Origin of the sequence: Dorea amylophila, from assembly GCF_025567265.1 — a bacterium.
Taxonomy (GTDB): domain Bacteria; phylum Bacillota; class Clostridia; order Lachnospirales; family Lachnospiraceae; genus Dorea_A; species Dorea_A amylophila.
In genome coordinates, this window is sequence record NZ_JAOQJW010000013.1 from 57672 (window position 1) to 108416 (window position 50745).

General features: G+C 43.8%; 48 protein-coding genes (1 of these 48 cut by a window edge). 44 read left to right on the plus strand and 4 right to left on the minus strand.

Annotated elements, in window-relative coordinates; genetic code table 11:
* From OCV72_RS09515 to OCV72_RS09620, 22 genes are all read left to right on the plus strand, one after another.
* Positions 1–29 carry the final stretch of a peptide chain release factor 3 gene (locus OCV72_RS09515; protein ID WP_028085774.1) on the plus strand. 1576 nt of this gene lie to the left of the window's left edge, so only the last 29 of its 1605 coding nucleotides appear in the window; the start codon falls outside the window, past its left edge; the stop codon is at positions 27–29.
* 107 nt (positions 30–136) lie between these two features.
* Complete coding sequence (locus tag OCV72_RS09520) at positions 137–520, plus strand: Asp23/Gls24 family envelope stress response protein (RefSeq protein WP_055283448.1); 384 nt, start codon at positions 137–139, stop codon at positions 518–520.
* Complete coding sequence (gene nusB / locus OCV72_RS09525) at positions 521–919, plus strand: transcription antitermination factor NusB (protein WP_028085772.1); 399 nt, start codon at positions 521–523, stop codon at positions 917–919. It abuts the gene before it with no gap.
* 13 nt (positions 920–932) lie between these two features.
* Positions 933–2147, plus strand: a complete 1215-nt coding sequence (xseA, locus tag OCV72_RS09530; RefSeq protein WP_055283450.1) for an exodeoxyribonuclease VII large subunit — start codon at positions 933–935, stop codon at positions 2145–2147.
* Between the two features lie 56 nt (positions 2148–2203).
* Complete coding sequence (xseB, locus tag OCV72_RS09535; protein WP_028085770.1) at positions 2204–2431, plus strand: exodeoxyribonuclease VII small subunit; 228 nt, start codon at positions 2204–2206, stop codon at positions 2429–2431.
* The gene (locus tag OCV72_RS09540; RefSeq protein ID WP_055283453.1) at positions 2421–3323 is read left to right on the plus strand and encodes a polyprenyl synthetase family protein; all 903 of its coding nucleotides are present in this window, start codon (positions 2421–2423) and stop codon (positions 3321–3323) included. The genes xseB and OCV72_RS09540 overlap by 11 nt, the downstream gene beginning before the upstream one ends.
* Before the next feature lie 15 nt (positions 3324–3338).
* Positions 3339–5201, plus strand: a complete 1863-nt coding sequence (gene dxs / locus OCV72_RS09545) for a 1-deoxy-D-xylulose-5-phosphate synthase (RefSeq protein WP_055283455.1) — start codon at positions 3339–3341, stop codon at positions 5199–5201.
* A 31-nt stretch (positions 5202–5232) separates the two neighbouring features.
* Entirely contained in the window at positions 5233–6042 is an 810-nt protein-coding gene (locus tag OCV72_RS09550) for a TlyA family RNA methyltransferase (protein WP_055283458.1), read from the plus strand.
* A gap of 6 nt (positions 6043–6048) precedes the next feature.
* On the plus strand, positions 6049–6888 hold the full coding sequence (locus tag OCV72_RS09555; protein ID WP_055283461.1) for an NAD(+)/NADH kinase: 840 nt from the start codon (positions 6049–6051) through the stop codon (positions 6886–6888).
* 4 nt (positions 6889–6892) lie between these two features.
* A complete protein-coding gene (gene argR, locus OCV72_RS09560; RefSeq protein WP_055283464.1) occupies positions 6893–7342 on the plus strand; it encodes an arginine repressor in 450 nt (149 codons plus the stop codon).
* 8 nt (positions 7343–7350) lie between these two features.
* Complete coding sequence (gene recN / locus OCV72_RS09565; RefSeq protein WP_055283466.1) at positions 7351–9024, plus strand: DNA repair protein RecN; 1674 nt, start codon at positions 7351–7353, stop codon at positions 9022–9024.
* 117 nt (positions 9025–9141) lie between these two features.
* Complete coding sequence (gene spoIVB / locus OCV72_RS09570) at positions 9142–10206, plus strand: SpoIVB peptidase (RefSeq protein ID WP_028085763.1); 1065 nt, start codon at positions 9142–9144, stop codon at positions 10204–10206.
* 118 nt (positions 10207–10324) lie between these two features.
* Entirely contained in the window at positions 10325–11113 is a 789-nt protein-coding gene (gene spo0A / locus OCV72_RS09575; protein WP_055283468.1) for a sporulation transcription factor Spo0A, read from the plus strand.
* 69 nt (positions 11114–11182) lie between these two features.
* Positions 11183–12619, plus strand: a complete 1437-nt coding sequence (gene glgA / locus OCV72_RS09580) for a glycogen synthase GlgA (protein ID WP_055283470.1) — start codon at positions 11183–11185, stop codon at positions 12617–12619.
* Positions 12620–12650: 31 nt separating this feature from the next.
* Positions 12651–13520: a methylenetetrahydrofolate reductase [NAD(P)H] gene (metF, locus tag OCV72_RS09585; RefSeq protein WP_055283472.1), complete on the plus strand. Its 870-nt coding sequence runs from the start codon at positions 12651–12653 to the stop codon at positions 13518–13520.
* A gap of 10 nt (positions 13521–13530) precedes the next feature.
* Positions 13531–14175, plus strand: a complete 645-nt coding sequence (locus OCV72_RS09590) for a vitamin B12 dependent-methionine synthase activation domain-containing protein (protein WP_055214113.1) — start codon at positions 13531–13533, stop codon at positions 14173–14175.
* A gap of 28 nt (positions 14176–14203) precedes the next feature.
* Positions 14204–16594: a homocysteine S-methyltransferase family protein gene (locus OCV72_RS09595; protein WP_055283474.1), complete on the plus strand. Its 2391-nt coding sequence runs from the start codon at positions 14204–14206 to the stop codon at positions 16592–16594.
* 56 nt (positions 16595–16650) lie between these two features.
* Positions 16651–17658, plus strand: a complete 1008-nt coding sequence (gene asnA / locus OCV72_RS09600) for an aspartate--ammonia ligase (RefSeq protein WP_055283476.1) — start codon at positions 16651–16653, stop codon at positions 17656–17658.
* 113 nt (positions 17659–17771) lie between these two features.
* The gene (locus OCV72_RS09605; protein ID WP_055283478.1) at positions 17772–19283 is read left to right on the plus strand and encodes a 4Fe-4S dicluster domain-containing protein; all 1512 of its coding nucleotides are present in this window, start codon (positions 17772–17774) and stop codon (positions 19281–19283) included.
* Between the two features lie 131 nt (positions 19284–19414).
* Positions 19415–22054 carry an alanine--tRNA ligase gene (gene alaS / locus OCV72_RS09610; protein WP_055283481.1) on the plus strand — a complete coding sequence of 880 codons (2640 nt, stop codon included), beginning with the start codon at positions 19415–19417 and terminating at the stop codon, positions 22052–22054.
* 163 nt (positions 22055–22217) lie between these two features.
* Positions 22218–22394: a 30S ribosomal protein S21 gene (rpsU, locus tag OCV72_RS09615; protein ID WP_005603101.1), complete on the plus strand. Its 177-nt coding sequence runs from the start codon at positions 22218–22220 to the stop codon at positions 22392–22394.
* Positions 22395–22670: 276 nt separating this feature from the next.
* Complete coding sequence (locus OCV72_RS09620) at positions 22671–23900, plus strand: aspartate aminotransferase family protein (RefSeq protein WP_055283483.1); 1230 nt, start codon at positions 22671–22673, stop codon at positions 23898–23900.
* Positions 23901–24017: 117 nt separating this feature from the next.
* On the opposite strand, the gene OCV72_RS09625 is transcribed toward OCV72_RS09620, so the two are convergent.
* Positions 24018–24971 (minus strand): cation diffusion facilitator family transporter, encoded by a 954-nt coding sequence (locus tag OCV72_RS09625; RefSeq protein WP_055283485.1) that lies wholly within the window; start codon positions 24969–24971, stop codon positions 24018–24020.
* Positions 24961–25578: a Maf family protein gene (locus OCV72_RS09630; protein WP_055283488.1), complete on the minus strand. Its 618-nt coding sequence runs from the start codon at positions 25576–25578 to the stop codon at positions 24961–24963. The genes OCV72_RS09625 and OCV72_RS09630 overlap by 11 nt, the downstream gene beginning before the upstream one ends.
* Before the next feature lie 198 nt (positions 25579–25776).
* On the opposite strand from OCV72_RS09630, the gene OCV72_RS09635 reads away from it, so the two are divergent.
* The 5 genes from OCV72_RS09635 to OCV72_RS09655 all read left to right on the plus strand — a co-directional run bounded on the left by OCV72_RS09635 (position 25777) and on the right by OCV72_RS09655 (position 29898).
* Positions 25777–26313, plus strand: a complete 537-nt coding sequence (locus tag OCV72_RS09635; protein WP_006426481.1) for a prolyl-tRNA synthetase associated domain-containing protein — start codon at positions 25777–25779, stop codon at positions 26311–26313.
* Positions 26314–26390: 77 nt separating this feature from the next.
* A complete protein-coding gene (locus OCV72_RS09640) occupies positions 26391–28112 on the plus strand; it encodes an ABC-ATPase domain-containing protein (protein ID WP_055283490.1) in 1722 nt (573 codons plus the stop codon).
* A gap of 3 nt (positions 28113–28115) precedes the next feature.
* Complete coding sequence (rsmD, locus tag OCV72_RS09645; RefSeq protein ID WP_055283492.1) at positions 28116–28685, plus strand: 16S rRNA (guanine(966)-N(2))-methyltransferase RsmD; 570 nt, start codon at positions 28116–28118, stop codon at positions 28683–28685.
* Positions 28679–29170, plus strand: a complete 492-nt coding sequence (gene coaD / locus OCV72_RS09650) for a pantetheine-phosphate adenylyltransferase (protein ID WP_055283494.1) — start codon at positions 28679–28681, stop codon at positions 29168–29170. Before rsmD ends, coaD begins: the two co-directional genes overlap by 7 nt.
* Positions 29171–29175: 5 nt before the next feature.
* On the plus strand, positions 29176–29898 hold the full coding sequence (locus tag OCV72_RS09655) for a hypothetical protein (protein WP_028085748.1): 723 nt from the start codon (positions 29176–29178) through the stop codon (positions 29896–29898).
* Positions 29899–29905: 7 nt separating this feature from the next.
* Here OCV72_RS09655 and OCV72_RS09660 read toward each other — a convergent pair whose 3' ends face one another.
* Positions 29906–30850 carry a hypothetical protein gene (locus tag OCV72_RS09660; RefSeq protein WP_081021047.1) on the minus strand — a complete coding sequence of 315 codons (945 nt, stop codon included), beginning with the start codon at positions 30848–30850 and terminating at the stop codon, positions 29906–29908.
* 106 nt (positions 30851–30956) lie between these two features.
* Between OCV72_RS09660 and OCV72_RS09665 the strand changes: the two genes are divergently transcribed.
* From OCV72_RS09665 to OCV72_RS09740, 16 genes are all read left to right on the plus strand, one after another.
* Positions 30957–32405, plus strand: coding sequence for an aminoacyl-histidine dipeptidase (locus OCV72_RS09665; protein ID WP_055283499.1), 1449 nt, complete (start codon positions 30957–30959; stop codon positions 32403–32405).
* 76 nt (positions 32406–32481) lie between these two features.
* The gene (locus OCV72_RS09670; RefSeq protein ID WP_055283501.1) at positions 32482–33858 is read left to right on the plus strand and encodes an RsmF rRNA methyltransferase first C-terminal domain-containing protein; all 1377 of its coding nucleotides are present in this window, start codon (positions 32482–32484) and stop codon (positions 33856–33858) included.
* Position 33859: 1 nt separating this feature from the next.
* The gene (locus OCV72_RS09675) at positions 33860–34573 is read left to right on the plus strand and encodes a pseudouridine synthase (protein ID WP_055283503.1); all 714 of its coding nucleotides are present in this window, start codon (positions 33860–33862) and stop codon (positions 34571–34573) included.
* A complete protein-coding gene (locus tag OCV72_RS09680) occupies positions 34560–36575 on the plus strand; it encodes a YgiQ family radical SAM protein (protein ID WP_055283505.1) in 2016 nt (671 codons plus the stop codon). Before OCV72_RS09675 ends, OCV72_RS09680 begins: the two co-directional genes overlap by 14 nt.
* Positions 36576–36603: 28 nt before the next feature.
* Positions 36604–37416 (plus strand): SDR family NAD(P)-dependent oxidoreductase, encoded by an 813-nt coding sequence (locus OCV72_RS09685; protein ID WP_055283537.1) that lies wholly within the window; start codon positions 36604–36606, stop codon positions 37414–37416.
* Positions 37417–37518: 102 nt separating this feature from the next.
* Positions 37519–38094, plus strand: a complete 576-nt coding sequence (locus OCV72_RS09690) for a hypothetical protein (RefSeq protein ID WP_055283509.1) — start codon at positions 37519–37521, stop codon at positions 38092–38094.
* Between the two features lie 26 nt (positions 38095–38120).
* Entirely contained in the window at positions 38121–39143 is a 1023-nt protein-coding gene (locus tag OCV72_RS09695; protein ID WP_055283511.1) for an RluA family pseudouridine synthase, read from the plus strand.
* Positions 39101–39673, plus strand: a complete 573-nt coding sequence (locus OCV72_RS09700; RefSeq protein WP_044924164.1) for a Holliday junction resolvase RecU — start codon at positions 39101–39103, stop codon at positions 39671–39673. Before OCV72_RS09695 ends, OCV72_RS09700 begins: the two co-directional genes overlap by 43 nt.
* Before the next feature lie 60 nt (positions 39674–39733).
* Positions 39734–40987: an ATP phosphoribosyltransferase regulatory subunit gene (hisZ, locus tag OCV72_RS09705; RefSeq protein ID WP_006426497.1), complete on the plus strand. Its 1254-nt coding sequence runs from the start codon at positions 39734–39736 to the stop codon at positions 40985–40987.
* 5 nt (positions 40988–40992) lie between these two features.
* Positions 40993–41628 carry an ATP phosphoribosyltransferase gene (hisG, locus tag OCV72_RS09710; protein WP_006426498.1) on the plus strand — a complete coding sequence of 212 codons (636 nt, stop codon included), beginning with the start codon at positions 40993–40995 and terminating at the stop codon, positions 41626–41628.
* A gap of 49 nt (positions 41629–41677) precedes the next feature.
* Positions 41678–42976 carry a histidinol dehydrogenase gene (gene hisD, locus OCV72_RS09715; protein WP_055283513.1) on the plus strand — a complete coding sequence of 433 codons (1299 nt, stop codon included), beginning with the start codon at positions 41678–41680 and terminating at the stop codon, positions 42974–42976.
* A 32-nt stretch (positions 42977–43008) separates the two neighbouring features.
* Entirely contained in the window at positions 43009–43596 is a 588-nt protein-coding gene (gene hisB, locus OCV72_RS09720; RefSeq protein WP_055283515.1) for an imidazoleglycerol-phosphate dehydratase HisB, read from the plus strand.
* Between the two features lie 16 nt (positions 43597–43612).
* The gene (gene hisIE, locus OCV72_RS09725; RefSeq protein WP_006426502.1) at positions 43613–44896 is read left to right on the plus strand and encodes a bifunctional phosphoribosyl-AMP cyclohydrolase/phosphoribosyl-ATP diphosphatase HisIE; all 1284 of its coding nucleotides are present in this window, start codon (positions 43613–43615) and stop codon (positions 44894–44896) included.
* Between the two features lie 99 nt (positions 44897–44995).
* A complete protein-coding gene (locus tag OCV72_RS09730) occupies positions 44996–45295 on the plus strand; it encodes a hypothetical protein (RefSeq protein ID WP_022415495.1) in 300 nt (99 codons plus the stop codon).
* 126 nt (positions 45296–45421) lie between these two features.
* The gene (gene rfbD / locus OCV72_RS09735; protein WP_055283539.1) at positions 45422–46270 is read left to right on the plus strand and encodes a dTDP-4-dehydrorhamnose reductase; all 849 of its coding nucleotides are present in this window, start codon (positions 45422–45424) and stop codon (positions 46268–46270) included.
* 1 nt (position 46271) lies between these two features.
* Entirely contained in the window at positions 46272–47561 is a 1290-nt protein-coding gene (locus tag OCV72_RS09740) for a dicarboxylate/amino acid:cation symporter (protein WP_022415493.1), read from the plus strand.
* 133 nt (positions 47562–47694) lie between these two features.
* On the opposite strand, the gene OCV72_RS09745 is transcribed toward OCV72_RS09740, so the two are convergent.
* On the minus strand, positions 47695–49026 hold the full coding sequence (locus OCV72_RS09745) for an MATE family efflux transporter (protein WP_055283517.1): 1332 nt from the start codon (positions 49024–49026) through the stop codon (positions 47695–47697).
* 258 nt (positions 49027–49284) lie between these two features.
* Here OCV72_RS09745 and OCV72_RS09750 point away from each other — a divergent pair, with 258 nt between their 5' ends.
* Entirely contained in the window at positions 49285–50622 is a 1338-nt protein-coding gene (locus OCV72_RS09750; RefSeq protein WP_055283541.1) for an MATE family efflux transporter, read from the plus strand.
* Positions 50623–50745: the final 123 nt, after the last annotated feature.

Sequence of the window (50745 nt, forward strand, 5' to 3'; positions counted from 1 at the left end):
TGAAACTGACCGAGTTCGGCAGATCATAAAAATATCAGCAGAAATAAAACTCCCGGGATGACTGGGGGTTTTCAAATGTATATAAGTTTGTTATAATAAAAGACAGTGAAAAACCAGACGGGAGGTCGCTTAGAATATGAGTAAAGAAGAAAAAAATACGTATACAATAAAAACAGATGAAAATCTTGGAGAGATCAAGATTGCAGATGAAGTTGTAGCGATCATCGCAGGTCTTGCTGCAATGGAAGTAGAAGGTGTTGCTTCTATGGCGGGAAATGCGACAAGAGAACTGATCAGCAAGCTTGGAATGAAGTCTCTATCTAAAGGTGTAAAAGTAGATGTGCTGGACGGGATCGTAACGGTATCCCTGGCATTGAACCTGAATTATGGTTACAGCATCAAAGACATCACTTCTAAAGTGCAGGAAAAGGTAAAAACTGCAATTGAGAATATGACAGGACTTGAGGTGGCAGATGTGAACATCCGCGTTGCCGGAGTCGAGATACCGGAGGAAGCATAAGTGAAGAGAACAGAGCAGAGAGAACATATCTTTAAGTTGATATTTGGTGCTGATTTTAACGAAGAAGCAGAACAGGGAACACAGGCAGAACTGTATTTTGAACAGATCGAAGGCGCCACAGAAAAAGATATGCAGTATATCAGTGAAAAAGCGCAGAAAGTTGTAGAGAAGATTGATGAAATCGATGCAATGATCAATGAGCATACGACCGGATGGAAGACAGGACGTATGAACAAGGTAGATCTTACAATCCTGAGACTTGCGGTTTATGAGATGAAGTGGGACGAGGATGTCCCGACAGGTGTTGCAATCAACGAAGCTGTCAATCTTGCAAAGAAATACAGCAGTGAAGACGGTGCATCATTTGTAAATGGAGTATTGGCAAAGCTTGCAGATTAATCAGAGGTAGGAAATGGCTCGAAATGTATATACAGTAAAACAGGTGAATGCATATATCAAGAATATGTTCACCCAGGACTTTATGCTGAACCGTATCTATGTAAAGGGAGAAGTTTCTAACTGTAAGTATCACACATCGGGACATATATATTTTTCATTAAAGGATGAGTCCGGAACGATTGCCTGTGTCATGTTTGCGGGGCAGCGAGGCGGGCTCTCTTTTCATATGAGAGAAGGACAGCAGATCATTGTGCTTGGTTCCGTAAATGTCTATGAAAGAACCGGCGCTTACCAGCTTTATGCGAATGAGATCCGGCTGGATGGAGAAGGAACACTTTATGAGAAGTACCAGATGCTGAAGCAGGAACTCGAAGAGATGGGAATGTTCGCACCCGAATATAAGCAACAGATTCCGGCATATGCAAAGCGGATCGGTGTTGTGACTGCGCCGACGGGAGCTGCAGTCCGGGATATCATGAATATATCTGCGAGACGCAATCCGTATGTACAGCTGATTCTTTATCCGGCTCAGGTGCAGGGAGAAGGCGCCAAAGAGTCCATTGTGCGGGGAATCCGTATGCTGGAGATGAAAGAAGTAGATGTGATCATCATTGGAAGAGGCGGCGGCTCGATCGAAGATCTGTGGGCCTTCAATGAAGAAGAAGTGGCAAGGGCAATCTTCGACTGTACGGTTCCGGTGATATCGGCGGTAGGTCATGAGACAGACGTGACAATCGCAGATTACGTGGCAGACTTACGTGCCCCGACACCTTCGGCGGCTGCGGAGCTTGCAGTGTGGGATTACAGACAGGTGGAGAATTATTTGGCAGAATGCCGTCTGCGCATGAATCGGAGTGTAGCAGGAGCCGTCCGTATGAACCGTCTGCGGCTGAAAGAGATGGAGACCAGACTTTCTTATCTGCATCCGCGTCATAAGTTACAGGAACAGCAGCAGAGGCTGGCTGAGCTGGAAGATGAACTCCGTCAGATGATGAATGACCGTGTGAAGGAAGCAAGATACCGTCTGGCGATCCAGATCGAGAAGATGAATGGATTGTCTCCGATCCGGAAGCTGAATCAGGGATTTTCTTATGTAGAAGAAGCGGATGGCAGTGTGATAAAGAGTATCCGGCAAGTAAAAAAAGGTGATGAACTGACGGTGTATGTGACAGACGGACTGATTCAGACATCCGTAGAAGCTGTGCAGAATAAGACGTATGAGATATAAATGATGCCGGTGCAAAGCACGGAACAAATAGAACAGACAGATACCAGGAGAAACAAATGGCGGAAAAAAAAGGACAATCTTTGGAAGAACAGAGCCTTGAGGAGATATTCTCAGATCTGGAACAGACGATAAAAAAGATGGAAGAAGGAGAGATTTCACTGGAGGAATCTTTTCAGCTGTATCATCAGGGCATGGATATGCTGAAAGCCTGTAACAGCAAGATCGATAAAGTAGAAAAGAAGATGCTGTTATTAGATGAAGAGGGTGAGGAACATGAATTCTAAAGAAGAATTTACAATACAGATGAAAACGAAAGTGGCAGAGATCGAAGAAATCCTGAAACGATATCTTCCGGAGGCAGAAGGATATCAGAAGGTGATCATGGAGGCAATGGAGTACAGTCTGATGGCAGGCGGGAAAAGACTCCGGCCGATGCTGATGCAGGAGACCTGCAGACTTTTTGGAGAAGAACCGGAGACATTAAAGCCTTTTATGGCAGCACTTGAGATGATCCATACATATTCACTGGTGCATGATGATCTTCCGGCAATGGATAATGATGAGTACCGCAGAGGCAGAAAGACGACACACATTGTATACGGGGAAGATATGGGAATCCTGGCAGGAGATGCACTTTTGAATTACGCATTTGAGACAGCATTCCGGGCATTTGAGCAGTCTCCGGAAGACAGTCTTAAGATCGGGCGTGCACTTACTGTCCTTGGGAGAAAAGCAGGTATCTATGGAATGATCGGCGGGCAGGTGATCGATGTAAAAGAGACCGGACATGCGGTTTCAAAAGATGTGCTGGATACCATATATGAACTGAAGACGGGCGCTCTGATCGAATGTGCAATGATGATCGGCGCAATCCTCGGTGGTGCTTCGGATGCAGAAATACAGAGCGTAGAAAAGATTGCACATTATGTAGGTGTTGCATTCCAAATCCAGGATGACATTCTGGATGTGACGAGTACAGAAGAGGTACTTGGAAAGCCGATCCACAGTGATGAGAAGAATCAGAAGACCACTTATGTAACACTTCTGGGAATTGAACAGGCACAGAAGAAAGTGGAAGAATTATCGAATGAAGCAATTGCACTGCTTCATCAGTTTACAGGGGAGAATGCGTATCTGGAACAGTTACTGATACAGCTGATTCACAGAGACAGATAAAGGGGATACCTTGTTATGTTAGAAAGAATTCAAAAAGCAAATGATATAAAAGATCTGAAGCCGGAAGAACTTCCGGAACTGGCACAGGAGATCCGAAAGTTCCTGGTCGAGAAGATCAGTAAAACCGGAGGACATCTGGCATCGAATCTCGGCGTAGTAGAACTTACAATGGCAATGCATCTGGTCTTTGATCTGCCGAAGGATAAAATTATATGGGATGTAGGCCATCAGTCCTATACACATAAGATCCTGACCGGAAGAAAAGGCGGATTTGATGACCTGAGAAAATATGGCGGGATGAGTGGATTCCCGAAGAGAAAAGAAAGTGCATGCGATGCATTTGACACCGGACACAGCTCTACTTCTATCTCGGCGGGGCTTGGGTATGTGTGCGCAAGAGATCTGCAGAGGGAAGATTACAGTGTGATCTCGGTAATCGGAGATGGATCGCTGACAGGTGGGATGGCATATGAAGCACTGAATAATGCATCCACGCTTAAAAAGAATTTTATCATTGTATTGAATGATAATCATATGTCTATTTCGGAAAACGTTGGAGGAATGTCGGATTATCTGGCAAAGCTGCGTACGGCGGACTTCTATACAGATCTGAAAAAAGGTGTAACAAATGTACTGCATAACGTTCCGGTCGTGGGAGATCCTGTGATCGAGCGTATCCGCAAGACCAAGAGCAGTCTCAAACAGCTGATCGTTCCGGGGATGTTCTTTGAAGACATGGGAATCACCTATCTAGGGCCGATCCAGGGGCATAATATCCCGACGATGGTACGTGCATTTAAAGAGGCAAGAAAGATTGAAGGACCGGTATTGCTTCATGTAATTACCAAAAAAGGAAAAGGATACGGGCCGGCAGAAGAAAAGCCGGAAAAATTCCATGGAATCGGACCGTTCCGGGTAGAGACGGGAGAACCGGAAAACCCGAAAAAGAAAGATACGTATACAGATGTTTTTTGCAAAGTAATGTGCGATGAGGCGGCAAGAAATGATAAGCTGGCAGCGATCACAGCAGCAATGGAAGATGGCACGGGACTTGCAGGATTCCGGAAAAAATATCCGGACCGCTTTTTTGATGTGGGAATTGCAGAAGAACATGCAGTGACATTTGCGGCGGGACTCGCAGCAGGTGGAATAAAGCCGGTATTCGCCGTGTATTCGTCATTTTTACAGAGGGCATATGACCAGATGATCCATGATGTGGCACTTCAGAATCTTCCGGTAATGTTTGCAGTAGACCGTGCAGGTCTAGTGGGAAACGACGGGGAAACCCATCAGGGAATCTTTGATCTGTCCTACTTAAGCACTATCCCTAATATGGTTGTACTGTCGCCGAAGCATAAATGGGAACTGGCTGATATGATAAGATTCGGTATCGCATATGATGGTCCGGTAGCCATCAGGTATCCTAGAGGCAGTGCATGCGATGCCTGTCCGGAATTCAGAAGTCCGGTAGTATACGGAAAGAGTGAAATGCTATACGAAGAACGGGAGATTGCAGTGATCTTTGTCGGACATATGTTTGGCGAGGCGCTGGAGGTCAGAAAACAGTTAAAAGAAGCCGGATATCACTGCTCGCTGATCAATGCAAGATTTGTAAAACCACTGGATACAGAGATGCTGGATCACCTGACAGAGCAGCACAAGCTGATCGTTACGATCGAAGAAAATGTAAGATCCGGCGGATTCGGTGAACATGTAACAGAGTATCTGATGAGGACGGGTTCGGATACGAGAGTGCAGATCCTAGCACTTCCGGATGAATATATAGAGCATGGCAATGTGGAGGTTCTGCGCAAAGAGACTGGTCTGGATGTAGAGACCATGACAGCGAAGATCCGTAAGTTATATGAGACATTATAGATATGTGACACGATAGATAACAGGAGAGATTATGAAAGAACGATTAGACGTATTACTGGTAAAGAGAAATCTGGCAGCTTCCAGAGAAAAGGCAAAAGCCATCATTATGTCCGGAATCGTATATGTAGATGGGCAAAAAGAAGATAAGGCCGGGACTACTTTTCCGGAAGAAGCTATGATCGAAGTACGCGGACATACGCTTCCGTATGTCAGCCGCGGAGGATTGAAACTGGAAAAAGCAATTAAGAACTTTGATGTGAACGTAGAAGGAAAAGTATGTACGGATGTAGGTTCTTCTACGGGTGGGTTCACAGACTGCATGCTGCAGAATGGCGCGGTAAAGGTATTTGCGATTGATGTGGGACGCGGACAGCTTGACTGGAAATTAAGACAGGATCCACGCGTAGTGTGTATGGAAAAGACGAATATCCGTTATGTGACACCGGAAGATATAGGGGAACCGGTGCAGTTTTCATCCATTGACGTATCCTTCATCTCACTTACGAAAGTACTGCTTCCCATCCGTAATTATCTGACGGATGAAGGACAGATCGTAGCATTGATCAAGCCGCAGTTCGAAGCAGGCAGGGAAAAGGTTGGAAAGAAAGGCGTTGTACGTGAGAAGAGTACACATATAGAAGTGATTCATAAAGTGATCGATTATGCAATGTCTATTGGATTTGAAGTGCTGAATCTGGAATTTTCTCCGATCAAAGGACCGGAAGGCAATATCGAATATCTGGTCCACTTACAGAAATGTGAAGCGACTGACAGAATCTCGCCGCAGATCGATGTCGAAAAGACGGTAGATCTGTCGTTTGCTACACTTGCGAAAGGTTAGAGGCAGATGTTAAAAAAGTTTTGGATCGTTACCAATGACGGGAAAGATACGAATCATGCGGTGACAGGAAAAGTAAAAGAATTGCTGGAGATAGCAGGAAGAAACTGTGCATTGTGTGAAAAGGATGCAGAAAAGAATATTATCAGGGAACGGATTCCGGACATGATAGACTGTGCGATCGTGATCGGCGGTGACGGAAGTCTGATTGAAGTGGCAAGAACACTTTGGAAAAGAGATGTTCCAATTTTGGGTATCAATATGGGAACGCTTGGGTATCTTACAGAAGTAGAAGTGAATAATCTGGAAGAAGATATCACGCAGATGCTGCAGGGTGATTATCTGTATGAAGAACGCATGATGTTAGAAGGAACATTTCGGGATGGGAAAAAGGATGTCGCGCTAAATGATATTGTTGTGTCGCGAAGGGGCGATGACCTGCGCATTATTTATTTCAAATTGTTTGTAAACGGGGAACTTTTGAATTCTTACGAAGCGGATGGAATTATCATATCCACACCGACCGGATCTACGGCATACAATCTGTCGGCCGGAGGTCCGATCGTGGAACCGACAGCGTCACTTACCGTGATCACACCAATCTGCTCTCATGCATTGAATACAAGAAGTATTGTTCTGTCTTCAGACGATGAGATCGTAATTGAGATCGGGGAAGGACGAAGAGGAAATATCGAAAAAGTACTGGTCACATTTGACGGTGCGACCAGTGTGCCGATCCAGACCGGGGATAAGCTGACAATCTGTAAGGCGGAAAAGACGACAAAGATAATGAAGATCAATAAAATCAGTTTTTTGGAAATATTACGGAGAAAGATGAAGGGAAATTGATGAGATGAAAGTAAACAGACATGCGAAGATCATAGAACTGATCAACAAATATCATATTGAAACGCAGGAAGAACTGGCAGAATATCTGAACCGGGAAGGGTTTAAAGTAACACAGGCAACGGTATCCAGAGATATCCGGGACCTGAAGCTTACAAAGATACCGTCTGAGAACGGCAAGCAGAGATATGCACTGCATCAGCATCAAGAGAGTGCAATGAGTGAAAAATATATCCGTGTCTTAAGAGAAGGATATCTGTCCATGGATATGGCGCAGAATATCCTGGTGATCAAGACAGTAGCAGGAATGGCAAGTGCGGTATGTGCGGCACTGGATGCAATGAAATGGAATGAGATTGTCGGAAGTATTGCAGGGGATGATACGATCATGTGTGCGATCCGAAGTGTGGATGACACGGTAAAAGTAATGGACAAGATCAGCAAGATTATCTTATAGGAGGATGCATGTTACAGTATTTACATGTGAAAAACCTGGCTTTGATCGATGAGATTGAAGTAGAGTTCGGCAGAGGACTGAACATATTAACTGGAGAGACCGGTGCCGGGAAGTCGATCATTCTTGGCTCGGTCAATCTTGCTCTTGGCGGGAGATATACGAAAGATATCCTCCGACAGGGAACGAGATACGGACTGGTAGAACTGACATTTTCGGTAGAAAGTGAACGACAGATCCGCAGATTAAAAGAACTGGATGTTTACCCGGAGGACGGGTTTGTTACGCTTCAGAGAAGGCTGATGGAAGGAAGAAGTGTCAGCAAGATCAATGGAGAGACGGTGCAGATGGCGACGCTTAAAGCAGTATCCGCCATCCTGATCGATATTCACGGACAGCACGAACATCAGTCATTGCTTTATAAAAAGAATCATCTGGCAATAGTGGATGCATTTGCCGGAGAAGAAACGAAAAAGCAGAAAGAAAAAGTGGCGGAAACATGGCAGCAGTATAAAGAAAAAATAAGAGAACTGTCGGAAGCAGGAACAAATGGATCCGAGCGGGCAAAGGAACTGGCTTTTCTTAAGTTTGAAGTGGATGAGATCGTCCGGGCAGAATTAAAAGAGCACGAAGATGAAGAACTGGAAGCATGTTACCGGCGCATGTGTAACGGAAAGAAGATTGCCCAAAGTGTTGCGGAATGCTACCAGTATACGGGTGAAGATGGGGAAAGTGCGAGCGAAAAGCTTGGAAGGGCACTCCGAACACTGTCGGAAGCTGTGGATGCCGATGAGCAGCTGTCACAGTTATATACCCAGCTGGCGGATGTAGACAATCTGCTAAATGATTTTAATCATGAACTGGCAGAATATCAGAAAAACTGTGAATTCTCGGATGAAGAATTCTATGAGACAGAAAAGCGGCTGAATGAGATCAATCATCTGAAGACAAAGTATGGGAATTCTTATGAAGAGATCATGGCATACTGTAAGAAGCAGGAAGAACGAATCGGGATTCTGGAAAATTATGATACTTATATGCAGGAACTGGAGAAATCCTGTGAGCAGTTGTCGCAGAAGTATCTGGAACTGGCAGGAAAGCTTTCGGCACTGCGGCAGAAGAAGGCTAAAATGCTTGAAAAAAAGATTCAGAAAGGTCTTGAAGATCTGAATTTTGAACAGGTACAGTTTGAGATACATTTTGCGGAAAAGAAAGAATATGCCAAAGATGGCATCGATGATGTGGAATTCAGGATCTCGCTTAATCAGGGACAGCCGGTGAAGCCGCTGACAGAAGTGGCATCCGGCGGGGAACTTTCCAGAATTATGCTGGCGATCAAAGCGGTAATGGCAGACAAAGATGAGATCGAGACGTTGATCTTTGATGAGATCGATGTCGGGATCAGTGGACGTACTGCTCAGAAGGTTTCGGAAAAAATGGCACTGATCGGAAAAGAACACCAGGTGATCTGTATTACGCATCTGGCGCAGATCGCAGCTATGGCAGACCGGCATTTTTTGATTGAAAAAAAGACAGAAGATGCCGTGACACGAACGCAGATCTATCCATTGAATGAAGAAAATTCCGTGGAAGAACTTGCAAGGATCCTTGGCGGAGCCAGGATCACAGATACGGTGATGCAAAGTGCCAGAGAGATGAAAAATCTGGCATCACAGATGAAATAAAAAACGTAAAGATCCAGAGTATTTTTTCTGAAATATCATATACTAAGACAGACATTTGTAACAGAGTGTCTGTTTTTTTATTGCTGTGCAGACAAAAGACAGGATGGAGTGTGGAATATGAGAAAATACTGGTATCGTAGATTCCTGCTTGTGCTGCTTGTGTTATCTGTCCTTGGTTATGCAGGATATGAAATTACAAAGCGGCAGGAACAGGGGAGAAAAAAAGAAGTAAGTGCAGATACGGTTTCTTCGGACACTGTGATCCCGGGAGGAATGCCGGTTGGGATCTATCTGGAGACGGAAGGGGTCATGGTCTTAGGTACAGAGAAGATTACCGGAGCGGATGGGAAAATGACAGAACCGGCCAGGCATCTTGTGAAAGCTGGGGATTATATAGTGGAATGTAACGGAAAGAAGATTGCCGATAAAAAGAGGCTGCAGGACACATTAAAAAAGCTGGATGCGGAAGAAGTGGTCCTAAAGCTCAGGAGAGATTCCGGATATCTGGATGTGAAGATAAAACCGGTGCGGAATAAAAAGAATCAGTACATGCTGGGAATATGGGTAAGGGACAATGCACAGGGGCTTGGAACGGTGACATTTCTGAACACGGACAGTCGTTTTGGAGCATTGGGGCATGGAATCCATGACACAGATACGAACACTCTGATGGAGATTAAAGACGGAAGGGTCTACGAGACCAGCATTCGCAGTATCCAGAAAGGAGCAGGAGGGGAACCGGGCGGGATAGAAGGAATCATCGTCTATAACCGGTATAATGTTCTGGGAACTATTGATAAAAATACAGATTGTGGGATATTCGGAACCCTTGAACGTACAGACAACCTGTTCCGGAATACAGAGCCGGTCGGCATTATGGCAACGGATGAGATCAAAAAAGGGGATGCGGTTATACGATGCTGTGTAGAAGGAAAAGTAAAAGAATACAAAATTCGTATAACAAAAACCGACAAACATACAAAAGAAGAAAATAAAGGTCTGGAGATCAAGGTGACAGATCCGGAACTTCTTGAGATTACAGGCGGAATCATACAGGGAATGTCCGGGGCACCAATCCTTCAGAACGGGAAAATCGCTGGTGCAGTCACCCATGTATTCGTCAATGATCCTGCAAGGGGATATGGGATTTTTATCGAAAATATGCTGAAACATGTAGAATAATTAGAATATTGTCGATGCAGGTCAGGTTTTTACGACAGCATTTTCTTGTTCGAAAATTACAGGAATTATATAATAAAACTCGACATGATTATTAAGGGACAAGGAGGCATAACGTAAAATGAGAGAAGTTAATGTAGCAATCGCTGACGACAATGAGAGAATTTTGGATATGCTGGGGGAAATCATAGAGCAGGATCATGATCTGAATCTGATAGGCAAAGCCAATAATGGAGAAGATATATATCGTCTGATCAAAGAAAAAGAACCGGATGTAGTACTACTGGATCTGATCATGCCTAAGCTCGATGGTTTAAGTGTGATGGAAAAAATAAATGCAGATGACCAGATCACCAAGCGTCCGGAATTTATCATAGTAACGGCTGTTGGACAGGAACGGATCACAGAAGATGCTTTCCGAAAAGGAGCAAGTTATTATGTGATGAAACCATTTCACAATGATATGATCTTAAGCCGGATCAAAGATGCAGGAAAAGGAGAGAGGCGGAATAGTTCTGAAGCAATACCCGGAAGCACAGTGCAGAAGAAGCCGGAATATAATCTGGAGACGAGGGTGACAGATATGATCCATGAGATCGGAATACCGGCACACATCAAAGGATATCATTACCTGAGAGATGCGATCATCATGGCAGTGGATGATATGGATGTATTAAATGCAATCACAAAAGTTCTGTATCCGACGATCGCTAAGATGCACCAGACGACGGCAAGCAGAGTAGAAAGAGCAATCCGCCATGCAATCGAAGTTGCATGGAGCAGAGGAAAACTGGATACACTGGATGAACTCTTTGGATATACAGTAAGCAACGGAAAAGGTAAGCCGACAAACTCGGAATTTATTGCACTGATCGCAGATACGATCCGTCTGGAAAATAAAAACCGGTAAACAACCCTTTTATTCTGAATAAAAATACGTTATAATGATAAAGTATTCTAAGGTTGGGAGGAAAATGCAATGAAGAAAATATTATTTGCGGCATCTGAGTCAGTCCCATTTATCAAGACAGGAGGACTTGCTGATGTTGTCGGCTCATTACCAAAATATTTTGATAAAGAAAAATTCGATGTGCGTGTAATGCTTCCGAAGTATATGTGCATGAAAGATGAATGGAAAGAAAAACTTCAGTATCACACACATTTTTATATGGATCTGAACTGGAGAAAGCAGTATGTAGGTGTTCTTGAAATGGAATACGACGGAATCAGGTTTTATTTTATAGATAACGAGTATTACTTTAACGGATATGCACCGTACGGTGATATATATGCGGATATTGAAAAATTTGCATTCTTCTCAAAAGCTGTATTAAGCGCACTTCCATTGATTGATTTCAGACCAGATATCATTCACTGTCACGACTGGCAGACAGGGCTGGTTCCAATCTATCTGGATAATTTCAGATATGGCAATGAATTTTACCGTGGAATCAAGACGGTCATGACCATACATAATCTGAAATTCCAGGGAACATGGGATCCGAAGCGTGTCAGAGATATTACCGGATTACCTCAGTATTATTTCGCACCGGATAAACTGGAGGCATATAAGGATGCAAACTACCTGAAGGGTGGAATTGTATATGCAGACAGAGTGACGACGGTAAGTAATTCCTATGCAGAAGAGATCAAGACACCATTCTATGGTGAAAAGCTGGATGGTCTTATGAATGCAAGGGCAAATTGTCTGTCAGGAATTGTAAATGGAATTGACTACGAAGATTATAATCCGCTGACAGATAATAAGATTGAGAGAAATTATGATGTCAGCAATTTCCGTAAAGAAAAAATCAAGAATAAGATCGCACTTCAGAAAGAACTTGGTCTGGAGGAAAACCAGAAGACCATGATGATCGGTGTGGTTTCCAGACTGACAGACCAGAAAGGCTTTGATCTTGTTGCCTATGTAATGGATGAACTGTGTCAGGATGCAGTACAGATCGTAGTTCTTGGTACAGGGGAAGAGCAGTATGAGAATATGTTCCGTCATTTTGCCTGGAAATATCCGGGAAAAGTATCTGCAAACATTTATTATTCAGAAGCAATGTCCCATAAGATCTATGCCTCCTGTGATGCATTTCTTATGCCATCCCTGTTTGAACCATGCGGACTCAGCCAGTTGATGAGTCTGCGTTACGGAACAGTCCCGATTGTACGCGAGACAGGTGGATTAAAAGATACGGTAGAGCCATACAATGAGTATGAAAAGACCGGTACAGGATTCAGCTTCATGAACTACAATGCACATGAGATGCTGGCAACTGTACGTTATGCAGAACAGATCTATTACGATAAGAAGCGTGACTGGAACAAGATTGTTGAACGTGCCATGAATAAAGACTTCTCATGGAAGAATTCTGCAAAACAGTACGAAGAATTATACGAAGGAATGTAAAAACAGACTAAAGGAGAACGACAGAAAAAATATGAAAATCAGTGATATATTAGTAGAAAAGACACCGCATCTTTCTTTTGAGGTATTTCCTCCGAAGACAGATGCAGCATATGAAGGAGTATTAAAGGCGACAGAAGCAATTGCAGAATTGAAACCGTCATATATGAGTGTTACATATGGTGCAGGCGGCGGTACCAGTAAGAATACTGTAAAGATTGCATCACATATCAAAGATAAATATAATGTACCAAGCCTTGCACATCTTACTTGTGTATCATCAACAAAAGAAGAAGTGCATCAGGTAATCGATCAGTTAAAGGCATCAGGAATTGAGAATATCCTTGCTCTCAGAGGAGATATTCCACAAGAGAGTGAATTCCCACTTCCGAATCATTATCAGTATGCATATGAGCTGATCGAGGATATCAAGAGTCAGGGAGATTTCTGCATCGGGGCTGCATGTTATCCGGAAGGACATGTAGAGTCCGAACATAAGAAGGATGATATTGCACATCTGAAACAGAAAGTAGACTGTGGTGTAGATTTCCTGACTACACAGATGTTTTTTGATAACAATATTCTTTATAATTTCCTCTATAGAGCGAGAGAAAAGGGTGTTACCGTTCCGGTTATTCCGGGAATCATGCCGGTAACAAATGCAAATCAGGTAAAGAGAATCCTGTCTATGTCCGGAACCAACCTTCCGGAGAGATTCAAAGCAATCGTAGATCGCTTTGGAGATAATCCGAAAGCAATGCAGCAGGCAGGTATTGCGTATGCGACAGACCAGATCATCGATCTGTTCGCAAATGGCATTAACCATGTTCACGTATATTCTATGAATAAACCGGAGGTTGCTGCGGCAATCCAGGCAAATCTTTCAGAGATTCTGAATAAATAGAGGAAGCAAAATGGACGCAAGAACGAAAGAAGCAATTCGTTACTTGGGATATGGCAGACATGCGGTAGATGATCATACGCTGAAGCTTGTGGAAAGCTGTTTTGAAGAACTTTCCCAGGCGGCGTGCGGCAGGATCGTCTACCGCATTTTTGAATTAGAATTCCCGGAGAGTGGAAGAATCCTTCTGGGAAATCTGGATATCCACAGTAAAAATCTTTATAAAAATCTGACGGGATGTAAAAAAGCAGTGCTGCTGGGTGCAACGCTTGGACCGAAAGTTGATCTGCTATTGCGGAAATATTCCATCGGAGATATGGCAAGAGTGGTAACACTTCAGGCGTGTGCGGCTGCTATGCTGGAAGAATATTTGGATGAATGGCAGACTGCTCTGGAAGCAGATATGAAGAAAGAGGGTTATTATATCAGACCGAGATTCAGTCCTGGATATGGAGACTTTGATATTGCACATCAGGATATGATCCTCCGTATGCTGGATACGGCAAAGAAGATCGGGCTGACACTTACCGGCGGCAATATGCTGACACCGTCAAAATCGGTGACGGCAGTGATCGGTCTCAGTGAAACAGAGACTTCCTGCCATATCAAAGGTTGTGAAGTGTGTCAGAAGAAGGACTGCGCATATCGCAGGTCATAAGATACAGGAAAAGGATAGGAGCAGACAGATGTTATTAGAACGACTGGGAAAAGAATTATTATACTTTGATGGCGGCATGGGAACGCTTCTGCAGTCAAAAGGATTGCAGCCAGGAGAACTTCCGGAAGTCTGGAATCTGGAGCATGCAGAAGAGATCGTTGATATTCATAAGTCATATTTCGAAGCCGGCAGTGATATCGTGCTTAGCAATACATTTGGTGCCAATGCGATCAAATTTCATGATTCCAAGTATGGACTGAAAGAAATCGTGACGGCCGGGATCCAAAATGCGAAAAAGGCCGCAGAGCTCGGCGTGCATGATGGAAGAACGACTTATGTAGCGTTAGATGTGGGCCCGACGGGTAAATTATTAAAACCAATGGGTGATCTTTCTTTTGAAGATGCATATGAGGCATTTAAAGAGACCATGATCTATGGAGAAGAAGCAGGAGCAGATCTGATCCATATCGAGACCATGAGTGACAGTTACGAAGTGAAAGCAGCAGTACTTGCAGCAAAAGAGAATACGTCACTTCCGGTATTTGCAACCATGATCTTTGATGAAAAGGGAAAACTTCTGACAGGTGGAGATGTCCCGGCAGTGATTGCCATGCTGGAGGGACTCCGCGTGGATGCACTTGGAATCAACTGTGGTATGGGACCGGAACAGATGCTTCCGATCCTGGAGGATATTCTGAAATACGCATCGGTTCCGATCATCGTAAAACCGAATGCAGGACTTCCGAAGCAGCGTGACGGGGAAGTCTATTATGATGTAGAACCGGAACAGTTTGCCGGATATATGGCAAAAATCGTAGAGATGGGAGCGCATGTGATCGGCGGATGCTGTGGAACAACACCTGCACATATCCAGAAGATGGTTGAGACGACCAGAGAGATGAGCGTAAAGCCGGCAACAAAGAAAGATATCACAATGGTATCTTCTTACGGACATGCGGTCATCCTTGGCGGCAAGCCGATGATCATCGGAGAGAGAATCAATCCGACCGGTAAGAAGAAATTCAAACAGGCATTAAAAGACCACGACATGGATTATATCCTGAAAGAGGGGATTACGCAGCAGGATAAGGGAGCACATATTCTGGATGTCAACGTAGGACTTCCGGATATTGACGAACCGGCGATGATGAAAGAAGTCATCATGGAGCTTCAGAGCGTATCAAGCCTGCCGCTTCAGATCGATACCGTTGATATCACAGCAATGGAAGCGGCGATGCGTATCTATAACGGTAAGCCGATGGTGAACTCTGTAAATGGAAAACAGGAAAATATGGATGCTGTCTTCCCGCTTATTAAGCGTTACGGAGGTGTTGTGATCGGTCTTACGATCGATGAGGACGGAATCCCGGCAACCGCAGACGGAAGAGTCCGTGTGGCAGGAAAAATCATCGAAGAAGCGAAGAAATACGGCATTGACAAAAAAGACATCGTGATCGATGTGCTGGCAATGACGATCAGTTCTGAACCGGAAGGTGCGAAGGTCACGCTGGAAGCACTCAAAAAAGTCAGGGAGATTTATGGTGTCTGTACGGTTCTTGGTGTATCGAACATTTCGTTCGGTCTTCCGTACCGTCCGGCAGTTAATTCAAATTTCTATACGATGGCCATGCAGAATGGATTAAGTGCGGGGATCATTAATCCTTCTTCTGAGGATATGATGCGCTCGTATTATTCATTCTGTGCGCTGATGAATTACGATAAGAACTGCGAGGAGTATATCCGTGTATATGGCAGTCAGAAAGCAGGAACACCTGCACCGGCAGCCAAGGCAGAACTGACTTTAAAAGAGGCCATCGAAAAAGGTCTGAAAGAAGAAGCACATCATGCAACAGGAGAACTGTTAAAGAAACAGGCACCGCTGGAGATCATCAATGAACATCTGATCCCAGCACTGGATACGGTAGGAAAAGGATTTGAAAAGGGAACTGTCTTCCTGCCGCAGCTTCTGATGAGTGCCGATGCGGCAAAGATCGCATTTGCAGTGATCAAGGATGTACTCGCACAGGAAGGCGGGGAAGTCCAGGCGAAGAATAAGGTCATTCTCGCAACGGTAAAAGGAGATATTCACGATATTGGTAAGAACATTGTAAAAGTCCTTCTGGAGAATTACAGTTTTGATGTGATCGATCTGGGGAAAGATGTACCACCGGAAGTGATCGTAGATACTGCAGTGGAGCAGGATATCCGGCTGGTAGGTCTAAGCGCGCTTATGACGACAACGGTTGTAAGCATGGAAGAGACCATCAAGTTATTGAGAGAACGTAAACCTGAATGTAAAGTCATGGTAGGGGGAGCTGTGCTGAATCAGGATTATGCAGATATGATCGGGGCAGATTTTTACGGCAAAGATGCAATGCAGTCCGTATATTATGCACAGAGAGTATTTGAAGAAGAGTAATCAGTGAGCAAAGAATTTCATAAAAATATACAGCAGACAAAAAGGAGACAGAAAAAATGGGATTAATATTACCAGAACATTATGACCCTCGCTTAAGCGTAAGAGAGACACAGGAAGCAATCAAGTACATTCGTGACACGTTCCAGAAGGAATTCGGAAAAGAGATGAATCTGGAGAGAATCTCTGCACCGTTATTCGTAGAAAAAAGCAGTGGTCTGAACGATGACCTGAACGGTGTGGAAAGACCGGTACAGTTTGATATCGCAGGCGTTCCGGGAGAGACAATAGAAGTTGTACATTCCCTTGCAAAATGGAAACGTATGGCATTATACAAATATGGATTCCAGCCGGGTGAGGGACTTTATACAAATATGAACGCGATCCGCAGAGATGAAGAACTTGACAACTTACATTCCTGCTACGTGGATCAGTGGGACTGGGAAAAAGTGATCAAAAAAGAAGAACGTACCGTTGAGACACTGGAAGCTACCGTACGCAATATCTTCAAGATCATCAAACATATGGAACATGAAGTATGGTACAAATATCCACAGGCAGTAAAGAAACTTCCGGAGGACATCTATTTCATCACTTCCCAGGAACTGGAAGATATGTATCCGGATAAGACTCCGAAGGAAAGAGAAAACCTGATCACAAAAGAACACGGCTGTGTATTCCTGATGAAGATCGGTGACAAACTCGCAAGCGGCGAACCGCACGACGGACGTGCACCGGACTACGATGACTGGCAGTTAAACGGAGATATCCTGTTCTGGTTCGAGACACTGAACTGTGCACTTGAGATCTCCAGCATGGGTATCCGTGTAGATGAAAAAGCGCTGGAAGAGCAGCTTGTAAAAGCCGGCTGCGAAGAGAGAAAGAATCTTCCATATCACAAAATGCTGTTAAACGGCGAACTTCCGTACACCATCGGAGGTGGTATCGGACAGTCCAGACTGTGCATGCTGCTTCTCGACCGCGCACATGTCGGTGAAGTACAGGCAAGTTTGTGGCCGGAGCAGATGCGGAAAACCTGCAAAGAACACAATATGATTCTGCTTTAAATTGATTTGTAAATTGATTTTCAAAATTAGTTGATAACATTTTCTCAAGTGTCTATAATAGAACTATAGACTGTCATAAAAATGACAAAGGAAAAATAGGAGGAACTCCAACTATGATGAGAGGCATTAATACAACCGTAAGACGGTTGAGAAGAAAAGTTTTTGAAGAAGTTGCAGCACTTGGCTTCAAAGCAGATGCAGATACTCTATGCGATGATATGGAAGCAATCCCATATGCATTGGTGAATGATGAGACAGAGCAGTACCGTGACAGTGTTTACCGCGCAAGAGCAGTTGTACGAGAACAGGTAAGACTTGCAATGGGACTTTCACTCCGGCCGGAAGACAAACCGGTACATCTGACAGCGGGGGTGGAAGCAAGTAACATATCAGATAAGTATTATGAACCGCCGCTTATGCAGGTAATTCCATCCGCATGCATGAGATGCGAAGCGAAAGGATATGAGGTCAGCAACATGTGCAAAGGATGTCTGGCGCATCCTTGTATGGAAGTCTGTCCGAAGGGTGCGATTTCCATGGTAAACGGCAAATCCCATATTGATCAGGAAAAATGTATCAAATGTGGAAAGTGCAAGAGTGTCTGCCCATATGATGCAATTTCCAAAAAAGAGCGTCCGTGTGCAAAAGCATGCGGTGTAAATGCAATTGAATCGGATAAAATGGGACGCGCCTATGTCAATCCGGACAAATGCGTATCCTGTGGTATGTGTATGGTAAGCTGTCCGTTTGGAGCAATTTCAGACAAATCCCAGATCTTCCAGCTTGCAAGAGCATTGTCGGAAGGCGAGCAGATTATTGCTGAGATCGCACCGGCATTTACCGGACAGTTCGGAGATAATATCAATGCGAGAAACTTAAAAGCAGCACTGGAAGAAATTGGATTTTCACAGGTGTATGAAGTGGCGCTTGGTGCAGATATCGGAGCTGTTGCGGAGGCACATCATTATGTAGAGAAGGTTGCGACAGGAGAATTACCGTTCCTTTTGACATCCTGCTGTCCGTCATGGGCAATGCTGGCAAAGAAATATTTCCCGGATATGATCGATGAAGTGTCTCAGGAACTGACTCCTATGGTCGCTACTGCACGTACGATCAAGAAAGAACATCCGAATGCTAAAGTAGTATTCATCGGACCATGTGCGGCCAAGAAACTGGAAGCGATGCGCAGAACCGTAAGAAGTGATGTTGATTTTGTAGTGACATTTGAAGAACTGCAGGGAATGTTTGATGCGAAAGGAATCGACCTTTCCGAATATGAGGCAGAGTCTTCCTTCCACAATGCAACAGGTGCGGGACGCGGCTATGCGGTTGCAGGCGGCGTGGCATCTGCAATTGAAAAATGTGTAAATGAGTACTATCCGGGTGTGGAAGTAAAGATTGAGCATGCAGAAGGTCTTGCGGATTGTAAGAAGATTCTTTCTATGGCGAAGATCGGAAGAATGAACGGATGTCTGATCGAAGGAATGGGCTGTCCGGGCGGATGTGTAGCCGGTGCGGGAACGAACATCCCGGTGCCAAAAGCACAGAAGAAAGTGAAAGAATTTGTAAAAGCATCCAGCAAGCAGCTTCCGCCAAAAGAACTCGGTGAAATCGAGCTGAAATAAGTAAAAAAGAGACCAAAAAAGAGACAGGCGTAAAGATTGACAAAACGCCTGTCTCTCTTTATAATTAAAAGTTAGTATTGATAAAAATATTTATACTGATTAGATACATGAATGTAGAGCAGGAGGAAATTATGCAGAAGTATGGCGTAAACGAATTAAGAAGAATGTTTCTTGAGTTTTTTGAAAGTAAGGGACATCTGGCAATGAAGAGTTTCTCGTTAGTGCCTCATAACGATAAGAGTCTGTTACTGATCAACTCTGGTATGGCACCATTGAAACCATATTTTACAGGACAGGAGATACCACCGAGAAGACGAGTTACCACCTGTCAGAAATGTATCCGTACAGGAGATATCGAGAACGTAGGAAAGACAGCCAGACATGGTACATTTTTCGAAATGCTTGGTAACTTCTCATTTGGAGACTATTTTAAAAACGAAGCAATTCACTGGACATGGGAGTTCCTTACAGAAGTAGTGGGACTGGATCCAGATAGATTATATCCATCCATTTACCAGGATGACGATGAGGCCTTCGAGATCTGGAATAAAGAGATTGGAATTCCAGAGGAGAGAATCTTCCGTTTCGGAAAGGAAGATAACTTTTGGGAGCATGGAGCAGGACCTTGCGGACCGTGTTCAGAAGTATATTATGACCGTGGAGAAAAATATGGATGCGGAGAGCCAGGATGTACAGTTGGATGTGAATGTGACCGTTACATGGAGATCTGGAACAACGTATTTACACAGTTTGACAACGACGGACATAATAACTATACAGAATTAGAGCAGAAGAACATCGATACAGGTATGGGACTGGAACGTCTGGCATGTATCGTGCAGGATGTTGATTCCATGTTCGATATCGATACATTAAAGGCTTTAAGAGACCATGTATGTAACATGGCAGGAGTAGAGTATCAGAAGGATGATAATACAGATACATCGATCCGAGTACTGACAGACCATATCCGTTCTGTAACATTTATGATCTCTGATGGTATCCTTCCATCAAACAGCGGACGTGGATATGTATTAAGACGTCTTCTCCGCCGCGCATGCCGTCACGGAAGACTTCTTGGAATCAAGGGAGCATTCCTTGTAGAACTGGCACAGACAGTTATTGACGGATCTAAAGACGGATATCCGGAACTGGAAGAAAAGAAAGACTTTATCTTTAACGTAATTGCCAAAGAAGAAGCTCAGTTCAACAAGACAATTGACCAGGGACTTTCTATTCTTGCAGACATGGAAGAAGAGATGAAGAAGAATGGTGAGAATGTTCTCTCTGGAAAGAATGCATTTAAGCTGTATGATACTTATGGATTTCCGATCGATCTGACAAGTGAGATTCTGGAAGAAAAGGGTCTGACTTATGACGAAAAAGGATTCGAAGAAGCACAGAAAGAACAGCGTGCAAAATCCGAAGGAACATTCGGTACACACAACTACAGTGGTAAAGATGCCAGTGTATATGATGAGCTGGATGCAGAATTATCTTCTGAGTTCGTCGGATATGATCAGTTAGAGGTTGAATCTGATGTGGCAGCTATGACAAGCGAGACAGAAGTTGTAGATGCACTGACAGACGGAGATAAGGGTACGATCATCGTTGCCAAGACTCCATTCTATGCAACAATGGGTGGACAGGAAGCCGATAAAGGTATCATCTGTACCGAAGACGGTGAATTTGTCGTAGAAGATGTTGTGAAGCTTGCGGGCGGCAAATTCGGCCATGTAGGACAAGTTACAAAGGGTATGATCAAAGTCGGCGACAAGGTGAATCTGAAGGTTGACAAAGAGAACCGTGCACTTGCTGAGAACAACCACAGTGCAACCCATCTGCTTCAGAAAGCTCTTCGCATGGTACTCGGAAATCATGTAGAACAGGCAGGGTCTCTGAACAATGCACAGAGACTGCGTTTCGACTTTACACACTTCTCTGCCATGACAGCAGAAGAACTGCAGAAGGTTGAAGATATCGTAAATGAGAAGATCCGTGAGAATCTTCCGGTTGTAATTAAAAATATGCCGATCGAAGAGGCTAAGAAGACGGGAGCTGCAGCTCTGTTCGGAGAAAAATACGGAGACATTGTACGTGTTGTAAGTATGGGTGATTTCTCTATCGAATTCTGTGGTGGTACACATGTAAAGAATACAGGAAACATCATGGCATTTAAGATCCTGTCCGAGACAGGTGTGGCTGCCGGAGTACGCCGTATTGAAGCCCTGACATCCAAAGGACTTCTGGATTACTATAGCGCTCAGGAGAAGAAGCTTCATGAGACTGCAAAATTACTGAAAGCAACACCGGAAAACATCGAAGAGAAGGTTTCTCATCTGATGAATGAAAATAAGGTATTAAAGGGCGAAGTAGAGAGCCTGAAGAGCAAACTTGCAAAAGATGCCATGGGTGATGTAATGAACCAGGTAGAAGAAGTAAAAGGTGTGAAATTCCTTGCTACAAGCCTGGAAGGTGTAGATATGAACGGCCTTCGTGATCTTGGAGACCAGTTAAAAGAGAAGTTGGGCGAAGGTGTGATCCTGCTTGCTTCTGTTAATGATGGTAAAGTAAGCCTGATGGCTACCGCTACAGACGGAGCTATGAAACAGGGAGCTCATGCAGGTAACCTGATCAAAGCAGTTGCCAAATTAGTTGGCGGTGGTGGCGGCGGACGTCCGAATATGGCGCAGGCCGGCGGTAAGAATCCGGCAGGTGTAGAGGATGCTCTGAAGGCTGCAAAAGAAGCATTAGAAGGACAGCTTGCATAAAATTTTACTGTCAATTCGCGAAATTTTGCAATTTTTTCCAAAGTGGAAGAAAGTTGTTGACGTGAGAAAAAAATATGTTATAATCATATGTAGTGCAATAAAAATACCCGAACAGTCGTATGATGCACAATATAGGACTGGAGGGGAGGTTAGGTGTGAGACTATGTCAAATGTAATCGTTAAAGAAAACGAATCGTTAGATAGCGCTTTACGCAGATTCAAAAGAAACTGTGCAAAGGCTGGTATTCAGCAGGAAATTCGTAAAAGAGAACATTACGAAAAACCAAGCGTAAGACGCAAAAAGAAATCTGAAGCTGCTAGAAAACGTAAGTATAACTAATATGTGCAGAAATAGAGTGTCGTATGACACTCTATTTTTTATACCTGTGTATGTCGGAGAAGTTCATGATAAAAATATTTAAAAAAAATTTCAAAAAACATATTGACGTTTCAAAAACACAGGTATATACTGTGAATCGTTGAAAGGCAAAGGCGCCATACCCGTTTGGGTGTGGTGCCTTTTTTCGTTCTAATGACAGAGTGATAAAAGGATAGGAAAACGAACGAGATCATAATTCAACAAATTCGAAAATGAATGAAAGTGAGGAGTTTTATTATGAGATTAAAGGATACGGGACTTACAGCACAAGAGTTGAAGGACATGGTCAATAAGTATATGGTGGAGACTTATGAAAGATATGATTTCATTGCAGAGAGAGCAGAGGGCATGTATTTGTATGATGAAGAGGGAAATGCATATCTTGATTTCTACGGTGGAGTTGCCGTTAACAGCTGTGGTAACAGAAATCCAAAAGTCATTGCAGCAATCAAGGATCAGTTAGATGATATCATGCATACATTTAACTACCCATACACCATTCCACAGGCATTACTGGCTAAGAAGATCTGTGATACGATTGGAATGGATAAGATCTTTTATCAGAACTCCGGAACAGAAGCCAATGAGTGCATGATCAAGATGGCAAGAAAATACGGTGTGGATAACTTTGGACCGGAAAGATATCACATCATTACAGCAAAACATGGTTTCCATGGAAGAACATACGGAGCAATGTCTGCAACAGGACAGCCGGACAATGCCATCCAGATGGGATTCAAACCAATGCTTCCGGGATTCGATTATGCAGAATATAATAACCTTGAAGATTTCAAATCTAAGGTAACAGAGAATACGATCGCAATCATGATTGAGCCTGTACAGGGTGAAGGTGGTGTGCATCCTGCAACACAGGAATTCATTGAAGGACTTCGTAAATTATGTGATGAAAAAGATATGTTACTCCTGTTTGATGAGGTTCAGACAGGATGGGGACGTACCGGAGCACCGATGGCATACATGGGATATGGCGTGAAGCCAGATGCAGTGTCCATGGCAAAAGCAGTCGGAGGCGGAATGCCATTAGCAGCATGCTGTGCAACAGAGAAAGTAGCAAAAGAATTTACAGCAGGAGCACATGGTTCTACATATGGCGGACACTGTGTAACATGTGCAGCAGGTCTTGCATCTGTAACAGAAATTCTTGATAATAACTTAAGTGAAAATGCAAAAGAAATGGGAGAATACATGAAACAGGAACTTGCAAAACTCCCGCATGTGAAAGAAGCAAGAGGACGTGGACTGCTGGTCGGATGCGAATATGATATTCCGATCGCTGTAGAGGTAAAACACGGATGCCTTGACAGAATGGCACTGATCACAGCAATCGGAGACAGTGTAAACCGTATGATCCCGCCACTTATCGTAACAAAGAAACAGATTGATGAGTTGATGTTGATCATGAGAGCGTCTATCGAAGATGCAGCTGCAAAATACGAAAGCAAGTAAGGGAAAATATAAAAAACATATAGAAGTATAAATGATTCAGACAATACCACAATTTTGATTCATAAAACTACCTTTAAAAAGAGGCTGCCGGCAATTATGCTGGCAGCCTCTTACGTATTATGCTTCTTCTTCATCGGGAACGGGTTCGGGAACCTCTGTATCCCCGTTGTATTCAATGTCCGGAAGCAGTTCAAAATAAAAATCCTGATATTCTTTTGAAAGCGCCTGGATAATCTCTTTCTGTACAGATTTGAATTTGGAAATAGAAATCATATCACGGTTCATGGTGATATACACGCTGATCCATAATTTCCGTCCGGTACGCAGGATATCATAATATAATTTTGTGTCCCCGTATGTGGCAAGAATCGGAGATACGATATCTTTGATCTCCTGAACCGTTTCTTCCTCCGGAGGGAGTAAGAACAGGTCCCGAAGTCCCGTGATCACGGTTTTTATCGGAACCGGAAGCATAAAAAGGGACAAGATGATCGCCAGTATCGGATCGAGATAAGGAATCAAAGGCTGGAACCATTCTCCGGTTATGATCTGCGGCAGAAAGAATGCGATGCACATACCAAATGATGCAACAGAGTCGATCTGCCATTCCTGGATCTCCATGATCACGATCGGTGAAGTCAGTTTACTGTTCATCCTGCGAAGCAGGAAGATCACAGCAATACTGACTAAGGTGGCACTCATTTCAAAATACGCAACCATGGAAAAGTTGACATGCTGGCCGCCGTGGAAGATGATCTGGATGTTGTTAATGATCAGTCCGACGGTAACAGCAATCATGATCGCACCTTTTACAACAACAAATAAGGATTCAATCTGCTGGTAACCAAATGGGTGGCTTTCGCTGGACGGCTTGTACATCAGCGGAACCAGTGAAAGTGACACGAATACCATCAGAATCTCGACGCCGTCATAGACACTGTCCAGAAGGACGGCCTGCGACCTTGTGATGACCGCCATAACGATCTCCAGGATTACGAAAATCGTACTTCCTGTGATGGAGATACGGAGTGCGGATTTTTCGTATTTCTGTTTACTCCGGCTAGAATGCATAATGTATCTTCTCCTTTGGCAAAATGGAATCAAGTTCATGGTAGAGTCGTGCGATCGGAAGGCCGACTACATTATTATAATCACCTTCGATCCCTTTTACGTGGATGGCAAATGCGCCCTGGATGCCGTAAGCGCCGGCTTTGTCAAGAGAATCACCGCTGTCAACATAAGTATGAAGATCCTCTTTTGTGACTGGATAAAATGTAACATCCGTTTTTTCGTAAAATGTATGTAGGATCTGCTTCCCGCTGATATGTCCTGCGAATGTGACTCCGGTATAGACTTGATGTGTGCGGTCCGCGAGCATGGAAAGCATATCAAAGGCTTCCTCGTTATCAGCCGGTTTTCCGAGAATCTCACCGCGATAAGATACAATGGTGTCGGCACCGATCACGATACAGTCTTCTGTCTGATATGCAGGATTATCTTTTATCCGTGATTCGTATACATCAAGAGCTTTTTGATGTGCCAGTTCCATTACGACATCGGATGGAATATCTTTTGTAATCTTTTCTTTAACTGCAGACGGGATAACATCAAAAGAAAATCCTGCCTGGGTAAGCAGCTCCTGCCGTCTGGGAGAAGCTGAGGCTAATACGTATTTCATGACTTTTTCTCCTTGTGACTTTTTAGATATAAAGGTGTCAGAGGCAGAGATCCCCCGACAACATCAATTATAGTATAGCATAAAATGAAAAAAACAGAAATTTATAAGAAATAAATTTGTAATGTAAAAATTGCAATCGCTGTGCAGATTCGATATAATGTTAACAAGTATAAGTATCAGAAACGGAGGTTTAGTGTTATGTATATCAGTGAAATAAGGACAAAAGCACCGGCAGACGAGAGAATGCCGTTAGAGCGTAAATTCTATGATACATTGGAAAAATTAAAAATCCCATATGAACAGGTAGACAATGATCCGGCATCTTCTATGGAAGAATGTGCGGAAGTAGACAAGGCGATCGGAACGGAGATACGGAAGAATGTGTTCCTATGTAATCAGAAGAAGACGACATTCTTCTTGCTGGTGATGCCGGCCGATAAAGCGTTTGACACGTCTTCTTTCAGTAAGAAGCTGGGCGTATCCCATATGTCATTCGCACCACCGGAGAAGATGCTGGAACATCTTGGTACAACACCGGGATCTGCAAGTGTTGCGGGACTTCTGACGGATGAAGATGATTATGTGCAGGTGATCATAGATAAGGAAGTTGCAGAGGCAGAATGGTTCGGATGCAATCCGGGGATCAATACCAGCCATTTGAAATTCAAGACAAAAGATCTGCTTCAGAAATATCTTCCGGCGATTCATCACAGAGCAAGGATTGTGGATCTGTAGAGTGCAGAAAAAACGCAAAAGCAGACTTCTAAAAGAAAGAGAAGAAAATAAAAAGGAATAGTAGCAGTTACAAAAATATGAAGACATCAGAAGATTTAAAACAGATATTGGAACGCATTGATCACAGGGGATATCCGGCATATAAGGATACAAGAGGCGTATACCAGTTTGGAACATATATACTGGGAATTGATCATGTACAGGGAGATCCGTTTGCAGCACCGTCCAGGTTACATATACAGGTGGCCGGAAGAGCAGTACGGATTCCGAAAGAACTATATGACAGCAAACATAAAAAGACGGCGGTGGCAGATTATCTGCTGCGAAATTTTGCAAAGCAGCTGGAACGGCATTCGTTTCAGGCACATGGTTCCGGAAAAAGCGGAATTATTCAGGTGACGAGATGTGGTCAGGAAGTGCTGGAACGTACGGCGTGTGAGATAGATGAAAAGACAGGGGATGTGACTGTCCGCTTTGAAGTCGGATTTCCGGCAAGAGGACGTACGATACAGGCAGGAGAGCTGGTTAAAATTCTTTATCAATATCTCCCGGCATGTGTGGAAAAAGCATTATATTATAAAAATATGGACCGCAATGCAGTAAAGCAGGCAGCAGAACTTTCCGTGGATCAGGAATATATCCGTGAACAGTTGAAAAAAGAAGGACTGGTCGCATTTGTTGCTGACGGATCTATACTTCCGAGAGAATCGGGGGTTTCCCAGAGACCGATGAAGGATGCGGTACCATTTGCTTCACCGGATTCTATGAGAATTACTATGAAGCTTCCATATAAAGGTATGCTTACCGGAATGGGGATCCGAAAGGGGGTTACCTTGATCGTAGGTGGCGGCTACCATGGCAAATCTACACTTTTGAAAGCATTAGAAAGTGGTGTATATCCACATGTTGCGGGAGACGGAAGAGAATATGTGGTCACGGATGATACGGCAATGAAGATCCGTGCGGAAGACGGAAGAAGTATCCGGCATACAGATATTTCCATGTTTATCAATGATCTGCCAAATGGAAAAGATACTTATGCGTTCGATACAGAAGATGCGAGCGGAAGTACATCACAGGCGGCAAATGTCATAGAAAGCATGGAAGCGGGAACACAGGTGTTCCTGATTGATGAAGATACAAGTGCAACGAACTTTATGGTCAGGGATGAACTGATGCAGCAGGTGATCCACCGTGATATGGAGCCGATCACACCATTTATTGAGCGAGTGAGGGAGCTTTATCGGGAATATGGAATATCGACCGTGCTGGTAGCGGGAAGTTCCGGATCCTATTTCCAGATTGCGGATCAGATCGTTCAGATGGATAAGTATGTTCCGAAAGAAATTACGGAACTTGCAAAGAAAGCAGCTGCAGACTATCCGGCATTGAAGTTCCCGGAAGAAAAGCCAAAAGAGCCATCCTATGACCGGAAAGTACGCAGAAATCCGGGTATTCGACAGAAAGGCAGAGTAAAATTGAAAACAATGGGGCGTGATGCAATCATGATCGGTCATGAGACGATCAATCTGCGGTATGTGGAACAGCTCGTGGACAGTGAACAGTTGAATACGCTGGGGCAGATTGTGCGCTTTCTGGAAGAGGAGGTATTTGATGGAAAGAAGACGCTTGGACAGGCTGTGGAACAGGCGGAGAAGCTGTTGGATAAAAGGGGACCTGCCGGAATGTGTGAAGGAAACATTGTACCGGGCAATCTTGCAAGACCGCGTATACAGGAGATTTATGCCTGTATGAACCGTTACAGAAAGCTTGGAACAGACAGGAAAGAGAGGGGATAGAATATGAGAGTCATTGCTGGAAGTGCAAGAAGAACACAGTTAAAGACGTTAGAAGGCATGGATACCAGACCGACGACAGACAGGATCAAGGAGACATTGTTTAACATGATCGCTCCATATTTATATGACAGCATCTTTCTGGATCTGTTTGCCGGAAGCGGCGGAATCGGGATTGAAGCTCTGAGCAGGGGAGCAATGGAATCTGTATTTGTAGAGAAAAATCCAAAAGCTATGGCATGTGTCAAAGAGAACCTTCAGAAGACGCATTTTGAAAGAAAAGGGATGACCATGCAGATGGATGTGATGACAGCTCTCTATAAATTAGAGGGAGAAAAGCAGTTCGATTATATATTTATGGATCCACCGTATAATCATGAATTAGAAAAAAGCGTGCTGACTTATCTTGCGGAATCATCGCTTTTGTCAGAGGAAGGAATCATCATTGTAGAAGCTTCCAAAGAGACAGAATTTGATTACGCGGAAGATCTCGGATATCACATCATCAAAGAAAAAGAATATAAAACAAACAAGCATGTATTTTTGGAACCTGCGGGAAGGAAAGAAATATGTTAACTGGAATCTATCCGGGTAGCTTTGACCCGGTTACATACGGACATCTGGATATCATCAGAAGATCTGCCGGAATGGTGGATGAACTGACAGTCGGAGTGTTGAATAATAAAGCAAAAACCCCGTTGTTTTCCGTAGAAGAACGTGTTAAAATGTTAGAGGAAGTAACGAAAGACATAGCAAATGTTAAGATTATTCCATTTGAAGGACTGCTGGTGGATTTTGCCCATAAGCTGGATGCGAAGGTTGTAATAAGGGGACTGCGGGCAATCACCGATTTTGAATATGAGTTACAGATGGCGCAGACAAATCATAAGCTTGCGTCGGATGTTGAGACAGTTTTTCTGACAACGAATCTGCAGTATTCATATTTAAGCTCTACTACAGTGAAAGAAGTAGCGGCCTTCGGAGGAGATATATCCCAATTTGTGCCGGAATACATAGAGCAGAAAGTCTGGGAGAAAATGAAACATAGAAGGAGAGTGTAAATATTATGAGCAGCCGTATTGAGCAGATCATAGAGGAAATTGAAGAGTATATCGACAGCTGTAAATTCCAGCCGTTGTCGACAACAAAAATAATTGTAAATAAAGATCAGATGGACGAACTGTTAAGAGAGCTTCGTATGAAAACACCGGATGAGATCAAGCGTTACCAGAAGATCATTGCGAACAAGGATGCGATTCTGGCTGATGCACAGGCAAAAGCAGACGGCATGATCCAGGAAGCACAGATTCAGACAAATGAGCTGGTAAGTGAGCATGAGATTATGCAGCAGGCATATGCACAGGCAAACGAGATCGTAACCGCAGCAACTGCACAGGCACAGCAGATACTGGACAATGCAACAAACGATGCAAACCAGATCCGTGTCGGAGCCATTCACTATACAGATGATCTCCTTTCTCAGGCGGAGAGTGCGATCGGACGCACACTGGATACATATACATCGAAGTATGACAGTCTTGTAAACTCTCTTCAGGAATGTTACGACATGGTACGTAACAACAGAGCAGAGCTTGATGTTCCGCCGGAGACAGAACAGAATGTACAGCAGGAGTATCCGCAGGATCAATATCCGGCAGAAGAATATCCGCAGGATACTTATGAGCAGGATACTTACGGACAGGATGATTATCTGGATGATGGAAATTCATATCCGGATGATATGCCGATTTCTGATTATGATATTCAGGAAGACGATACATTGGATTAAGATACAATCAAATAGCATATATGTAAGCGGAGATAAGAAGACTGGTTACCAATGCGGTGACCAGTTTTGCTGTTATATAGGGAAGAATCGGTAATTGGCTGCTGGAGATCATGGAATATGTTTGGGCGATGCAACACCATCCGCCGAAAGAGGTCAGGAAAGCGCAGAGGATAATCTTCTCAGTTGTATATAACGCAGATGAAAAGAGCAGTCTGATTCCGGTGCTGATCTCCAGACTGGAATACAGAAGAAGCGAAAAGATAGTGTTTGGAAGAACCGAAGCAAGCAGTTGTATCAGGACAGAGAACATCATCATATATCCTCCGACTTTTGTGACGGATTCGAATGCATTCAAGATACAACGGTCAAGAAAGCTGTCAGAGATACTTTCAGATGGATTGGAGAAAGAACCGGGTGTTACCTGTGGAAAGAAACAAGAGGATTCTGGCAGGCGGTAGAAGAGGCGGAAGATAAAACTCAACATAAGCGGTGTAAATGTAAGAATCAGGAAAAAAGGAATGCAAAGATTACGTTCCTTCATATTTTGGGCCACTACATAGCTTAAGATAAAAGCAGGGCTTGTATTGTTGCAGAAAGATAAAAGGTAAGAGGCTTCCGAACGCGAGATTTTATTGACATTCAGAAGATCAGAGGTGGTCTTCGCACCCATCGGATATCCACATAAGAATCCGGTGAGTACTGCGAATGTGCCATAATAAGAGGTGCCGAGAAGCGGACATAAAAAAGTGGATGTGATACGGCAGATCCAGTGAAGTGCAGGTGTGCAGATCAGAACATTGATCACTATCATATAAGGAAGCAATGTGGGAAGGACATGCCGGAACCACAGAACAAGTCCGTAACTGGCACCGGTAAAGACTGTCTGCGGAAATGACAGCATGCTAAAAAACAGAATCAATATCGGAATGGTAAGGGCAGGATGTCTGGACATGTGATCACCCGGAGAACCTTGTTAATTCATTGTATGGATAAGGTTGATTTTTTATGAAGACTGTTAGATAATAGATATCAGTGTAACATAGGAGGAATGTAGGAAAATGGCAGTATTAAATGAATTAGAACCGAAAGAAGTCTTTCGCTTTTTTGAAGAAATAAGTGCAATCCCGAGAGGAAGCCGCGATACAAAGCGCATCAGTGATTATCTGGTCGCATTTGCAAAAGAAAGAGACTTGAAAGTGATTCAGGACGAAGTGAATAATGTAATCATATTTCAGCCAGGAACACCCGGATACGAGGAAAGCGAACCTGTAATCTTGCAGGGGCATATGGATATGGTATGTGAAAAGACATCGGAATCCACACATGATTTTGAAAATGACGGATTGGAATTGTATGTGGAAGATGGATTTTTAAAGGCAAAAGATACCACTCTTGGGGGAGATGACGGAGTTGCTGTCGCGATGGCACTTGCACTGCTGGATAGCAGAGAGATTCCACATCCGCCAATTGAGGCAGTATTTACCGTGGACGAAGAACTTGGAATGGAAGGTGCGGAAGCTATCGACCTGACTGTACTAAAAGGGAAAAAACTCATCAATCTGGATTCGGAAGAAGAGAAAACCCTGACGGTTGGATGTGCGGGCGGAGTTCGCTATCAGGGACTGATCCCGGTAGAAAAAGAGACGGCATCCGGTGATGAAATCAAGATTACCATCCAGGGACTTCTTGGAGGACATTCCGGAGAAGAAATCCACAGACAGCGTGGCAATGCAAATAAGATGATGGCACGTCTGTTGTATCACATTGCAGAAGAAAAGAGTTACCGTTTAAGTGAGATTTACGGCGGCTCTAAAGATAACGTGATCGCAATGGAAGCACATGCATCTCTCGTAGCAGTACCGGAAGATACCGAACAGATACTGGCCATGATCCGGAATATGGAGGATGTATGGAATGCGGAATTCATGGGAGAAGAACCTGGTCTGACAGTAAAAACAGAAACAGAAAAAAATGCAGATACAGTAGTGTTCTCAAAAGATACTACGCAAAAAGTAGTAGGATATCTGAAGGCAAGCCCAAATGGATTAAAAGAATACAGCCGTAAGGTTGCCGGCGCGACAGAAACTTCCTTAAATCTTGGTGTTGTATCTATGAAAGAAAACGGTGTGGAAGCTGCTTTCCTGATCAGAAGCGCCGTGGACAGCAGAAAGCAGCAGGTATTGGAAGAAGTCGATGCTGTGACAAAAGCGTTCGGAGGAACAGGAACAATTTCCAGTGCATATCAGGCATGGCAATACAAACCAAAGTCAGAGCTCCGTCCGGTCATGATAGAAGCATATAAAGAAATCTACGGAAAGGAACCGGAGATATGCATTATCCATGGCGGACTGGAGTGCGGAATCTTCCTTGGAAAACGGCCGGATCTGGATTGTGTATCTTGCGGACCGGATGTTCTGGATATTCATTCATATAATGAACGTCTGGATATTGCATCTACGCAGAGAAGCTGGGAATTCCTGAAACTGGTACTTAAGAACTGCAAATAACAGGAAATAATAACAACATTCATAATGACGACAGTAAGACAGTCAGAACAAGAAAAAGATGACGGAGGATAAATATATGGAACTGCCAGCAGCATTTGAGGAGAAGATGCGGGCACTTCTGCAAGAAGAGTTCGACGACTATATTGCCTGCTATAAAGAACCAAGATACTATGGCATGCGTGTAAATACAGGTAAGATATCTGTGGAAGAATTTGAAAAGATATGTCCGTTTGAGATTAAAAAAATTCCATGGATCGAAAATGGTTTCTATTATGACGGGGACAAAGTGTCTCCTGCAAAGCATCCGTACTATTTTGCCGGTCTTTATTATCTTCAGGAGCCAAGTGCCATGACACCTGCGAACCGCCTTCCGGTAGAACCGGGAGACAAGGTTCTGGATGTATGTGCAGCTCCGGGAGGAAAAGCGACGGAATTAGGAGCAAAATTACAGGGAGAGGGAGTGCTGATCGCTAACGATATCAGCAGCTCAAGGGCAAAGGGCCTGCTTAAGAATATAGAGGTATTCGGAATCGGGAACGTCCTTGTTTTGAGTGAGGAACCGGGACGTCTGGAAAATTATTTTACGGAATATTTTGACAAGATCCTGATCGATGCACCGTGTTCCGGAGAGGGAATGTTCCGGAAAGATAAAAAGATGGTAAAAGCATGGGAAGAACATGGACCGGAATTCTTCAGCAATCTGCAGCGGAATATCATTCTGCAGGCAGCAAGAATGTTAAAGCCGGGTGGCCTTATGCTATATTCGACGTGTACATTTGACCCGGGTGAAAATGAGCGTATCATTGAACATCTGAAGAAAGAATATCCTGAATTCCATGTGCTTCCGATGGAAAGTTATGAGGGATTCTGTCCGGGAATACCGGAAGTGACAGAGGAAAAAGACGAAGAACTGAAAAAGACAGTCCGCATTTTCCCACATAAGATGAAAGGAGAAGGCCATTATGTAGCCCTTCTGCAAAAGGGTGAACCACTGCCTGCAAAAGAACTGAAAACAAAAAAGAAGGCGGGAAAGATTCCGGCCGACCTGGAAGAGTTTATGAAGCAGGTAACCTGGAAACTGGACGGTTCCAGACTGGATATCCATGGTGAGCGCATTTACTATATGCCGGAGGGACTTCCGGATGTGAGAGGAATCCGTTTCTTAAGAACCGGACTGTTGCTTGGAGAACTGAAGAAGAACCGTTTTGAACCAAGCCAGGCATTTGCTATGTGTCTGAAGAAAGACGAATATGCACAGATCATTGATCTCCCGTGTGAAGATGAACGAGTCAGACGATACCTGAAAGGGGAGACACTGGATGTGGACGATCTGACGGAGAGAAAAGCAAAAGGCTGGTATCTGGTATGTGTGGATGGGTTCCCGCTTGGATGGGGGAAAGTATCCAATGGTACATTGAAGAACAAATATCTGCCGGGATGGAGGCTGTGTTAAGATGATGCGTCTGGATAAATATCTGGCAGAGATGGGTGTGGGAACCCGCCAGGAGGTAAAAAAACAGATCCGTCAGGGAAAAGCAGCAGTTAACGGAACAGTGGTAAAAGCAGCAGATACAAAGATTGATGAGACCAGTGATGAAGTGACGATTAGCGGCCGGAACATATCTTATGTATCGTATGAATATTATATGCTGAATAAACCGGCCGGCGTGGTATCGGCAACTGAAGACCGGAGAGATACTACAGTGATCGATCTGATCAAAGAGAAGAAGCGAAAGGACCTCTTCCCGGTCGGACGATTGGACAAAGATACGGAAGGATTACTTCTGATCACCAATGACGGAGATTTGGCACACCGTCTGCTGGCACCGAAAAAGCATGTGGATAAAGTCTATTATGCAAAAATAGATGGAATGGTTACAGAAGAGGATGTAAAGCGGTTCGCAGAAGGAATCGATATCGGCGCAGAGGAAGAAGAGATGACAAGACCTGCAAAACTTGACATTATGAAGAGCGCGGAAGAATCTGAGATCCGCCTTACGATCCATGAAGGAAAGTTCCATCAGGTGAAGAGGATGTTCCTTGCAGTGGGTAAAGAAGTTACTTATCTGAAGCGAGAACGCATGGGAACCCTATGCCTGGATGAAAATCTGAAGCCCGGAGAATACCGGCTGCTGACAGAAGAGGAGATAGAGAATGTCAGAAAATAAATTTTTACCGATTTGCAAAAAGGATATGGAAGAACGGGGATGGGAACAGCTGGATTTTGTCTATATTTCCGGAGATGCTTATGTAGACCATCCGTCTTTCGGACATGCGATCATTACGAGACTTCTGGAAGCGCATGGATTTAAAGTCGGTATCATTGCGCAGCCGGACTGGAAAGATAAGAACAGCATTACGATCCTTGGAGAACCGAGACTGGGATTCCTTGTTTCTGCGGGAAATATGGATTCGATGGTGAATCATTATTCCGTGTCGAAAAAGCATCGCAGAACGGATGCTTATACGCCGGGAGGCGTAATGGGAAAGCGTCCGGATTACGCAGCGGTTGTATACAGTAACCTGATCCGTCAGGTATATAAGAAGACACCGATCATCCTCGGAGGGATCGAGGCAAGTCTCAGACGACTGGCACATTATGATTACTGGTCAGACAAATTAAAACGTTCGATCCTACTGGATTCCGGTGCAGATCTGATATCTTATGGAATGGGAGAACATTCGATCATTGAGATCGCAGAAGCTCTGGACAGCGGTATTGCGGTCAGTGATATCACATTTATCGCTGGAACGGTTTATAAGACGAAGAGTCTGGACAGTGTCTATGATGCGGAGATTCTTCCGGGATACGAAGATATGAAGCAGGATAAGCTGGAGTATGCAAGAAGCTTTTATACACAGTACTGCAATACCGATCCATTTGCCGGGAAAAGGCTGGTAGAGCCATATAATGCTCATCTGTATGTAGTACAGAATCCACCGGCACTTCCGCTTTCGGAAGGAGAAATGGACGATGTCTACGGACTGCCTTATATGCGTACCTACCATCCTTCTTATGAGAAGGACGGCGGCGTACCTGCAATCTCAGAGGTCAAGTTCAGTCTGATCAGCAACCGTGGCTGCTTTGGCGGATGCAGCTTCTGTGCACTTACCTTCCATCAGGGAAGGATCATGCAGGTGAGAAGCCACGAGTCGCTGTTAGATGAGGCGAAGATGATTACGCAGGAAAAGGACTTCAAAGGCTATATCCACGACGTAGGAGGTCCGACGGCGAACTTCCGCCAGCCATCCTGCGAAAAACAGCTTACACGTGGCGTGTGTAAGAACCGCCAGTGCCTGTTCCCGAAGCCGTGTCCGAATCTGAAAGTAGATCACAGAGACTATATCAAACTTCTGAAAGAACTGCGTGACATTCCAAAAGTGAAGAAGGTATTCATCCGTTCGGGAATCCGGTTCGATTATGTTGTTGCGGATAAAAGTGATGCATTTCTGGAGGAACTCTGCCGTTATCATGTAAGCGGACAGTTAAAGGTTGCACCGGAGCATGTATCGGATGATGTTCTTACACTGATGGGAAAACCAGAGAACAGTGTATATCAGGAATTTGTGAAAAAGTACAATAAGATGAATCAGAAGATCCACAAAGATCAGTATCTTGTGCCGTATCTGATGTCTTCGCATCCGGGATCCAGAATGAAAGATGCGGTAGAACTTGCAGAGCATATCCGGGATCTTGGATATATGCCGGAACAGGTACAGGATTTCTATCCGACACCGTCAACGATCTCGACGTGTATGTATTATACAGGCGTGGATCCAAGAACGATGCAGCCGGTCTATGTGCCGAAGAATCCGCATGAAAAGGCAATGCAGAGAGCTCTGATCCAGTACCGGGATCCGAAGAATTATGATCTGGTCATGGAGGCTCTGAAGAAGGCACACCGCATGGATCTGGTAGGATTTGATAAACACTGTCTGATACGCCCGAGAAAATTCGAAGGCAGATCACAGCAGAAAGTACCGGGACAGAAAACGCAGAATCAGAAGTCTTCCGGAAAACCGGGACGGAATGACCGTAGGAAAAACAAAAACGAGCATTCCAGAAGAAATACTGTGCAAAGTGACAGACAGAACAGCAGACAGAATACAGGAACGGATAGAAGCAGACAGAAAAAGAAATCGATCCGGAATGTGCATAAGAAGAAATAACAGCAAGAAAAATAGCATAAAGGGAAAAATGATGAAAAACCGGAAGCCGGATGGATGTAGAGAGGTGTTAAAGTTGAAAATAGCGATCGTTACAGGAGCATCGTCGGGAATGGGCAGGGAATTTGCGCTTCAGATCTCGCAGCTGTATAAGAACCTGGATGAATTATGGGTAGTGGCAAGACGGACAGACCGTCTGAAAAGTCTGCAGGAACAGGTAAAGATCCCGGTCAGGATCTTCGACGGGGATATGCAGAGAGACTATATTTTCGAAAAACTGCAAAGAGAACTGGATCGCCGGCAGGCAGATGTAAGGATGCTTGTAAATGCGGCAGGATATGGAAAGATCGGTAACGTCAGTGACATTGATCTGAAAGAACAGTGCGGCATGGTTGATCTGAATTGTACAGCACTCACCAGAATGACAGGAATCTGCCTGCCATATCTGTCGAAAGGCAGCCGGATTGTCAATCTGGCTTCGGCAGCTTCGTTCTGTGCACAGCCGGGATTCTGTGTATATGCGGCTTCCAAAGCATATGTACTGCGTTTTTCACAGGGACTGGCAGCAGAATTGAAGAAACGGGGAATCCTGGTAACGACAGTGTGTCCGGGACCGGTACGTACAGAATTCTTTGATCGGGCCGGTGCGCTCGCGGCAAGTGAAAAAGAAGCACTCTGTGCCGAACCGGAAGCGGTGGTGACACAGGCACTTACAGACAGCGTGCGTGGAAGAAGCGTTTCGGTATATGGAGCAGCAATGAAAGGTTCCAGAATCCTTTCCAAGATCCTTCCGGATCACCTACTTGTATGGGGGATGATGAAGATCAACCATGCGGATATATAAAGGCATATACGGAATATCTATGAGCTTGAGAAAATGTTTTTTCATGATAGAAAAAGACGATTACAGAAAAATTATAAATAGAAAACAAAAAGGACAGACAATATGAGAACAGAAAAAGGACAGCCGGGATATATAAAGGCGAAAAAACAGAAATACCTTCTGGGAGCAGTTGTAGAATTTGCAATTGTGATCGCAATCTTTGTGACCGGATATATTCAGACCGGATCCAGACTGAATCTGCTTACCGTTGTGGCAGTAGTCGGATGCCTTCCGGCAGCAAAGATGCTGGTTGAATTTATCACAATGGCACCGTACAAGAGTATTGAAGAAGCAAAATATCAGGAACTGGAGGAAAAAGCACCTTTGATACTGAAGGCATATGATATGATTATTACCAGCTCACAGAAGATCATGCCTCTGGATGCAGTGGTAGTATCCGGACACATTGTCTGCGGATATGCCAGCAATCCGAAGACCGATGAGACAGCACTTGCCCGTCATATCAAAGACATTTTGAAAGACAATCATTATGATAAGATGACGGTGAAGATTTTCCATGATTATACTGCATTTTTAGCGCGTGCGGAGGGCATGAATAATATGGCAGAAGTAGAACAGAAAGAATCTTTACGGAGAGAAAAAAAGATCCGGAAGATCATCTTAAACATTTCCATGTAGAAGATTAGCGGGAGTTAGAAGAGTATATGAAAGAACTGATTATTCATGACAATGAGGCGGGACAGCGCCTGGATAAGCTGTTGCGCAAATATTTGAGCGAAGCGCCTGGAAGCTTTATTTATAAAATGCTGCGTAAAAAGAATATTGTGCTGAACGGAAAGAAAGCGACCGGAAATGAACATCTGAGAAAGGGAGACAGTGTGAAACTGTTCCTGGCGGATGATACAATTGCCAAATTCCAGGCGGCGGGAAAGACAGTAGAAGAAAACATAAAGAATACGGTAAAGCTGGATGTGATCTATGAAGATCAGAATGTGATATTTATTAACAAGCCGTCGGGGATGTTGTCGCAGAAAGCGAAGGAGACAGATGTATCAGTGGTAGAGAATGTGACAGCATATCTTTTGGAATCCGGACAGCTAACAAAGGAGAATCTTCAGACTTTCCGCCCGTCCATCTGCAACCGTCTTGACCGGAATACCAGCGGGTTGATCGTTGCGGGAAAGAGTCTTGCAGGCCTGCAGCAAATGGGAGAATTATTCAAAGAACGTACGCTGAAAAAGTATTATCTCTGTATCGTAAAAGGCAGGATCACGGAACCGGCACATATCAGTGGATATCTTGTGAAAGATGAGAAGACGAACCGCGTCAGTTTTTCAAATGGAACTTCTTCAAAAGAGGCGAATGGCCTGCCGATCGAGACGGAATATCTTCCAATCGCATGGAATCAGGAGATGACGCTTCTGAAAGTACATCTGATCACCGGACGTACCCATCAGATTCGTGCACATCTGGCAGGCACCGGACATCCGCTTCTCGGAGATTATAAATACGGTTCTAAGAAATGGAATGACCGTTATAAAAAAGAATGGAAGATTAAAGATCAGGTATTGCATGCCTATCAGCTTACAATGCCCGGTATGAAAAAAGAACTGGAGAATCTTTCTGAAAAGACATTTTACGCAAAAGTTCCGGAGACATTCTGGAAACTGATAAAGGAGACGGCATGGGAACATGGAACTCAAGAGGCCTTAGAGGTTCTACATTAGAAGATATGGTGAATCGTACCAATGAGTGGTATCTGGAAAAGAATCTGGCACTTATGCAGAAGATCCCGACCCCGATCACGCCGGTACGTATGGATAAAGAACACAGACAGATCACGCTGGCTTATTTTGATCAGCGCAGTACGATCGATTATATCGGTGCAGTGCAGGGGATTCCGGTGTGTTTTGATGCGAAGGAATGTGTGGCAGAGACATTTCCGCTTCAGAATATTCATGAACATCAGGTGGAATTTATGAAGAATTTTGAAAAGCAGCAGGGGGTTGCATTTGTCCTGATTTATTATTCATCTAGAAATATCTTATATTATATGCGTTTTGAGGAACTGTACAGGTTCTGGATGCGTGCACAGAACGGAGGAAGAAAAAGCTTCCGTTTTGATGAACTGGACGAACGGTTTTTTATGAAATTCTTCCATGGATGTTATGTTCCATACCTGGATGCCTTGAATCTCGATCTGGAACTTCGTGATGAACTTGACAAAACGGATGAAACTGCGTATAATGCAAAGTGATTTTTTAACATGGTAGCACACTAAAGTGCTGGAAGAAAAATATTACTACCTGGAGGACATATGAAGAAAAAATTACACACTCCGGAAGGAGTACGGGATATATACAACGTAGAATGCGGAAAAAAACTTGCGTTGGAAAGCAGATTGAAAAAAGTATTTCATTTATATGGATATCATGATATCCAGACTCCGACGATTGAATATTTTGATGTGTTCCGCGAGGAGATTGGAACGACACCGGCCAACGATCTGTATAAATTTTTTGACAAAGATGGCAATACACTTGTCTTAAGACCCGATATTACCCCGTCTATTGCAAGAGCATCGGCAACTTTATTTAAAGATGAAAATCTTCCGATCCGTCTGTGTTATACAGGCAATACATTTGTGAACCATTCCAGTTATCAGGGACGCTTAAGAGAGACGACGCAGATGGGAGCAGAATTTGTCGGGGATGATTCGGTAGAGGCAGATGCAGAGATGCTTGCTCTGGTGATTGAATCTATGTTGACGATCGGGCTGAAAGAATTCCAGCTCTGTGTCGGTAATGTTGATTTCTTCCAGAGTCTGATCGAAGACGCAAGTCTGGATGAAGAGGCGGAAGAAAGGGTAAGAGAACTGATCGGTAACCGCAATTACTTCGGTGTAGAAGAATTTCTGGACAGTATTCAGGCAAAGAGAAGCTCCAAAGAAGCATTTTCAGCATTGAATGAACTGATCGGAGGAATTGATATCCTGGAAAAAGCGGAAAACCTTGCGCCGAACTCCAAAGGTGTGATGGCAATCAGACGCCTGGAGAAGATATACCACATCCTGCGCTATTACGGAGTGGAAAAATTTGTCACTTTTGACCTGAGCATGACAGGAACCTATGGATACTATACAGGAATCGTGTTCCGTGGTTATACTTACGGAACCGGGGATGCAGTTGTAAAGGGTGGACGTTATGACCATCTGATTGAAAAGTTCGGTAAGAAATCACCATCTATCGGTTTTGCGATTGTAATTGATGAACTGGTGAGTGCACTGACCCGTCAGAAGATCCGCATCGTATATCCAAGAAAGAATACGATCATCATATATGCGGAAGGAAGACAGCTTGAAGCAATCCGCCTTGCGAAGGATTTCCGTAGAAAAGCCAAGAATGCAGAACTTCTGAAGAAGGATGAAAACAGTGGATTGGAAGATTATATCCGTTACGGAAATGATTATTATGCCGGAAGTCTGGTATATATCGAGGAGACCGGAGAAGTAACGATGGTCAATCTCGTTACCGGAGAGCAGAAGATCGTGAATAGTACAGATAGGAGTTAGACATTATGAGATACCTGACATTTGCCCTGGGAAAAGGACGTCTGGCAAAACAGACATTAGAATTATTTGAGAAAATCGGGATTACCTGTGAAGAGATGAAAGATAAAGATTCCAGGAAGCTGATTTTCACCAATGAAGAATTGAAACTCCGTTTCTTTCTTGCAAAAGGACCGGATGTTCCGACATATGTAGAATATGGCGCAGCGGATATCGGAGTCGTTGGAAAAGATACAATCCTGGAAGAAGGACGTAAGGTACATGAAGTACTGGATCTTGGATATGGAAAATGTAAGATGTGTGTATGCGGATACAAAGATGCCGCACCACTTCTGCAGCATCATGAACTGATCCGGGTAGCAACAAAATATCCGAATATTGCAAAAGATTATTTCTATAACACAAAGCATCAGACTGTAGAGATCATTAAGTTAAATGGTTCCATTGAACTTGCACCGATCGTCGGACTGTCCGAAGTGATCGTGGATATTGTAGAGACAGGGTCGACTCTCCGTGAAAATGGTCTGGAAGTGTTGGAGGAAGTATGTCCGTTGTCTGCTAGGATGATCGTGAACCCGGTCAGTATGCGTATGGAAAGCGCAAGGATTAAAGACCTGCTGACAAGACTGCGGGAGCAGGTATAATACTGTACAGACAGAAAGAAAATAAAATGAGAGGATGGCGGTTAAGGCTATGAGAATACAGCGTTTGACAAAAGATGCAAAAGAGAACTTACTGGAGGATCTTCTGAAGAGAAGCCCGAATAATTACGGTCAGTATGAACAGGGAGTTCAGGAAATCCTCGCTCATGTAAAAGAAGAAAAGGATCAGGCAGTATTTGCATATACGAAGAAATTTGATCAGGCAGATATCACTGCAGACAATATTAAGGTTACAGAAGAGGAGATCGAAGAGGCATATAAAGAAGTAGATCCAAAACTGGTGGAGATCATCCGCAAAGCTCTTCTGAACATCCGTACGTATCATGAAAAACAGAGACAGTACAGCTGGTTCGACAGCAAACCGGACGGAACAATCCTGGGACAGAAAGTCACACCACTTCACAGAGTCGGTGTATATGTGCCGGGCGGGAAAGCTGTATATCCATCTTCTGTATTGATGAACATTGTACCTGCAAAGGTAGCCGGAGTTGATGAGATCGTGATGGTCACACCGCCCGGAAAAGATGGAAAAGTGACACCAAACACGCTGGTTGCAGCACATGAAGCCGGCGCGGATGTCATCTATAAAGTCGGCGGGGCGCAGGCTATTGCTGCTCTGGCATACGGAACAGAGAGCATTCCAAAAGTCGACAAGATCGTAGGACCTGGAAATATATATGTTGCTCTGGCGAAAAAAGCAGTTTATGGTTATGTAAGCATTGATGCAATTGCCGGACCTAGCGAGATTCTTGTTATTGCAGATGAGACGGCAAATCCAAGATTTGTGGCAGCAGATCTTCTTTCACAGGCAGAGCATGATGAACTTGCATCTGCAATTCTGGTCACAACATCTGAAGAACTTGCCCGGAAAGTATCGGATGAAGTGGATGGTTTCTTAAAAGAACTTTCCAGAAGTGAGATCATCCGGAAATCACTGGACAACTACGGTTATATCCTGGTTGCAGATACGATGGATGATGTGATTGATATTGCAAATGAGATCGCATCCGAACATCTGGAGATCCAGACAAAGAATCCATATGATGTGATGACAAAAGTAAGGAATGCCGGTGCCATCTTTATCGGGGAATACGCAAGTGAACCACTGGGAGATTATTTTGCAGGACCGAACCATGTTCTTCCAACCAATGGTACAGCAAAATTTTTTTCACCGCTTTCTGTGGATGATTTCATTAAAAAATCAAGTATCATCGGATATTCGGAAGAAGCATTACGCGATATACATAAAGATATTGAAGCATTTGCCGAGGCAGAGCAGCTGACGGCACATGCCAATTCTATCAAAGTCCGTTTTGAGGGCGAAGAGTAGAAGACAGCAGAAAAATAAGGAGGCGAGGAGCTATGAACAGAACAGTCACCAGGACAAGAACGACAAAGGAGACGGATATTACGGTAACTCTGAACCTGGATGGAACCGGAAAGACGGAGATTGATACAGGAATTGTTTTTTTTGATCATATGTTGAATGGATTTGCAAGACACGGATTGTTCGATCTGACGGTACATGCGAAAGGGGATCTGGAAGTGGACAGTCATCATACCATCGAAGATACGGGAATCGTACTTGGACAGGCTATTCTGGAAGCAATAGGAGATAAAGCCGGAATCAAACGTTATGGCCACTTTATGCTTCCAATGGATGAGACACTCGCACTTTGTGCGGTAGATCTCTCCGGAAGACCATATCTGAATTATAATGCAGAGTTTGTGTCAGATAAGATGGGTGAGATGGATACTGAGATGGTAAGGGAATTCTTTTACGCAGTTTCTTACAGCGCAATGATGAATATCCACCTGAAGATTCTGGATGGTATCAACGATCATCACAAGGCGGAGGCGCTGTTTAAAGCGTTCGGAAAAGCACTTGATATGGCGACAATGGAAGAGCCAAGGATAAAAGAGGCATGGACCACAAAGGGAAGCCTCTAAAAGGAGACGGACAGACATGAGTTATAAAAGATTAATACCTTGCATTTTTATAAAAGACGGGAAAGCGGTCAGATGGATTGATGATCCGACTGTTGTATCCAAAGACGTAATTGAACTTGCAAAATATTACAGTGATCACGGTGCAGATGAACTGATCGTGCTGGATCTCTCAGATTCGGATGAAGAACATGATGAAACGATCACATTGATGAAACGGATCAATCGTGTGATCAGGATCCCGATGATCGCAGGCGGCAATATCAGACGCCAGGAAGATATTAAGAAGATTCTGTATACAGGTGCAAAACGGGCAATGCTGAATTTCTCTAAGCCGGATAGTGTCAAATTGATTGAGGATGCGGCAAAAAGATTCGGAAAAGAGAAGCTTGCGGTATCATTAAATGATTTTGATGCATTGTTCAAACATCAGCATCTGATCCAGGATTACAGCAGTGAAATTGTCTTTATGCACAGACTGGATCTGAATTCCATTATGAATGTAACAGATGTACCGTGTGTGATCATTACGGATACGGAAGAAGAGTCAGAGTTATTTAAAATTTTGAAATGCCCGGGTGTCCGGGGGCTTTCGGGAAGATATGTAAGCCGTACAGATATTGATTGTGTGGCATTCAAAGATAAGTGTACGGAAGAAGGAATTAAGATGACATCTTTTGAGAGTATGATGGAGTTCTCACAGTTTAAGACCAATGATCAGGGCCTGATCCCTGTCATCGTCCAGCATTATAAGACACAGGAGATCCTGATGCTGGCATATATGAATGAGGAATCTTTCTATGAGACGATCAAGACAGGAAAGATGACGTATTTTAGCAGAAGCCGGCAGAAACTCTGGGTAAAGGGGGAGACGAGCGGTCATTTCCAGTATGTAAAATCCCTGACGATTGACTGTGATCTGGATACATTGCTTGCAAAAGTAGATCAGATCGGAGCAGCATGCCATACCGGTAATCCGACCTGCTTCTTCCAGCCGCTTGTAGGAATTGACTATGATGAGACGAATCCGCTTCGGATCTTTGAATCGGTATATGACACGATCGCAGACCGTAAAGAGAATCCAAAGGAGGGGTCTTACACGAATTATCTGTTTGATAAGGGAATTGATAAGATCCTGAAAAAAATTGGAGAAGAAGCAACGGAAGTTGTGATCGCAGCAAAGAATCCGAATCCGGAAGAAGTCAAATATGAGATCGCGGATTTCCTGTATCATGCAATGGTTCTGATGGTAGAAAAAGGTCTGACATGGGAAGACATCGTAAAAGAACTGGCAGATCGTTAAGCAGAAACTCTTAGAAAACATGAAAAAGAGCCTGTATGCAGTAAGTTTTGCACATGAGTGAAACAGATATCTCATATATTGTTTCAGAGGTGAGCGCATGTGAATGAAGCGGAAAAGCGAAGAAGAGAACTTCTGGAACAGACACGTTACAGCTATCAGGAATCCGGAATACCGGCAATACATCCCAGATACAGGGCATCTTATAGTGAACTGTATGGTGAGGAAGAGGCAGAACAGGGAAGCCTGGGAATCCGTACATTTATTTGTATGATTCTGTTTGCGGTGTTTGTATTTATGCAGAATGAAGGGAAAGATATTCTACATATAAGCAGCACAAAAGTGGTGCAGGAGGTCAGTAAAAACGCTGACATTACCGATGTGTGGAAAAAAATACCATAGAGGAGTAGATTTGAGACCGTTGGTTAAGAATTGAAACTGACGGTTTTTTTGTGTATACTAGCTATATTAAAAGGAAAGCAGAGAGACTGGCGTCAGCCGGTCCCGGCAGATGAGGAGGAAGCAGATATGTTAAAATTATGGATTGTTGGTGCATCCGGACAGATCGGATCGGCCATCAATGAAGTGTTGGATCCATTAGAAATGGAAGTGTTTAACACAGATAAGGAAGAATTAGACATTACGGACACCGATGAGGTGCTGAATTTCGGAGTGATCAACCGTCCGGATGTGATCATCAACTGTGCAGCAGTCACAGATACAGATCTCTGTGAAAAAGAACCGGAGCTTGCATACCGTGTGAATGCGCTGGGAGCAAGAAATTTAAGTATTGTGGCAAGAAAGATAGGGGCCAAGATGGTACAGATATCCACGGATGATGTATTTGACGGAATCCGGCATACCCCATATACAGAGTTCGATGACACAAATCCGAAGACCGTTTACGGACGTTCCAAGAGAGCAGGGGAGAATTATGTAAAGGAATTTACACACAAGCATTTCATCCTGCGCAGTAACTGGGTGTATGGAAATGGCAATAATTTTGTAAACCGCGTACTTCATGCAGCAGATACAAAGGATGAACTTCTGATTGCATCAGATCAGTTTGGTTCTCCGACCAGTGCAAAAGACCTGGCACGTATTATTCTTTATCTGATCAAAACGAATGAATACGGAACGTACCATGCAACCTGTCAGGGTGTATGTAATCGTTATGAATTTGCGCAGGAAGTTTTGAAACTTGCAGGAAAGAGGATCACTCTGCGCCCGGTAGTGACCAGCGAATCGGATCTTTCTTCTGCAAGACCAGCATATGCGGTCCTGGATAATTTTATCCTTCGTATCATCAATGTATACGAGATGCCGGACTGGAGAACTTCACTGAAAGAATATATGGATGAGAGGATGGAGGACTAATATGGGAGAGACACAGAAGAAGGAAAAGAAGAAAATAGGACTTACAACGAAGATTTTTATTGCATTGCTTGCAGGAGCGGTATTTGGAATTATTTTATGTTATGCGGTTCCAAGTGGACATATCAAAGACGACATTATCGTAGAAGGTGTACTGTACGTGGTCGGACAAGGCTTTATCAAACTGATGAAGATGTTGGTTGTACCACTGGTATTCTGTTCGCTTGTGTGCGGAAGTATGTCGATCGGGGATACGAAGAAGCTTGGTACAGTCGGTGCAAGAACACTGATCTTTTATCTGGCAACAACAGCACTTGCGGTTACCGTAGCATTGTCTGTCGGAAACCTGATCAATCCGGGTGTGGGACTGGACATGAGCACGATCAAGACCAATGCAGCATCTGTAGAAACTATGAAGGCTACTTCATTGACAGACACGCTGTTAAATATTATCCCAGATAACCCGATTAATTCTCTTGCAAGCGGAGAGATGCTGCAGATCATCGTATTTGCATTGATCATCGGTGTGATCCTTGCAAAATTAGGAGAACGCGCAGAGACAGTTGCGAACTTCTTCAGCCAGTTTAACGATATCATGATGGAAATGACGATGATGATCATGGCACTTGCCCCAATTGGTGTCTTCTGCCTGATCAGCCGCACATTTGCAAACATCGGATTCAGTGCATTTGTACCGCTGGCAAAATATATGATCGGTGTATTGATCGCACTGGCAATCCAGTGTTTCGGTGTATACCAGATCTTACTGAAGATATTTACCGGACTGAATCCTCTGAAATTTATCAAGAAGTTCTTCCCGGTTATGGCCTTCGCATTCTCAACAGCAACATCAAATGCAACGATTCCGCTGTCAATCGATACCCTGACCAAGAAGGTGGGTGTATCTAAGAAGATATCATCTTTCACCATTCCTCTTGGAGCGACCATCAATATGGATGGTACTTCGATCATGCAGGGGGTAGCCGTTGTATTTGCCGCACAGGCATTCGGAATCCACTTAAGTATGACAGATTATATTACTGTAATCGGAACTGCAACACTTGCATCCATCGGTACGGCCGGTGTGCCAAGTGTAGGTCTGGTAACACTGACAATGGTATTCAATTCTGTCGGACTTCCGGTTGAGGCAATTGGTCTGATCATGGGTATCGACCGTATCCTGGATATGACAAGAACTGCCGTTAATATTACAGGTGATGCTGTATGTACAACAATCGTTGCACACCAGAACAAGGCACTGGATAAGAATGTGTTCTATGCGGAAGAGAATTAGGAACGAAGATATTAATTTTTAAAAGATGTTCTAATAAATAAAAAACGTATCTCTGAGATGCTTCCTTTTCAGACAGTGGGGAAACATTGCAGAGATACGTTTTTATATTGTTATACATTTGAAAGAGATTGTCTTACAGGTAATGATACTTGTCTTTCTGACGGACGAAAAATGTAGTGGTCATGATAAGTGTCAGCGCCTCCGCAATGCTGATCGCACTCCAGATACCGTTGATCCCGAACCAGAGTGGAAGTGTCAGGACCATGATGACCTGGAACACTAATGTTCTCAGAAATGAGATGACAGCCGATATCAGGCCGTTATTCAGTGCAGTAAAGAACGAGGATCCGAAGATATTGATACCGATGATCAGGAATGCAATGGCATATACACGGAAGCCGTGCAGTGTCATAGCGTACAGGCCGGTATTGTAACCGACAAATATCTTAGACAGAACAGGTGCCAGTAACTGTGCGGCACCGAACAGGATCACGCCCCAGACCAGTATGATAGACATACTTTTTTTATACAGATTTTTAAGCTCTGCGTGATTTCCAGCACCATAATGGTAGCTGATAACCGGGGCACAGCCAATTGCATAGCCTAAAAAGGTGGCAACAAAGATAAAATTGACGTACATAACTGCACCATAAGCAGCAACACCATTTTCTCCGGCAATCTTCATGAGCTGGAGATTGTATAATGCATTGACTAAGGACATGGACAGGTTAGTCATGAGTTCCGAGGAACCATTGGTGCAGGTCTTAAGAAATACACGTCTGTCGAATACCGGTTTTACAAAGTGAAGGAGGCTGTCGTTCTTACGGAAGAAATATACCACCGGGAGCAGACCGCCGATAAATTCACTGGTCATGGTTGCGAACGCGGCGCCTGCAATTCCAAAGTGTAATACACCGATGAACAGGGCATCGAGAACAATGTTTGTACAACCGGCAGCCACAATGACTTTCAGTCCAAGCTGGGGTTTTCCGGCAGCCACAAAGAAACTCTGGAAGACATTCTGCAGCATGAAGGCGGTCAGGGATATGCAGGAGATCCGTCCGTAAAGGGTACAATAATCAATCAGATCACCAGCGGCACCAAATGCCATGACAATCCGCCTCATAAATATAAAACTGAGAACAGATAACACAAATCCTCCGATAGCAGCAATCGTAACCAGCATCGAAAAATACTGATTTGCCAGTTTTTTCTTTCCTTCACCAAGGGTTTTTGATACAAAAGCACTTCCTCCGGTACCGATCATAAATCCAAGTGCACTGATTCCCATCAGGTAAGGCATAATGAGATTCACGGAAGCAAATGCTGATTTTCCCACAAAGTTCGATACAAAGATGCCGTCCACTACACTGTAGATGGAAGTGAATACCATCATAATAATGGAGGGCAGGATAAAACGAAGTAATTTTTTATAGGTAAAATGCTCTGAGAGCTGAATATTCATACGTATTCTCCTTTTTTATATTTACTGATATGGATGTTTACAATGAATGTAAATGAAAACATATAAGCTAAGTGATTATAGGTTGTTTTTGATGTTCTGTCAAGGAAAATGTCTTTACACATATAAAACGAATTAATAATTAAATGTTCACAAACGATAAATCTATGCTACAATAAAAATTACGGCTTTATGCTTTGATTGAAGATATTACTATAAAAGGAGAGAGTTGTTTTGAAGAAAAATAAATATGAGATTGATATGTGCAATGGAACCATCATGGACAAATTGATTTCATTTTCCATACCACTGATGCTGTCAGGAATCTTACAGCTGATGTTCAATGCGGTGGATATCGTGGTAGTGGGACGTTTCAGCGGAAGTCAGGCGCTCGCAGCGGTGGGTTCGACAACGGCACTGATCAATGTGTTTACCAATCTTTTCATTGGAATCTCATTGGGAGCAAATGTACTTGCAGCGAGATATTATGCGGCCGGAAAAACAAAAGAAATGTCGGAGACGGTACATACGGCTATTGCACTTGCTCTGGTAAGCGGAGTGGCGATGACGGTGATCGGAGTGGTCTTTGCCAGAGGCGCGCTGGAAATTATGGGGACACCGGATGATGTAATTGCCAAATCCACACTTTATATGCGGATTTATTTCTGCGGTATGCCATTTTTTATGATGTATAACTATGGAGCAGCCATATTAAGGGCAGTGGGGGATACCAAACGTCCGTTGATCTTCCTGATCGTATCCGGAGTGATTAATGCAATATTGAATCTGTTCCTAGTCATCGGTTTTCATCTGGATGTAGCAGGCGTCGGGATTGCGACCGTTATATCCCAGCTGGTATCCTGTATCCTGGTACTCCGGTGCCTGCATCACACAGAGAGCAGCTATCAGCTTCACCTTGCAAAGCTTCGGATCAAATCCGTGTATCTGAAGCAGATTTTTGAAGTCGGGGTTCCGGCGGGAATCCAGAGCACGGTAATCAATATTTCAAATGCGATGCTGCAGTCATCGGTCAATTCTTTTGGATCGATCGCAATGGCAGGATATACGGCATCGAATAATATTTTCGGATTCTTATATGTGTCGGTGAACTCCTTCACACAGGCCTGTATGAGCTTCACAAGCCAGAACTACGGAGTGAAGAAATTAAAACGTATGGACAGGGTTCTGATCGACTGTATGATCCTTTCAGTTGTGGTAACTTTGATCCTCGGAAGCAGTGTGTACATATTCGGACCGGAACTTCTGCATATTTACAGTAATCAGGCAGATGTTATCAAATACGGTATGGAGATCTTTTCTTATACAACCGTTACCTATTTCCTGTGCGGTCTGATGGATCTGTTCCCGGGAGCACTGAGAGGAATGGGATATTCCACGGTACCGATGATCCTTTCTATCATCGGTACGGTCGGAGTCCGGATTATCTGGATCTATGGACTGTTCCCTTCACACAGATCACTGACTTTCTTGTTTCTGTCTTATCCGGTATCCTGGATTGCAACGATCATTATGCAGGTGATCTGCTTCTGGTTTGTAAGGAAGAAGATTCACAGGACGATGGCGGTTACGGCAGAGTGAGCTTTTTCGAACATATAAAGATATAAAACTCCCGGAGTCTTGGTATGCTCCCCGTCAAGAGGACAATAAAAAATAATAAATTTTTGTATCGTCAGCCATGCTATGGCTGGCGATATTTTATGC

Bases quoted from the DNA above. Each gene is read 5' to 3' on its own strand.
- OCV72_RS09520 (WP_055283448.1), top strand. From the start codon at position 137: ATGAGTAAAGAAGAAAAAAATACGTATACAATAAAAACAGATGAAAAT.
- xseA (WP_055283450.1), top strand. From the start codon at position 933: ATGGCTCGAAATGTATATACAGTAAAACAGGTGAATGCATATATCAAG.
- xseB (WP_028085770.1), top strand. From the start codon at position 2,204: ATGGCGGAAAAAAAAGGACAATCTTTGGAAGAACAGAGCCTTGAGGAG.
- OCV72_RS09540 (WP_055283453.1), top strand. From the start codon at position 2,421: ATGAATTCTAAAGAAGAATTTACAATACAGATGAAAACGAAAGTGGCA.
- dxs (WP_055283455.1), top strand. From the start codon at position 3,339: ATGTTAGAAAGAATTCAAAAAGCAAATGATATAAAAGATCTGAAGCCG.
- OCV72_RS09550 (WP_055283458.1), top strand. From the start codon at position 5,233: ATGAAAGAACGATTAGACGTATTACTGGTAAAGAGAAATCTGGCAGCT.
- OCV72_RS09555 (WP_055283461.1), top strand. From the start codon at position 6,049: ATGTTAAAAAAGTTTTGGATCGTTACCAATGACGGGAAAGATACGAAT.
- argR (WP_055283464.1), top strand. From the start codon at position 6,893: ATGAAAGTAAACAGACATGCGAAGATCATAGAACTGATCAACAAATAT.
- recN (WP_055283466.1), top strand. From the start codon at position 7,351: ATGTTACAGTATTTACATGTGAAAAACCTGGCTTTGATCGATGAGATT.
- spoIVB (WP_028085763.1), top strand. From the start codon at position 9,142: ATGAGAAAATACTGGTATCGTAGATTCCTGCTTGTGCTGCTTGTGTTA.
- spo0A (WP_055283468.1), top strand. From the start codon at position 10,325: ATGAGAGAAGTTAATGTAGCAATCGCTGACGACAATGAGAGAATTTTG.
- glgA (WP_055283470.1), top strand. From the start codon at position 11,183: ATGAAGAAAATATTATTTGCGGCATCTGAGTCAGTCCCATTTATCAAG.
- metF (WP_055283472.1), top strand. From the start codon at position 12,651: ATGAAAATCAGTGATATATTAGTAGAAAAGACACCGCATCTTTCTTTT.
- OCV72_RS09590 (WP_055214113.1), top strand. From the start codon at position 13,531: ATGGACGCAAGAACGAAAGAAGCAATTCGTTACTTGGGATATGGCAGA.
- OCV72_RS09595 (WP_055283474.1), top strand. From the start codon at position 14,204: ATGTTATTAGAACGACTGGGAAAAGAATTATTATACTTTGATGGCGGC.
- asnA (WP_055283476.1), top strand. From the start codon at position 16,651: ATGGGATTAATATTACCAGAACATTATGACCCTCGCTTAAGCGTAAGA.
- OCV72_RS09605 (WP_055283478.1), top strand. From the start codon at position 17,772: ATGATGAGAGGCATTAATACAACCGTAAGACGGTTGAGAAGAAAAGTT.
- alaS (WP_055283481.1), top strand. From the start codon at position 19,415: ATGCAGAAGTATGGCGTAAACGAATTAAGAAGAATGTTTCTTGAGTTT.
- rpsU (WP_005603101.1), top strand. From the start codon at position 22,218: ATGTCAAATGTAATCGTTAAAGAAAACGAATCGTTAGATAGCGCTTTA.
- OCV72_RS09620 (WP_055283483.1), top strand. From the start codon at position 22,671: ATGAGATTAAAGGATACGGGACTTACAGCACAAGAGTTGAAGGACATG.
- OCV72_RS09625 (WP_055283485.1), bottom strand. From the start codon at position 24,971: ATGCATTCTAGCCGGAGTAAACAGAAATACGAAAAATCCGCACTCCGT.
- OCV72_RS09630 (WP_055283488.1), bottom strand. From the start codon at position 25,578: ATGAAATACGTATTAGCCTCAGCTTCTCCCAGACGGCAGGAGCTGCTT.
- OCV72_RS09635 (WP_006426481.1), top strand. From the start codon at position 25,777: ATGTATATCAGTGAAATAAGGACAAAAGCACCGGCAGACGAGAGAATG.
- OCV72_RS09640 (WP_055283490.1), top strand. From the start codon at position 26,391: ATGAAGACATCAGAAGATTTAAAACAGATATTGGAACGCATTGATCAC.
- rsmD (WP_055283492.1), top strand. From the start codon at position 28,116: ATGAGAGTCATTGCTGGAAGTGCAAGAAGAACACAGTTAAAGACGTTA.
- coaD (WP_055283494.1), top strand. From the start codon at position 28,679: ATGTTAACTGGAATCTATCCGGGTAGCTTTGACCCGGTTACATACGGA.
- OCV72_RS09655 (WP_028085748.1), top strand. From the start codon at position 29,176: ATGAGCAGCCGTATTGAGCAGATCATAGAGGAAATTGAAGAGTATATC.
- OCV72_RS09660 (WP_081021047.1), bottom strand. From the start codon at position 30,850: ATGTCCAGACATCCTGCCCTTACCATTCCGATATTGATTCTGTTTTTT.
- OCV72_RS09665 (WP_055283499.1), top strand. From the start codon at position 30,957: ATGGCAGTATTAAATGAATTAGAACCGAAAGAAGTCTTTCGCTTTTTT.
- OCV72_RS09670 (WP_055283501.1), top strand. From the start codon at position 32,482: ATGGAACTGCCAGCAGCATTTGAGGAGAAGATGCGGGCACTTCTGCAA.
- OCV72_RS09675 (WP_055283503.1), top strand. From the start codon at position 33,860: ATGATGCGTCTGGATAAATATCTGGCAGAGATGGGTGTGGGAACCCGC.
- OCV72_RS09680 (WP_055283505.1), top strand. From the start codon at position 34,560: ATGTCAGAAAATAAATTTTTACCGATTTGCAAAAAGGATATGGAAGAA.
- OCV72_RS09685 (WP_055283537.1), top strand. From the start codon at position 36,604: ATGATGAAAAACCGGAAGCCGGATGGATGTAGAGAGGTGTTAAAGTTG.
- OCV72_RS09690 (WP_055283509.1), top strand. From the start codon at position 37,519: ATGAGAACAGAAAAAGGACAGCCGGGATATATAAAGGCGAAAAAACAG.
- OCV72_RS09695 (WP_055283511.1), top strand. From the start codon at position 38,121: ATGAAAGAACTGATTATTCATGACAATGAGGCGGGACAGCGCCTGGAT.
- OCV72_RS09700 (WP_044924164.1), top strand. From the start codon at position 39,101: ATGGGAACATGGAACTCAAGAGGCCTTAGAGGTTCTACATTAGAAGAT.
- hisZ (WP_006426497.1), top strand. From the start codon at position 39,734: ATGAAGAAAAAATTACACACTCCGGAAGGAGTACGGGATATATACAAC.
- hisG (WP_006426498.1), top strand. From the start codon at position 40,993: ATGAGATACCTGACATTTGCCCTGGGAAAAGGACGTCTGGCAAAACAG.
- hisD (WP_055283513.1), top strand. From the start codon at position 41,678: ATGAGAATACAGCGTTTGACAAAAGATGCAAAAGAGAACTTACTGGAG.
- hisB (WP_055283515.1), top strand. From the start codon at position 43,009: ATGAACAGAACAGTCACCAGGACAAGAACGACAAAGGAGACGGATATT.
- hisIE (WP_006426502.1), top strand. From the start codon at position 43,613: ATGAGTTATAAAAGATTAATACCTTGCATTTTTATAAAAGACGGGAAA.
- rfbD (WP_055283539.1), top strand. From the start codon at position 45,422: ATGTTAAAATTATGGATTGTTGGTGCATCCGGACAGATCGGATCGGCC.
- OCV72_RS09740 (WP_022415493.1), top strand. From the start codon at position 46,272: ATGGGAGAGACACAGAAGAAGGAAAAGAAGAAAATAGGACTTACAACG.
- OCV72_RS09745 (WP_055283517.1), bottom strand. From the start codon at position 49,026: ATGAATATTCAGCTCTCAGAGCATTTTACCTATAAAAAATTACTTCGT.
- OCV72_RS09750 (WP_055283541.1), top strand. From the start codon at position 49,285: ATGTGCAATGGAACCATCATGGACAAATTGATTTCATTTTCCATACCA.